The 57671-nt window shown below is 44.4% G+C and carries 52 protein-coding genes and 2 pseudogenes (1 of these 54 running past the window's edge); 47 read left to right on the top strand and 7 right to left on the bottom strand.

The window, feature by feature from the left end:
• Positions 1-1105, top strand: the 3' portion of a protein-coding gene (locus HED67_RS05750) for an ATP-binding protein (RefSeq protein WP_221717769.1). It extends 206 nt beyond the left edge of the window; the window shows 1105 of its 1311 coding nt (coding positions 207-1311); its start codon lies beyond the left edge, outside the window; its stop codon occupies positions 1103-1105.
• A gap of 1 nt (position 1106) precedes the next feature.
• Entirely contained in the window at positions 1107-3188 is a 2082-nt protein-coding gene (locus HED67_RS05745) for an ABC-F family ATP-binding cassette domain-containing protein (RefSeq protein ID WP_221717768.1), read from the top strand.
• 149 nt (positions 3189-3337) lie between these two features.
• On the opposite strand, the gene HED67_RS05740 is transcribed toward HED67_RS05745, so the two are convergent.
• A complete protein-coding gene (locus tag HED67_RS05740; RefSeq protein WP_221717819.1) occupies positions 3338-5020 on the bottom strand; it encodes an AAA family ATPase in 1683 nt (560 codons plus the stop codon).
• A gap of 171 nt (positions 5021-5191) precedes the next feature.
• On the opposite strand from HED67_RS05740, the gene HED67_RS05735 reads away from it, so the two are divergent.
• Positions 5192-6214: a stage V sporulation protein AD gene (locus HED67_RS05735; RefSeq protein WP_221717767.1), complete on the top strand. Its 1023-nt coding sequence runs from the start codon at positions 5192-5194 to the stop codon at positions 6212-6214.
• Positions 6215-6450: 236 nt separating this feature from the next.
• Here HED67_RS05735 and HED67_RS05730 read toward each other — a convergent pair whose 3' ends face one another.
• A complete protein-coding gene (locus HED67_RS05730; RefSeq protein ID WP_221717766.1) occupies positions 6451-6873 on the bottom strand; it encodes a MarR family winged helix-turn-helix transcriptional regulator in 423 nt (140 codons plus the stop codon).
• A gap of 385 nt (positions 6874-7258) precedes the next feature.
• Here HED67_RS05730 and HED67_RS05725 point away from each other — a divergent pair, with 385 nt between their 5' ends.
• Together HED67_RS05725 and HED67_RS05720 are read left to right on the top strand one after the other, a co-directional pair.
• Positions 7259-8035 (top strand): enoyl-CoA hydratase-related protein, encoded by a 777-nt coding sequence (locus HED67_RS05725; RefSeq protein ID WP_015512657.1) that lies wholly within the window; start codon positions 7259-7261, stop codon positions 8033-8035.
• Positions 8036-8176: 141 nt separating this feature from the next.
• Positions 8177-9493: a GntP family permease gene (locus HED67_RS05720; protein ID WP_221717765.1), complete on the top strand. Its 1317-nt coding sequence runs from the start codon at positions 8177-8179 to the stop codon at positions 9491-9493.
• Between the two features lie 238 nt (positions 9494-9731).
• On the opposite strand, the gene HED67_RS05715 is transcribed toward HED67_RS05720, so the two are convergent.
• Positions 9732-10658: an RluA family pseudouridine synthase gene (locus tag HED67_RS05715; protein WP_221717764.1), complete on the bottom strand. Its 927-nt coding sequence runs from the start codon at positions 10656-10658 to the stop codon at positions 9732-9734.
• Between the two features lie 360 nt (positions 10659-11018).
• On the opposite strand from HED67_RS05715, the gene deoD reads away from it, so the two are divergent.
• From deoD to HED67_RS05680, 7 genes are all read left to right on the top strand, one after another.
• A complete protein-coding gene (deoD, locus tag HED67_RS05710) occupies positions 11019-11738 on the top strand; it encodes a purine-nucleoside phosphorylase (protein WP_221717763.1) in 720 nt (239 codons plus the stop codon).
• 130 nt (positions 11739-11868) lie between these two features.
• Positions 11869-13665, top strand: coding sequence for an aminopeptidase P family protein (locus tag HED67_RS05705; RefSeq protein ID WP_246612120.1), 1797 nt, complete (start codon positions 11869-11871; stop codon positions 13663-13665).
• Positions 13666-13711: 46 nt separating this feature from the next.
• Positions 13712-15931, top strand: a complete 2220-nt coding sequence (locus tag HED67_RS05700) for a glycoside hydrolase family 2 protein (protein WP_221717762.1) — start codon at positions 13712-13714, stop codon at positions 15929-15931.
• A 3-nt stretch (positions 15932-15934) separates the two neighbouring features.
• Positions 15935-16468: a 4'-phosphopantetheinyl transferase family protein gene (locus tag HED67_RS05695; RefSeq protein WP_178440894.1), complete on the top strand. Its 534-nt coding sequence runs from the start codon at positions 15935-15937 to the stop codon at positions 16466-16468.
• A 62-nt stretch (positions 16469-16530) separates the two neighbouring features.
• A complete protein-coding gene (locus HED67_RS05690) occupies positions 16531-17706 on the top strand; it encodes an aminotransferase class I/II-fold pyridoxal phosphate-dependent enzyme (RefSeq protein WP_215632595.1) in 1176 nt (391 codons plus the stop codon).
• Positions 17707-17723: 17 nt separating this feature from the next.
• Entirely contained in the window at positions 17724-18227 is a 504-nt protein-coding gene (greA, locus tag HED67_RS05685; protein ID WP_221717761.1) for a transcription elongation factor GreA, read from the top strand.
• A gap of 91 nt (positions 18228-18318) precedes the next feature.
• Positions 18319-18681, top strand: coding sequence for a SpoVA/SpoVAEb family sporulation membrane protein (locus tag HED67_RS05680; RefSeq protein ID WP_178440887.1), 363 nt, complete (start codon positions 18319-18321; stop codon positions 18679-18681).
• Positions 18682-18737: 56 nt separating this feature from the next.
• Here HED67_RS05680 and HED67_RS05675 read toward each other — a convergent pair whose 3' ends face one another.
• Entirely contained in the window at positions 18738-21401 is a 2664-nt protein-coding gene (locus HED67_RS05675) for a transglycosylase domain-containing protein (protein WP_221717760.1), read from the bottom strand.
• Between the two features lie 159 nt (positions 21402-21560).
• Between HED67_RS05675 and HED67_RS05670 the strand changes: the two genes are divergently transcribed.
• The 3 genes from HED67_RS05670 (at position 21561) to HED67_RS17210 (ending at position 23833) form a co-directional block, all read left to right on the top strand.
• Entirely contained in the window at positions 21561-22232 is a 672-nt protein-coding gene (locus HED67_RS05670; protein ID WP_178440883.1) for a YigZ family protein, read from the top strand.
• Between the two features lie 108 nt (positions 22233-22340).
• Positions 22341-23525 carry a trigger factor gene (gene tig, locus HED67_RS05665; RefSeq protein WP_178440881.1) on the top strand — a complete coding sequence of 395 codons (1185 nt, stop codon included), beginning with the start codon at positions 22341-22343 and terminating at the stop codon, positions 23523-23525.
• A gap of 176 nt (positions 23526-23701) precedes the next feature.
• The gene (locus HED67_RS17210; RefSeq protein WP_260702705.1) at positions 23702-23833 is read left to right on the top strand and encodes a hypothetical protein; all 132 of its coding nucleotides are present in this window, start codon (positions 23702-23704) and stop codon (positions 23831-23833) included.
• A 254-nt stretch (positions 23834-24087) separates the two neighbouring features.
• Here HED67_RS17210 and HED67_RS05660 read toward each other — a convergent pair whose 3' ends face one another.
• Positions 24088-24303, bottom strand: a complete 216-nt coding sequence (locus HED67_RS05660) for an alpha/beta-type small acid-soluble spore protein (RefSeq protein WP_015512672.1) — start codon at positions 24301-24303, stop codon at positions 24088-24090.
• A 152-nt stretch (positions 24304-24455) separates the two neighbouring features.
• On the opposite strand from HED67_RS05660, the gene HED67_RS05655 reads away from it, so the two are divergent.
• From HED67_RS05655 to HED67_RS05510, 30 genes and pseudogenes are all read left to right on the top strand, one after another.
• Positions 24456-24980, top strand: coding sequence for a CYTH domain-containing protein (locus tag HED67_RS05655; RefSeq protein ID WP_221717759.1), 525 nt, complete (start codon positions 24456-24458; stop codon positions 24978-24980).
• A gap of 20 nt (positions 24981-25000) precedes the next feature.
• Entirely contained in the window at positions 25001-25891 is an 891-nt protein-coding gene (locus HED67_RS05650) for a DMT family transporter (RefSeq protein WP_178440877.1), read from the top strand.
• Between the two features lie 224 nt (positions 25892-26115).
• A complete protein-coding gene (tig, locus tag HED67_RS05645; RefSeq protein ID WP_178440875.1) occupies positions 26116-27441 on the top strand; it encodes a trigger factor in 1326 nt (441 codons plus the stop codon).
• Positions 27442-27555: 114 nt separating this feature from the next.
• Positions 27556-28140 (top strand): ATP-dependent Clp endopeptidase proteolytic subunit ClpP, encoded by a 585-nt coding sequence (gene clpP, locus HED67_RS05640; RefSeq protein ID WP_015512677.1) that lies wholly within the window; start codon positions 27556-27558, stop codon positions 28138-28140.
• Positions 28141-28168: 28 nt separating this feature from the next.
• The gene (gene clpX, locus HED67_RS05635; protein WP_178440872.1) at positions 28169-29467 is read left to right on the top strand and encodes an ATP-dependent Clp protease ATP-binding subunit ClpX; all 1299 of its coding nucleotides are present in this window, start codon (positions 28169-28171) and stop codon (positions 29465-29467) included.
• Positions 29468-29609: 142 nt separating this feature from the next.
• Positions 29610-31949: an endopeptidase La gene (gene lon, locus HED67_RS05630; RefSeq protein WP_178440870.1), complete on the top strand. Its 2340-nt coding sequence runs from the start codon at positions 29610-29612 to the stop codon at positions 31947-31949.
• 21 nt (positions 31950-31970) lie between these two features.
• Complete coding sequence (gene yihA / locus HED67_RS05625; RefSeq protein ID WP_178440868.1) at positions 31971-32585, top strand: ribosome biogenesis GTP-binding protein YihA/YsxC; 615 nt, start codon at positions 31971-31973, stop codon at positions 32583-32585.
• Between the two features lie 145 nt (positions 32586-32730).
• The gene (locus tag HED67_RS05620) at positions 32731-34332 is read left to right on the top strand and encodes an MBL fold metallo-hydrolase RNA specificity domain-containing protein (protein ID WP_178440866.1); all 1602 of its coding nucleotides are present in this window, start codon (positions 32731-32733) and stop codon (positions 34330-34332) included.
• 82 nt (positions 34333-34414) lie between these two features.
• The gene (gene spoIIIAA, locus HED67_RS05615; protein WP_178440864.1) at positions 34415-35440 is read left to right on the top strand and encodes a stage III sporulation protein AA; all 1026 of its coding nucleotides are present in this window, start codon (positions 34415-34417) and stop codon (positions 35438-35440) included.
• The gene (locus HED67_RS05610) at positions 35334-35870 is read left to right on the top strand and encodes a stage III sporulation protein AB (RefSeq protein WP_221717758.1); all 537 of its coding nucleotides are present in this window, start codon (positions 35334-35336) and stop codon (positions 35868-35870) included. The genes spoIIIAA and HED67_RS05610 overlap by 107 nt, the downstream gene beginning before the upstream one ends.
• A 41-nt stretch (positions 35871-35911) precedes the next feature.
• The gene (gene spoIIIAC, locus HED67_RS05605; RefSeq protein ID WP_178440860.1) at positions 35912-36106 is read left to right on the top strand and encodes a stage III sporulation protein AC; all 195 of its coding nucleotides are present in this window, start codon (positions 35912-35914) and stop codon (positions 36104-36106) included.
• 13 nt (positions 36107-36119) lie between these two features.
• Entirely contained in the window at positions 36120-36509 is a 390-nt protein-coding gene (locus HED67_RS05600; RefSeq protein WP_178440858.1) for a SpoIIIAC/SpoIIIAD family protein, read from the top strand.
• Positions 36510-37802: a stage III sporulation protein AE gene (locus HED67_RS05595; RefSeq protein ID WP_221717757.1), complete on the top strand. Its 1293-nt coding sequence runs from the start codon at positions 36510-36512 to the stop codon at positions 37800-37802.
• Positions 37803-37812: 10 nt separating this feature from the next.
• A complete protein-coding gene (locus HED67_RS05590; RefSeq protein WP_221717756.1) occupies positions 37813-38358 on the top strand; it encodes a stage III sporulation protein AF in 546 nt (181 codons plus the stop codon).
• A 34-nt stretch (positions 38359-38392) separates the two neighbouring features.
• Positions 38393-38995, top strand: a complete 603-nt coding sequence (locus HED67_RS05585) for a stage III sporulation protein AG (RefSeq protein ID WP_221717755.1) — start codon at positions 38393-38395, stop codon at positions 38993-38995.
• Positions 38996-39004: 9 nt separating this feature from the next.
• A complete protein-coding gene (locus HED67_RS05580) occupies positions 39005-39667 on the top strand; it encodes a SpoIIIAH-like family protein (RefSeq protein ID WP_178440849.1) in 663 nt (220 codons plus the stop codon).
• A 91-nt stretch (positions 39668-39758) separates the two neighbouring features.
• Positions 39759-40145: an Asp23/Gls24 family envelope stress response protein gene (locus HED67_RS05575; protein WP_178440847.1), complete on the top strand. Its 387-nt coding sequence runs from the start codon at positions 39759-39761 to the stop codon at positions 40143-40145.
• Positions 40146-40250: 105 nt separating this feature from the next.
• Positions 40251-40646, top strand: a complete 396-nt coding sequence (nusB, locus tag HED67_RS05570; protein ID WP_178440845.1) for a transcription antitermination factor NusB — start codon at positions 40251-40253, stop codon at positions 40644-40646.
• Between the two features lie 4 nt (positions 40647-40650).
• Positions 40651-41862 (top strand): exodeoxyribonuclease VII large subunit, encoded by a 1212-nt coding sequence (gene xseA / locus HED67_RS05565; RefSeq protein WP_221717754.1) that lies wholly within the window; start codon positions 40651-40653, stop codon positions 41860-41862.
• Positions 41863-41878: 16 nt separating this feature from the next.
• Entirely contained in the window at positions 41879-42085 is a 207-nt protein-coding gene (xseB, locus tag HED67_RS05560; protein WP_178440841.1) for an exodeoxyribonuclease VII small subunit, read from the top strand.
• Between the two features lie 15 nt (positions 42086-42100).
• A complete protein-coding gene (locus tag HED67_RS05555) occupies positions 42101-43012 on the top strand; it encodes a polyprenyl synthetase family protein (protein WP_178440839.1) in 912 nt (303 codons plus the stop codon).
• Positions 43013-43036: 24 nt separating this feature from the next.
• On the top strand, positions 43037-44905 hold the full coding sequence (gene dxs, locus HED67_RS05550) for a 1-deoxy-D-xylulose-5-phosphate synthase (protein ID WP_221717753.1): 1869 nt from the start codon (positions 43037-43039) through the stop codon (positions 44903-44905).
• Between the two features lie 52 nt (positions 44906-44957).
• The gene (locus HED67_RS05545; RefSeq protein ID WP_215632613.1) at positions 44958-45773 is read left to right on the top strand and encodes a TlyA family RNA methyltransferase; all 816 of its coding nucleotides are present in this window, start codon (positions 44958-44960) and stop codon (positions 45771-45773) included.
• A 24-nt stretch (positions 45774-45797) separates the two neighbouring features.
• Entirely contained in the window at positions 45798-46661 is an 864-nt protein-coding gene (locus tag HED67_RS05540) for an NAD(+)/NADH kinase (RefSeq protein ID WP_221717752.1), read from the top strand.
• 15 nt (positions 46662-46676) lie between these two features.
• The gene (locus tag HED67_RS05535) at positions 46677-47129 is read left to right on the top strand and encodes an arginine repressor (RefSeq protein WP_178440831.1); all 453 of its coding nucleotides are present in this window, start codon (positions 46677-46679) and stop codon (positions 47127-47129) included.
• 19 nt (positions 47130-47148) lie between these two features.
• Entirely contained in the window at positions 47149-48825 is a 1677-nt protein-coding gene (gene recN / locus HED67_RS05530) for a DNA repair protein RecN (protein ID WP_221717751.1), read from the top strand.
• A 232-nt stretch (positions 48826-49057) separates the two neighbouring features.
• Entirely contained in the window at positions 49058-50140 is a 1083-nt protein-coding gene (gene spoIVB, locus HED67_RS05525) for a SpoIVB peptidase (RefSeq protein ID WP_178440826.1), read from the top strand.
• 145 nt (positions 50141-50285) lie between these two features.
• Positions 50286-50531, top strand: a pseudogene (locus HED67_RS05520) (response regulator); the annotation flags it as partial.
• Positions 50532-50558: 27 nt separating this feature from the next.
• Positions 50559-52700, top strand: coding sequence for an EAL domain-containing response regulator (locus tag HED67_RS05515; RefSeq protein ID WP_221717750.1), 2142 nt, complete (start codon positions 50559-50561; stop codon positions 52698-52700).
• Positions 52701-53013: 313 nt separating this feature from the next.
• Positions 53014-53397 carry a hypothetical protein gene (locus tag HED67_RS05510; protein WP_178440898.1) on the top strand — a complete coding sequence of 128 codons (384 nt, stop codon included), beginning with the start codon at positions 53014-53016 and terminating at the stop codon, positions 53395-53397.
• A 205-nt stretch (positions 53398-53602) separates the two neighbouring features.
• Here the strand turns inward: HED67_RS05510 and HED67_RS05505 are convergent, their stop codons facing one another.
• Together HED67_RS05505 and HED67_RS05500 are read right to left on the bottom strand one after the other, a co-directional pair.
• Complete coding sequence (locus HED67_RS05505; RefSeq protein WP_221717749.1) at positions 53603-55372, bottom strand: peptidase domain-containing ABC transporter; 1770 nt, start codon at positions 55370-55372, stop codon at positions 53603-53605.
• Positions 55365-56612, bottom strand: a complete 1248-nt coding sequence (locus HED67_RS05500) for a PqqD family protein (protein WP_221717748.1) — start codon at positions 56610-56612, stop codon at positions 55365-55367. Before HED67_RS05500 ends, HED67_RS05505 begins: the two co-directional genes overlap by 8 nt.
• 238 nt (positions 56613-56850) lie before the next feature.
• Between HED67_RS05500 and tnpA the strand changes: the two are divergent.
• Positions 56851-57165: pseudogene (gene tnpA, locus HED67_RS05495) on the top strand (IS200/IS605 family transposase); the annotation flags it as partial.
• A partial coding sequence (locus tag HED67_RS05490; protein ID WP_246612119.1) for a transposase occupies positions 57150-57671 on the top strand: 522 nt, incomplete at its 3' end. The pseudogene tnpA and the gene HED67_RS05490, both read left to right, overlap by 16 nt.

Raw genomic sequence — 57671 nt, 5'->3', positions numbered from 1 at the left:
GACTTATCTGTTGATTACAGATGAGAATCCTTTCAGTTTAACCTGTGAGAAAGTCGGGGCCAACGACGGCAGTGTCAACTTCTTTGCCAGAGGTGATTTTAAGGCATTTAAGGCTTTGTTTGACTTTGATTTTTCTGAAATTGAAGAACGTCTGGGCATTGATTGCTTTACAAGGCTCTCACAGTACAAGGCCATCGGCAAGAAAGAACTGATGTACAATAAGAATGTTAGTGAGAAGGTCCAGGCCCTCAGTGAACGGCTGGAGAAAACAGCGAATGAGGATGAATTTTTTGACGTGGTGACGGATTTTTACAAAGCTTACGGTGTGGGTATGTTCGGTCTGAATAAGGCATTCCGTATTGCGTCAAGAACAGAGAATCATGTGGAATTCTGTCCGATCAACAATATGGATATGGTGATGTTAGATGATCTGGTAGGTTATGAGATCCAGAAGAAGAAGCTGGTGGACAACACAGAGGCTTTTGTTCAGGGAAGAAAAGCCAACAATGTGCTGCTCTTTGGTGACAGCGGTACAGGTAAGTCCACAAGTATCAAGGCCATTGTCAATGCTTATTATGACCAGGGTCTGCGAATGATCGAGATTTACAAGCATCAGTTCAGAGACTTGTCCAACGTTATTGCACAGATTAAAAACCGCAATTATCGCTTTATTATTTATATGGATGACCTTTCTTTTGAAGAGCATGAAATTGAATACAAGTTCCTGAAAGCAGTTATTGAAGGCGGTGTTGAGACAAAACCTGAGAATATCCTGATTTATGCCACATCCAACAGACGTCATCTGATCAAAGAGACATGGAATGACAGGAATGATATGGAGTACGAGAATGATCTTCATCGTTCTGATACAATGGAAGAAAAACTGTCTCTTGTCAATCGTTTTGGTGTTCAGATCAGTTACTCCAAGCCATCTAAGAAAGAATTCAATGAGATCGTTATTGAACTGGCTCGCCGTGCAGGTCTGAACATGACAGATGAAGAACTCTGCGCAGAGGCGAATAAGTGGGAGATGCGTCACGGCGGTATTTCCGGACGTACCGCACAGCAGTTTATCAATTACCTGCAGGGTACAGTGGAGATTTAAGATGCTGTATCGGATTACGGATGGCACCCTGGCCATTGGCGGTGAAAATCTTCTGGAACACTTTGATTTTGAAATCAAGGGCAGGGAACGGATTGCTATTACCGGTCCGAACGGTTCGGGCAAGACAACGTTTCTTCGGTTGATTGCCGGCGAACTGTCTCTGGAAAGAGATGACTGCAGGCAGGGTGAGGGTATTTATCTGGCAAGAAATGTGACCATTGGTATGCTGCGGCAGCAGGCTTTTGCAGATACCTCTCATACGATTCAGGAAGAAATGATGGAACTGTGTCCTTCAAGAGATACCTGGGACCGGGAGCGCTTTGAATTCGAGCAGGAATATGACAGGATTTTTACCGGCTTTGGCTTTGCAAAAGAAGATAAAGAAAAACTTTTATCGGATTTTTCCGGAGGAGAACAGACAAAGATTGCTATGGTACGGCTGCTCCTGGAAAAACCGGATATCCTGTTGTTGGATGAGCCAACGAATCATCTGGACATGGAGAGTGTCCGGTGGCTGGAAAATTATCTGCAGAATTATTCGGGTGCGGTTGTCATGGTTTCCCATGACCGATATTTTATTGATGAAACGGCAGAAATTGTCTATGAGCTGACAGATAAGAAGCTTGTACGCTATGTGGGCAATTATACCCAGTTTCGACAGCAGAAGCTGAAGAATCTGGCCATCTGGAAGAAGCAGTACGAGCAGCAGCAGGCAGAATTGGAACGACTAAATCAGCTGGTCGAGCGTTTCAAGCACAAACCGAAAAAGGCAGCCTTTGCCCGTTCTAAGAAAAAATTGATAGAGCGCATGGAGAAATTGCCGACTCCGCCGACACTGGCAGAACATATTTTTACCGGGGAACTGGTACCTGCGGTGATGGGTGGCAAATGGGTAGCTGAGGCAGAAGAATTGAAGATTGGTTACGACGGCAAGGCTATTGCAGAACTTTCATTGCGCATCCGACGGGGACAGAAGATCGGCATTATCGGGCCAAACGGTGCCGGCAAGACGACTTTTCTCAAGACAGTAGCGGGACTTCTGGCACCTGTCAAGGGTAAATGTCAGCTGGGATTTCATATAGAACCGGGATATTTCGATCAGCAGTCGGCAGCATTGACATCTGACAAGAAAGTGCTGGAGCATTTTCATGACCTTTTTCCTGCCATGCCGGAGAAAGATGCCAGGAATGAACTGGCAGCATGGCTTTTTGAAGGGGCTGATGTGCAGAAAACGGTCAGCGACCTTTCCGGCGGTGAGAAAGCCCGGCTCGTACTGGCAGAAATCCTTGAAAAACGGCCGAACTTCCTGATGCTGGACGAGCCTACCAATCATATGGATATTCCGGCCAGAGAAACCCTGGAATCTGCTTTTAGAGTTTACAAAGGCACCATGCTCTTTATTTCCCATGACCGTTATTTCATTGAACAGGTGGCGGATGCGCTGCTGATTTTTGAGAACGGTCAGGTATCTTATTACCCATTTGGCTACAGACATTATATGGAACGGCTGGAGCGAATGAATCAATACCGGGCTGCCGGTGTTTCAGAAAAAGACGCCGCCGTTGTCCTGGGACAGATGAGCGCCGAGGACCAGGCCCTCATTGCGGGCTTGAAAAATGTACCGAAGGGCGCTACACTGCTTGGACACGAACTATCCACAGACCAGGCCTTCCTCGACTGGCAGTTAAGATTGGCAGCAGAAGCTATGGCAGATGCGGCTGAGAAAGTGGAGAATTATTATCATTCGGTGAAGAAAACGAAGCAGGATGAGTGGGAAAAGTGGATAGAGCAGGTATGCGATGATGAAGTTGGTTCATCGGATGTCAAAGAACTAACTTCTGTTGATGAAAATCTATATCCCGAAAGTGTCGGAAGTCAGGTAGATGATGTATTAGAACAATGGTATAAGTCGTGTTTAGACTGGTACGATATCTGGGAAGAAATGCATCCTCAAGTGCTAGAACATAAAGAAGAATATCCAGATGCAGAATTGACGATGAAACGTCATGAAGCAGAAGAAGCTGTGAAGAATGAAAAGGCATGGCTTAGTCTGGATGAATTGAAAAATCAAGTAGAACAATAAAATATAAGACATAAAAAACAGAGTTTTAAGCAGTTGTCAAATAAATATCCTGATAAGCAAAATCATTTTCAGATGACTTTGATATGCTTATTCAGGATATTTTTGTTTTAAGTATTCGTCAAGTTAGTTGGTGTTTAAAATTCTATTTTCTAGTCATTTTTTACAGCCTGAACCAGACAGCGCTTTTTGAAAAAAGCAATACCATAGCATAGAATCTGGTCATACTCATCTTCATATTCTTTGGCATACATTTTCTCTTCAATCTGCTGCAGAGCAGCGTCACAATCTGATTCCATCTGCTCAAGAGATTTTGAGTACTTTGCTTCGAAGACGGCAACGCGGCTGTTTTCAGTATCATAGACCACAACATCACTGCGGCCTTCACCATGTTCCTTATTGGATTCAACGATATAACCGGCTCCTGCAAAGATACCTGCCAGAAAAGCGTGGTAATAATCTTCGAGATAATCATGGTAACTGATGGTTTTTCGCAGAAGTTTGGTCATTTCATCAGTGATTCGGGAACAGTCTGTATTCCAGACAGCCTGAAACAATGCCTGTCTGTTCCAGGTTCGGGCACTGTCGTCAAACCATTTGATAACGGTAGTCTCAAAGATTTTACGAATTTCAGCGTTTGGAATTTTCAGCGCATAGACACCGTCCGTCTGAGGGGCGGAAAGCTGTACGTTATCGGCTCTGGTCAGATAACCGGTCAGGTAAAGAATACTCCACAGATTATCTTCGGAAGAATGGAGATAATCATAAGTCAGATTTTCATCGATGTGCTGAAGAATGTATTCACCGGAGAGCAGTTTTTCAAGCTTTTTGGTGATGGTATTGCCTGCATAATCAATAAAAGAACGGATAATGGCATTATCACTGGTGTTTTTCCAATAACTTGAAGGTTGAGCTTGAGGATTTATCTGCAAATCTCGGAGGTAATTCATCACATCCCATGGACAGTAGACGTCAAAATCTCCGAAACGGTACCCGTCGTACCAGTATTTTACCTGTGAAGCATGTATTTCTGCATGTGCTTTTTTGAGAAGTGTATTGACATCATTTTCAGTAAAACCGAAATATTCATTCAGGCGGGAATGACTGATGGTGTCGGATACAAAATTATTAGTGCCTGTAAAAATGCTTTCCTTTGCAATTTTGAGGCAACCGGTAATCACAGAAAAGCAGAGATTGGGGTTATCTTTGAGTGCGGTGCTTAGAAGCGTTTTAATCAGGCTGAGCATTTCGGTATAATACCCATGGCTGCTGGCTTTTGCAAGTGGAACATCGTATTCGTCCAGTAAAAGAATAACCGGTTTGTGATAATACGTTTTCATCATGCGCATCAGCAGAACCAGAGAACGGCTGAGGTGAATTTTGCCGGCAGTGCCTGCTTTCAATTCAAGAAAAATCTGTTTATCATCGCTGTCTATAATCGGACAATCAAGCAAATATGCATGTTCTTTGTATAAATCAGCAATCTGGGCAGCAAGCTGACCGTATGCGTCATCAAAATTCAGCCCATCCACATCTTTGAAAGTCAGAAAGAGTGTGGGATATTGATTCATCCATTTCTGGCAGGACGCAGTATCTTTGGAAATTTCAAGTCCTTCAAATAAAGTGTCACTGTTTTTATGAATATCGAAGAAAGCAGCCAGCATGCTCATGCCAAGGGTTTTGCCAAAGCGGCGGGGCCTTGTAATGAGGGTGACTTTTGCAGCAGAGTTGTTTAATAATTCGGCAATCAGGCCGGTTTTATCAACGTAGTAATATCCGTTTTGACGGATTTCTGAAAAGTCAGAAATACCAACAGGAATATTGAATGTTTGCATCATGCCAGCTCCTTTCTGAAAAAATAATCGAATTCGATGATGGTTTCAATGTAATTATCATACCACAGCAGTGGAGGTTTTACAATTACAGGCAGAGTTTGTTGTCAGGAATAATATTTACTTTTTGAAGCATACTGATACAAAAGACACATTCTACGTGGAGGCTTATGTATGATTCAGAAAGTTGGCAATAATTCAATGATTTTTGAGAAGCCGCCGGTGATTCCGGCGGCTTCTTCTGTTGTAGGGGAGAAAGAGGGACAGGGGCCTCTTGGGCAGTATTTTGACCATGTGGAGAAAGACCCGAAGTTTGGCATGGAGACATGGGAGCAGGCAGAGAGTACCATGCAGCTGATGGCGGCAGAGAAAGCGATTAAAAAGGCCGGTTTATCCAAAGAACAACTGGATTTTCTTTTTGCCGGAGATCTGTTGGGGCAGCTGATTGCTACATCTTTTGGACTGATGGAGCTGGAACGGCCGGTTTTCGGTGTGTATGGGGCCTGTTCCACCATTGGAGAATCCCTGCTTCTGGCATCCATGGCCCTGTGCGGCGGTGCGGGCAATTATGCTTTGACAGTGACTTCGAGCCATTTTGCCGGAGCCGAAAAGCAGTTCCGCTTTCCTTTGCCCTATGGCAATCAGAGACCGTTATCCGCCACCTGGACCGTTGTAGGTAGTGGAGCCGTGATCGTGGCGGCAGAAGATAAAAAAGGTAAAGCTATGGCGAAAATCACTGGCGGAACTCCCGGGCGCATCATTGATTTTGGTGTGAAAGATTCTATGAATATGGGGGCTTGCATGGCACCGGCGGCCTGTGATACCATTTGTCAGCATTTAAAGGATTTTAACAGGCAGCCCACAGATTATGATGCTATTATCACCGGAGATTTGGGGAAAGTGGGACAGCAGATTCTTCTGAAACTGGTGGCTGAACATGGCTATGATATCAGTGACAGGCATTTGGACTGCGGTATGCTGATCTTTGACCCGGAGAGCCAGGATACCCATGCGGGAGGCAGCGGCTGCGGATGCAGTGCAGTAACACTGGCAGCCTATCTGCTGCCGAAAATAAATCGGGGAGAATGGCAGAGAATACTATTTGTACCCACAGGCGCATTGTTGTCAACGGTGAGCTTTAATGAAGGACAGAGTGTACCGGGAATTGCCCACGGGGTTGTGATTGAGAAAATCTGATTGAATGATGGCAGTCGGACGATTATCTTGTTGTCAAATATCAAGTAGTTTAATTAAAATCTGTATACTGATGATAAAAATTAAAGAACGGAAGATAAAGGAAGAAAATGAAAATAGAAAATGTAAGCAGTCTACTTAAGTTGTATGACAAGAGGAATCCTGTTTACAAAAGAGAAAGCCCGCTGTAAAACCTTCAAATATAGGTTTTACAGCGGGTTTTATAATGACTGAAATTTTTAATTCTCTTCCAGTCCGGCCAGCAGTCGGAGATTCTTCTTCAGAATCTGCTGTTCTTCTTCCGGGATGGAAGCCAGGATATCCAGATTAGCCTGATCAATGGTGTCCAGAACCGGTTTCTCAAGGGAAGCCCCTTTTTCTGTCAGAACAACTTCTATGTAGCGGCGATCTTCTGTGCTGACCTGACGTTTTAACAGATTCTTCTTCTCCATACGGTCAAGAATACCTGAAATTGTTGAATTTTCAAGTTTCAATTCGGATGCAATTTCCTTAGGTGTCGTCTTATCACCTTTCCAGAGACAGTAAAGAACACCATACTGCACAGGTGTAACATCATAATTTTCAAGGCGTTTGCTGACTTCCTGGAAGACTCTGTGCTGGGATGTGGTAAGCAGATAGTTAATACATTGATTTAATTCCATAGGGAACTCCCTTCTTTTTGAATACATTCTATATGTTTAGGCTGTTAATAATTAACAGACGAACTGTTTGTTAGTTTAAAGGTCTTTTGAATGATTGTCAAGTTTTATAAAGGTTTTTATTTGGAATATACGCATGATTTAAGGGAATAGTGTATATAACAAAAATGATGCCAATTGAAAAAAATGGAGGAAAATTATTCAATGAGCTTCAAAAAACGTCAATATAGACAAAAATAAATTGCGATTTTTGTGACAAAATCAATTAAAATTGCATAGACAAATTCAATTGTTAAGAGTATAATAAATGCATACACAAACAATTAGTGTACCAATAATTGCTTGCGTAAATAATTAATTATGTATCATAAGTTTAGGAGGATGCTTTATGAACAATTTATTAATGGAAGTCGAAAATGAGGTAGCAGTAGTAACAATTAACAGACCAAAGTCACTGAATGCATTGAATAGTGAGACACTTGCAGAACTTGACCAGTGTTTTGGTGAAATTGCAGAACGCAAAGATATTAGAGTTGTTATTCTGACAGGTTCAGGCACAAAAGCTTTTGTTGCAGGCGCAGATATTTCTGAGATGGTCAATGCAACACCTGCTGAAGGAAGAAAGATGGGTCTTCTTGCTAAAGAAGCTTTCTTAAAGCTTGAAACAATGCCTCAGGTTACAATCGCAGCAGTTAACGGATACGCTCTCGGCGGTGGCTGCGAGATTTCTATGGCATGCGACATTCGTGTAGCATCTGACAATGCTAAGTTTGGCCAGCCTGAAACAGGTCTTGGTATTCTTCCGGGATTCGGCGGTACACAGCGTCTGCCTCGTCTGGTAGGTAAGGGCCGTGCAAAAGAACTGATCTTCACATGTGATCAGATTGATGCTCAGGAAGCTTACAGAATCGGTCTTGCCAACAAGGTTGTTCCTCAGGAAGAATTGCTTGATACATGTAAAGCAATGGCTAAGAAGATCATGTCCAAGGGCAGCTATGCTGTATCTCTTGCTAAACAGGCTATCAACACAGGTATGGATACAGATCTTGCAAGTGGTCTTACACTTGAAGCAAATCTGTTCGGCTTATCATTCTCAACAGATGATAAGAAGGAAGGCATGACAGCATTCCTTGAAAAACGTAAAGCAAACCTGACAGATTTCTAATTGGATTGATCTGAGTTTAATTGAAGAGACGGTTTGACATTTTCGGGGCGAAATGCACGGGTTGTATTTCGCCTCATTTAGAAAAGAGAGTTGTTTATTATTTAACATAATGTTTATGTTGCGTGTTATTTAGGAGAGAGTATGAACATTCATATTTTAGTATTAGTTATTGCAATTGCCCTTTTCGGTGTACTTGCTTTTAAGCAGATGAGTGCACTGATTCTGGCTCCCCTTGTTACCATTTTTGTTATTTTGTGTTCCGGTTTGCCGATTCTTGATAGTCTGAAAGGACTTTTCATGCCGGCAGCAACAGATTATATTACCAAATATTTCTTAACATTCTTTGTTGGTGCTCTTTTTGGTGCGGTTTATCAGTATACAGGTGCCGCAGAATCTATTGCAAGAGCCATCGCAGGACTTTGCCACGGCAAATTTGTTGCACCAATTATCATGTGTATCACAGGTATCCTTACTTTCGGTGGTGTCAGTGGTTTCGTTGTATTCTTCGTTATCTACCCAATCGCCCTGAACCTTTTCAAAGAAGGCAACCTGACAAGAAGATTGATTCCTGCTGCTATTTCAGCCGGATGCTGGACATGGTCCATGTCAGCGCCTGGTTCACCATCCATCCAGAACGTTATCGCTATGGATAGTCTTGGTACACCATCAACAGCAGCTTTTGTACCATCATTGATTACAGCAATCGTTATGTTTGCGTTAATCTTTGTATGGTTGGAAGTCAGAGCAAGAAGCTTTACAAAGAAAGGTATTGTATTTGACGATCCATCTTTGAAATATCAGTTGTCACCTGAAGAATTACCAAATCCTGACGAAGAAAAAGATCTTCCGAATGTGATCGTAGCAATTCTTCCAATTATTTTAATCCTTGTTTTATTCAACAATCCAATGCACCCATTCCCTGTTGAGACATCTGTATTTGCAGGTGTAGCACTGGCAACAATCCTGATGTTTAAGAGAATTAAGGGTGTTAATGCATGGATTGGCGTTTTCAACAAAGGTGCAGCAGATTCAGGTGTTGCTATCCTGAATACAGCTATCGTTGTTGGTTTCGGTGGTGTTGTTCAGAATACACAGGGCTTCAATGACCTGGTAACAGCACTGAAGAATATGTCCATGCAGCCGCTTGTATTCGTTATGATTACAGTTGCTATCTGTGCCGGTGCCTGCGGTTCCGCTTCAGGTGGTATGGGTGTTGCCTTCAATGCATTGAAAGATACATATCTTCAGATGGGTGTATCACTTCCATATGTACATAGAATTGCAGCAATTGCAGCTGGTACACTTGATACTCTGCCTCATCAGGGCGCTCAGATTACACTGCTTGGTATCTGTAAACTGACACATAAGGAAGCATACTGGGATATCGCTGTTACACAGATCTTCATCCCATTCATCTGCTGTGGTGTATTCATTTTACTTGCACAGTTGGGCTTATAAAATTAAGAAAATTTCTGAAATTAATGTAACTGTTCAGAGCTAACATCCAAAATGCTACGCATTTCGTCGGTGTGGCGTATCCGCCAAATAAAATTTCAAAAACAGTCTTAAAAATACAAGCATTTTATACCTGTTTTTTGAAATTTTGCTTGGCTCTGAACAGTTACAAATTAATATTGATGATGGAAGCAGTCTCCGGATTCGCACTTGTATGTGGTGGGAATCCGGAGTTTTGTTGTTATAGATAGGGGATGGATGAGGAATGGGCGATAAGTTTTTGGAAATCAATCGGCATTCCACTGGAAAAAACAGTGGCTTCCTGACATCCCGGAAGCTGACAGGTGATTTCGAAACTATGAAGAGCTGCCCGGTTAAATCCAAGAAATCCGGCATGTCCGTAAATGGAATCCCCCAACAGTGGATGGGAGAGACTTGCCATGTGGACACGGATCTGGTGTGTGCGACCGGTCTGAAGCTTTAAACGGACAAGAGAGAAAGGTGTTCCTTCGTGGGAAAATTCAGATAAAACTTCATATTCTGTTCTTGAAGGACGTCCGGTATCTGAAACCTGATAACGGTTAAAACAATCCGGGACTTTCTCAATGGGACGGTCAATCAGACCTGATTTGGACTGATTGCTCCAGTGACCCTCTGTCAGAGCCAGGTAAACCCGGGAGAGGGTATGGCTGGCTCGCTGCCCTTCCAGCTGCTGGGCGGCATATTTATTCTTTGCCACAAGAATCAGACCGCTGGTATCCTTATCCAGACGACCGATGGGACAAAGCAGCGGCTGCTCCGGCAGCAGCCGGTAATGCCAGGCCAGATAACTGAGCAGCGTATCCGAATAGTGCCCGTGACAAGGGTGGATCACCAGTCCTGAGGGCTTGTTTACAAGCACGATATCTTCATTTTCAAAAGCGATCGATACAGGACCCTCAGCCGGTACAATCTTCTGAGTACGGTCGTTGGGCATATTAAAAACAAGGCAGTCCCCTGTGTGAAGCACACCCCGTGTGGTCACACGCTGGCCATTAATCAGAATGCCGTTCTCACGAAACTTCACCGAACGCAGAAAAGCCCGGGACAGACCGGCTATATTGCGGGCATAGGCATTTACAGACAGGCCCTCTGCCTCCGGTTCAATGATATATGAAAGCTGCCGCATGATAATCATTTCTCCTTCCAAATTTTTGTTATTTGAGAAGATATGCACTGCACCTGCTTTGAATGGTACAGTGCATATCTTCATCAAAGTGTACGAACTTAAAATGATAGCAGTAATACTATATCATAAAATGGCGTCATTGTTTTAGCTGAAAAAGAAAAATTGAGAAAGTTCAATGTGCTGTGAAAAATAATTCGCATGCACCTTATGTACTGCTGCCAAGGCTGGACAGCGGGAGCGGCCTGTATGAACAACTGTGTAAGGATTTCATTTAGAGATAATGATGGCTGCATGCTGCTTATAGATTTTACCAGTAAAATGTGGTATGATTAAGGAAAATTGTTTTGGAGGTATTTGAGTATGGCAACACCGCATAATCGCGCTGCAAATGGTGAAATTGCAAAGACTGTTCTGATGCCGGGAGACCCACTGAGAGCAAAGTGGATTGCTGAGACGTATCTGACAGATGTTCAGCTTGTCAGTGATGTCCGCAACGTGTATTGTTATACAGGTCAATATAAAGGTGCAACAGTATCTGTGATGGCTTCCGGAATGGGAATGCCGTCCATCGGTATTTATTCTTATGAATTATATAAATTTTATGATGTGGAGAATATTATCCGTATCGGTTCCGCAGGAGCCTATACAGACAAGCTGAAGGTACTGGATGTGGTGCTGGCAGATGCTGTTTGGAGTGAATCCACTTATGGACAGGCACAGAGCCTGGATATGAAGAACTGGCAGTATCCGTCAGAAGAGCTGAATCGACAGATCAAGGATACAGCATTGAAGATGAATAAGAAGCTTGTTTCAGGTCCGATTCATTCCAGTGATGTTTTTTATCATGAAGCGGATGCCAATGATGTACTTCGCAAGATGGTTGATGTAGAAGGACTGCTTTGTGTTGAGATGGAATCCTTTGCGTTGTTCCACAATGCAGAGATTCTTGGCAAGAATGCAGCCTGCCTGCTGACGATTTCTGATTCTCTGGTAACAGGTGAAGAACTGGATGCAGATACCAGAGCGACTGCTTTTGCAGAGATGGCAGAGCTGGCTCTTGAGGCAGCCATCGCAGTTTAAGATAAAGCAGAACAGCAATTTTGAATAAAAACATGGTTGCAGAGCATTTTGAAATTTGGTACCATAATTTGATGACAAGATGTGAAGTTGGATGCAGTCAAAATGACATCAAAGTGAGGAAACAGATAAAATGATAACAGTAAGAGAAAGATTGGCAGCCCTCAGAGAGAAGATGGCTGATTATAAAATGGATATGTACCTGATCGGTTCAGAAGATTTTCATGGTTCCGAATATGTAGGAGAGCATTTCAAGTGCCGTGCTTTTATTTCCGGTTTTACAGGTTCGGCGGGTACAGTCCTTGTGACCAGGGATTTTGCAGGACTTTGGACGGACGGAAGATATTTTCTTCAGGCAGAGGCGCAGCTTGTGGATACAGGGATTGAATTGTTCAAGATGGGCAATGAAGGTGTACCGACTATTGAAGAATATATCGTGTCACACATTGGAGAAGGACAGAGCCTTGGTTTTGACGGAAGAACCGTTAATGCCAGAAACGGTCAGGAATATGTTCGTAAGTTAAGCGAAAAAGGTGCATCCGTCAATGGCCGGTATGATTTGGTGAATGAAATCTGGACTGAGCGTCCGGAATTGTCTGCGGAGCCTGCATGGCTGTTGGATATTGCTTATGCAGGACAGTCAAGAGAGGACAGAATTGCCATCATTCGTCAGGCGATGGCAGAGAAGAAAGCGGACTGGTTTGTGCTGACTTCCCTGGATGATATTGCATGGCTTTTGAATTTCAGGGGCAATGACGTACAGGACAATCCGGTTGTTCTGGCTTATCTGATGATGAGTGCAGACAGTCTGAGACTTTACACGAATGCAGATGATTTTAAAGATGAGGACAGAAAAACACTGGAGAGGGCCGGTGTAGAATTCCTTGAATACAATGACATTTATGAGGATGTTGCGAAGCTGACAGAGAATCAGACAGTTATTTATGACGGCTCTGCTTTGAATTACGCAATTCTTGAGAGAATGCCTGAATCTGCGAAAAAGATAGATGAGCAGAATCTGACATTGCTGCCGAAGGCCATCAAGAACCCTGTAGAGGTTGAAAATATCCGTCAGGCCCATATCAAAGATGGCATTGCCCTTACAAAGTTTATGTACTGGCTGAAGAAGAATATCGGCAAAATACCGATGACAGAGATCAGTGCTGCGGAGAAGATGGAAAGCTTCCGCAAAGAGCAGGAAGGGTATCTTGAACCGAGTTTTGAGCCGATCAGCGGATATGGTGTGCATGGTGCCATTGTGCATTATTCTGCCACACCGGAAACGGATGCCAAGCTGGCACCGAAGGGACTGCTTCTGATGGATACAGGCGGCCAGTATATGGAAGGAACAACAGACATTACCCGTACTTTTGTATTGGGTGAACTGACGGATGAAGAGAAGAAATTCTTCACACTGGTGCTTCGCGGCAACCTGAATCTGGCTGGGGCAAGATTCCTGCATGGATGCAAAGGCTACAATCTGGATTATCTGGCCAGAGAACCTCTGTGGCAGATCGGTATGGATTATAATCATGGTACAGGTCATGGCGTAGGCTATTTGCTCAATGTTCATGAGAGTCCGAATGGCTTCAGATGGAAGATGCTGCCAAACCGCAATGAAGGATGTGTTCTGGAGGAAGGAATGCTGACATCTGACGAGCCCGGCGTTTACCTGACCGGCAAATTCGGTATTCGTCATGAAAATCTCATGGTCTGCATGAAGGGTGAGAAGAATGAATACGGTCAGTTTATGTATTTTGATACAGTGACGCTTGTGCCTTTTGATCTGGATGGTGTGGATCCGACATTGATGACAGCGCGTGAGAAACAGCTTCTGAACGATTACCACCAGAAGATTTATGCGATTATCGGACCGCATTTGAATGCAGAAGAACAGGCATGGTTAAAAGAGGCTACACGGGCAATCTAACCGATGAGATACATGCTGTGCGGCTTTTAATGGGCAGGAGAGATCAATGCAGAGAATATATTTAAATGACAACTGGTATTTTACAAAAAATTATACAGAGGACCTGTTGAACCCGGAGGCTGATTTGTCAGAGCTGGAGAAGGTGCGAATTCCACACAATGTGTGTGAATTGCCGTACAGCAATTTTGATGAAATGTCTCTGCAGCAGCTTTGTGGCTACAGGCGCAGTCTGATTGTGGAAGATGCATGGCGCAGCGGACACCTGCTCCTGACCTTTGAGGGGGCTGCCCATGAAGCTGTGGTTTATGTGAATGGACATCAGGCAGTGAAGCATTATGGTGGATATACAGCTTTTTCGGTGGATATTCTTCCGTTTCTTGCAGAAGGCAGTGAACAGATCATCACCGTGCGGTTAGACAGCAGAGAGTCTCTGAATCAGCCGCCTTTTGGATCAGTGACAGAGTCTCTGACTTATGGCGGTATTTACCGGGATGTCTATCTGGATGTGAAGAATGATTACTATATAGAAGATATCTATACAGCCACACCGGATGTCAGGACGGATGAGAAAATATTAAAGGCAGAGATTAAGCTGAATGCATATACAGAAGGCCTGATACTGGCTGCCCATCTGGATACATGGACGGAGATTCCTGTGGAAGATGACAATCTTCAGCACTGGGATCTGAAAAATGCGGAGGTGTATTTCCGAACCTCCTGTCTGACTTATACAGTGCCGGATGCAATGCTCTGGGATGTGGAGATGCCGAATCTATATATATTAACCGTGGAACTCATAAAAGATGGGCAGTGCATTGACAGCAAAAAAGTCAGGGTTGGATTCAGAGAAGCTGTCTTTGATGGCGAAGGTTTCTGGCTGAATGGACGTATTCTGAAATTATGTGGTTTTGGCAGATATCAGAGCTGGCCATATACAGGGTATGCCATGCCGAAGTCACCCCAGCAGCTGGATGCAGATCTTCTGAAATTTGAACTTGGAGCCAATGCAGTGCGGACGCTGCAGGGACCGCAGTCACAGTATTTTATGGATCGATGTGATGAAATCGGTCTTCTGGTTATCCCTGAAATACCGGGATGGCAGTTTGTGGGGGATACTCGCTGGAAAAAGATTACAGTGAGAAATGTCCGGGAGATGATTATGCAGTATCGCAATCACCCGTCTGTGATTTTGTGGGATGTGCGTGTCAGCGATTCGGATGATGTGGATCCGCTTTATTATAAAACAAGCCGTCTGGCGAAGGAACTGGATGTCTACCGCCAGACAGGCGGTGTGCGGGATTTTGCAGGCAGCCGCTTTTTTGAAGATGTGTACCTGTATGATGATATGAGTCAGGATGCAGGAAGTGCTTCGGTTAATAGTGAAAATATCTGTCAGGATCCGTCCAAAAGCTGTATTCTGGCGGGACATCACAGCCTGACAGAAGATACGAAGGCAGGCGGTATTGAGTCTTATATCCGTCAGATGGTGCAGCAGGCGAAAGTCTGGCGGGCAGCAGAAAGCAATGACAGTCTGGCAGGCAGTCTGTCACCGAAGATGACAGATTATCCGATCAGCCGCAGATACAGCGGAGGTAGCGGAATTTGCATGAGAGGTGTCATGGATTGGTTCAGAAATCCGAAATTGGCTGCTGCACTGTTTAAGAGCCAGAGGGAGGATGAACCGGTATGCGTGGCTGCGGTACCGGTCAGTGATCAGATGATTGTGCTGACAAATGCGGATCATATTCTTCTGTATTGTGATAACAAGCTGGTTGATGAGTTCTATCCTGATGAGAAAGAATTTCGGGATTTGGTACATCCTCCGATCATCATTGAGCATCTGTGTGATATTCTCCATACCGGACAGAACCCGCACTCATACTTTGCGAAATATCATGCAGTGACATGGAGGATAGAAGCTGTGAAAGATGACAATGTCATTGCACAAACCTGCGTCAGCCCGGCACCTGAGGCAAAGCTGCAGATCATGACTGATCGACAGACATTGGTTGAAGAAAGTAGCTACGATGTGGCTACAGTGCATATTGAAGCTGTCGGTGAGAGCGGTCAGCATTTTTATGAATATGAGATACCGCTTATTTTGAAGACCGAAGGTGATATCGAATTGATTGGTCCGGATGTTATCATGATGCAAGGCGGTTTTGCCGGAACTTATGTGCGCTCTTTGGGCAGAAACGGAAAGGGACGGCTCATGATTCAGGATGGACACGGTGAAGCCGTGGTTAATTTTTCTGTGAAAGTATAAAAGATGAAAATTTATATAGCAAACTATGACATCGGAAGTATGACACCCGGACAGGAGAGCAGACATCAGCATATGCTGGGACGTCAGCTGCTGCAGACGGCACTTTCAAGGGAAGGTATTCCGGGGGATCTTTCTGATGAGAATGGGCTGTGTGCATTGACATATGGCCTTTATGGGAAGCCTTTTTTGCGGGAATTGCCGAATATTCAATTCAATATCAGTCATACGAAGGGGTTGGTGGTTTGTGCCATAGGCACAGCATCCCTTGGGATTGATGCCGAGAAGATCAGGCCTTATCCGGGAAGTGTTCTTCGGAAGATGACAGAAGAAGAACGAGTTTATATACAGTCTGCAGGTGATCAGGATGAGGCATTTATGCGGGTCTGGACGATGAAAGAAGCAATGATCAAACTGACAGGAGAAGGCCTGGCAGCATTTGCAGCTGCAAAATGTGTTCCGGGAAAACCATTGTCCGGGATGACATGCCGTCAGATGCTCTGGCAGGGTCAGTATGTGATAACGGCTATTGAAAAATAGAATTGCATCTTGCCAAAAAAGGTTTAAAATAGAAGGTAGCATTTTACAGGAGGATAAAAAGGATGGAATTTAATTTTGCAAGCCGTCTGGATTCCTTTGAGGAAGGAATTTTTTCGACTTTGAATGATAAAAAGAATGAATTGCTGAGAGCAGGACGCAAGGTATATAACATGTCTGTGGGGACACCGGATTTCAAGCCGGCACAGCATATCATCGATGCAGTCAGTGAGGCGGCATCCAAACCTGAAAATTATAAATATGCACTGGCAGATCTTCCTGAACTGTTGGATGCGGTCAGCAATCATTATGCAGAGCGCTATGGGGTCAAAGGTATTCGTCATGAAGAGATTATGTCCATTTACGGGTCACAGGAAGGGATGGCACATATTGCCATGGCGATCTGTGATCCGGGGGATGTGGTTCTGGTACCAAATCCGGGGTATCCTGTCTTTACAGCAGGACCATTCCTTTGCGGTGCGAAGGTAGAGACCTATGATTTGCATCCGGAGAATAATTTTCTGATAGAATTTGACAAGATACCTGAAGAGCAGGCAAAGCGTGCCAAGATGATGATTGTCTCTTATCCGCTGAATCCGGTCTGTGTCACAGCACCTGATTCTTTTTATGAGGAATTGATCACATTTGCGAAGAAATACAATATCATCATTCTGCATGACAATGCTTATTCAGATATTATTTATGGCGGCAAAGTCGGTAAGTCTTTCCTGGCTTTTGAAGGGGCCAAAGAAGTGGGTGTTGAGTTCTATTCATTATCCAAATCCTATAACTATACAGGTGCCAGAATGTCCTTTGTAGTGGGGAATCAGGCGATTATTGACCGCTTTAAATGCGTACGTTCTCAGATTGATTACGGCATCTTCCTGCCGGTCCAGTATGGTGCTGTTGCAGCATTGACAGGACCTCAGGATGCGGTTAAAGCACAGTGTGAAGAATATGACCGACGAAATCATGCCCTGTCAGAAGGACTGACATCTATTGGATGGAGAGTGCCGCTCAGCCAGGGAACAATGTTTTCATGGGCACCGATTCCGAATGGTTTTACGAATTCCAATGATTTTGTTATGGAATTGATGGAAAAGACAGGTCTGATCGTAACGCCTGGCAGCAGTTTTGGCAGTTTGGGTGAAGGTTTTGTCCGTTTTGCACTTGTTCTGGACGTTCCGACGATTCAGGAAGCCGTGAAATCTGTCAGGGAAAGCGGCATATTAAATCGATAATGGAGATGTGTTAGAAGATGTATGATGATTTATCCGAAGCAGATATTCAGAAAATGAAAGAAGAGATCGAATATCGTAAGGTGGTTGTCCGTAAGGAGGCATTAACAGCTGTTAAGGAAGCCAGAGAACAGGGAGATCTCAGTGAAAATTTTGAATATCAGGCAGCGAAGAGAGAAAAGAATCGAAATGAGAGCAGGATCAGATATCTTGAAAGAATGGTCAAGACGGCCAGAGTTATTGAAGACCGTTCGAAAGAGGACGAAGTCGGTCTGAACAATACAGTCACAGTTTACTTTGAGGATGAAGATGAAGAAGAAGTATACCGTATTGTAACAACCGTCCGGGAGGATGTACTGCATGGTCTGATCAGTATTGATTCACCGGTGGGCAAAGCGCTGATGGGACATCGCGTGGGTGATATAGTACATGTGCAGGTCAATGATAAGTACGGCTATGATGTGCAGATCAGAAAGATTGACAAGACAACGGATGAATCTGATGATAAGATCAGAGATTTCTAAGATTGAAAAATAGCATGAATAAAAGCATTTTATTTTCCGAATACTAATGGCAAATGAATTTGGCCTACAAAGAAAGCAGGAGGAGAATAAAATGCTTTTTGATTATCTCAAAGTATTCATCACAGGTGGCATCATATGTGCATTGGTGCAGCTGTTGATGGAAAAAACAAAGATGATGCCCGGAAGAATCATGGTTTTACTGGTATGTTCCGGGGCAATTCTGGGAATGCTGGGCATCTATAAGCCCATTGTAGATTTCGGTCAGGCAGGAGCGACGGTACCCCTTCTGGGATTTGGTTATAATCTATGGAAAGGTGTTAAGGAAGCCATCGATAGTCAGGGATTTTTCGGGCTTTTTACAGGTGGTTTTACGGCATCGGCTGTGGGAATCAGCGGTTCGTTAGTGTTTTCTTTTTTGGCATCATTGATCTTTAATTCCAAAAATAAAAAGTAGCATAAAAACAGGGGATATGGTTTGAAAAACCATATCCCCTTAATTTAGTGAACAGCTTATTCGTTGTCGCCGGAGTTATCCCCGGAGTTATCCCCGGAATTATCCCCGGAGTTATCCTCGGAATTGTCGCCGGAGTTATCCCCAGAATTGTCGCCGGAGTTATCCCCAGAATTGTCGCCGGAGTTATCCCCGGAATTGTCGCCGCCGGAGTTGTCACCGGAATTGTCGCTGCCGGAGTTACCACCGGAATTATCCCCGCCGGAGTTATCCCCGGAATTGCTGCCGGAGTTACCACCGGAATTATCCCCGCCGGAGTTGTTCCCGGAATTATTGCTGGAACTATTATCTGAACTGCTGGATGAGTCATCGTCATCATCGTTCTGATAGTAACGATAGCTATGTCTGCTGCAATATTCTGTTGGTGCAGTGTCCTTGGCAAAATATTCTGTGGTTGTAGGACAGCCATAAGAGGCAAGTAAGCCAGTTGTACTGCATACCCGAAGTTTTTCTACATCAGATGGCATAACGAAATCTCTGTCTTCATAACCTTCAAGAACTTCGTTCATGATATTCTTCCAGAGGACTTTGTGGGCATTGTAGTTATAACCGAGACGGTAACGCATCAGTGTACTGTCATCATAGCCAAACCAGATACCGGCTGTGTAGTATGGTGTATAGCCGACAAACCATAAATCCTTGTAGTCATCGGTTGTACCTGTCTTGCCGGCTTCAGCAATACCGTAGTTGGAAATCTGTGCGGGAGTACCAGTACCTTTGGATACAACATCTTCCATTGCACTTGTCAGAAGCCATGCTGTAGAATCTTTCATGGCCGTATGTTTCTCCGGAACATTGTCAAGGAGTACATTGCCGTCCTTGTCCAAAATCTTGCTGTACAGGATCGGCTGTGTGTAGACACCACCATTGGCGATGGCTGCGTAAGCACCTGTCAGTTCAAGGTTTGTTACACCATTGGAAATACCGCCGAGACCCAGTGGTGCATAGGCGTCATTCTCTTCATCCATAGTGGTGATGCCCAGATTCTCAAGATATTCAATACCGAGTTTTGGTGTGACGTCTTCTACCAGCCACTTGGTTGTAACAACGTTCATGGAATGAGTAATGGCTTCACGAATAGTCGTCGTTCCCTGATAGGAGTTGGCATTGGTGTTGAACGGCTGGTAGCCGTCAGGGGTTGTATAAGGTTCATCTTCCTTAGTAGAAGCCAGTGAAAGCCCACAGGAATCCAGAGCAGGAAGGAAAACGGCAATCGTCTTGAAAACAGAACCGGGCTGTCTGGTGGACTGTGTGGCGCGGTTAAAGCTTCTGCTTGTCTTCTTCTCACCGCGGCCGCCGCTCAAGGCCAGTACATAACCGGTAGACTGATCCATCAGAACGAATGAAGACTGTACCTGGACGGTCATATCAAAGTTCTGGGCGATGATATCGTCATCGGTAATGCCCTTGGCTTCAAGGAAATCTGCAATAGACTGTTTGGCCTGGTCTTTGTTGTCATAAAGCAGGTCACAGTCATCCTTGCCATAATAGCTCTGCAGGGAATTCTCATCAATATTGACTTCCTGTCCGTCCTCATCCTTATAGGTCAATGCCCAATGAAGACGGTATTCTGTGGATGGGAAATTGTCATCATCATTATAATATCGATCTACGATATCCTGAATGTGGCGGTTCTGTGTCAGATAAATCTGAAGGCCGCCGCTGTAAAGTGCGGTATTGGCTTCTGCGGAAGTGTAGCCAAGCTTCTCCTGAAGATCCTTCAGTACCTGGTCAATAGCTGCATCTTCAAACCATGTATAAATGACTTCTTTGTCCTTGGTAATCTCATTTACTTCTGCAATACGTGAATAAACATCATCGGCTTTGGCTTCATCATACTGCTGTTGATTGATGAAACCGAGGGTGAGCATATTGTTCAGAATCTTATCACGTCTCTGAGCATTGACTTGCTGACCGTCGATGGGATTATTGTAAGACGGTGATTGGGCAATAGCAGCGATGACTGCGGCCTCGGAAATTGTCAGATCACTGCACTTCTTATTGAAATAGCGTTCAGCAGCAGCTTCAATACCATAGGCACCGCGGCCAAGGTTGATGGTATTGAGGTAAGCTTCCATAATCTCAGCTTTGCTCATCTCTTTCTCAAGCTTGAGAGCAAGATACCATTCCTGGAACTTACGTTTGAATCGCTGGATGGTATCTGTTTCGGCACCGCCGTCAAAAACAGTCAGTTTAATCAGCTGCTGGGTGATGGTACTGGCACCTTCGGAGAAATTGCCGCCGTGTGAGAGACCAACAAAAAGGGCACGGACAATACCCTTAGGATCAATACCGTTGTGCTCATAAAAACGGTTATCCTCAATAGCAATAAAGGCATTCGGAACACAGTCCGGAATATTCTTGATCGAAGCAATAGTTCGGTTAGATTGTGCACCAACGAGTTCAACGGCTTCCTGGCCATCTGGATAGTACATAACGGATTTCAACTTGCTTGGCATGACATCACTTGCTGAAATATCCGGTGCACTGTCAATGACGCCTTTAAAACCGCCGATGGCAGCTGCTGCACCGACAACAATGATAAGCAGTATGGCTAGTACCGTGAAACGGAATATATTAAAACTGACTTTTTTCCTGGATTTAGCAGCGTTGGAACGGATTTTCTTGCGTTTCTTTTCGTTATTGTGTTTACTATAATCCATTACTTAACCTCCTTCGTCCTATCATTATAGCAAATAAGCTCTTTGAAATAAAGTGTAATTTTTCGGAATATAAAAGGAATGGCGCTTTTTTAAAAGAGATGCTATACTTACATTGCGGTTGGAAAACAATCGGAGAAATAAAGTAAGGATGTAGATAGAATGGCAGACGAGAATAGAGTTAAATCATATAAAACTGTTTACAGAGGCGGAATGGGTGAGATCGTTGAGAAAAAATCCCGTTTTATTGCCCATGTGGCGCATGTGGAGTCGGAAGAAGAGGCACTGGCCTTTGTTGAGAAGATCAAAAAAGAATATTGGGATGCAAGACATAACTGTCATGCTTTTACGGTTGGAATTCTCCATGAAACTGCCAGATGCAGTGATGACGGGGAACCGGCACAGACAGCTGGCAAACCGATGCTGGACGTTTTAATGGGGCAGAAGCTGAAGAATACTGTGGTTGTGGTGACACGTTATTTTGGAGGAACTCTTTTGGGAACAGGAGGTCTTGTCAGAGCCTATTCTGCGGCTGTTCAGGAAGGACTTCGGGAGAGTCTGATCATTGAGAAGCATCTTTGCCGAAAAGTACGGATGAGTATGGATTATACAATGCTGGGCAAGATGCAGTATCTGGCAGCGAAGCTGAATCTGATGATTCTTGATTCCCTTTATACAGATGGAGTAGAGATGCAGCTGCTTGTACCGGATGAGCAGTTTCAATCATTTATAAAGGAAGTAACGGAGGCCAGCAACGGTAAGGTAGCGCCGGAGACAGAAGGCAGTTGTTATGGTGCCGATGTGGAAGGCAGAACAGAAATATTTGATGCATAAAGACGACATATCAGAATTTGAACAAACTGTGAACTATGTGAGAAAGACTTTTATTTTTGCAGATTTTGTGGTATAAATAATATCATTGATATGAAAGGACAGGATACAATGATGAAAAGAAGTTTAAAACTTGGAGCTGTATGCCTTGGCATGGCAGTTTTGTTATGCGCATGCGGTAAGGGCTCAACAGAGAGTACAGAAGCAGCTTCATCAGAGACAGAGACGGCACAGTCAGAAGCTGTATCTGAAACAGTTGCAGAGACAGAGGATACAAATGTATATCCTTATGAATATGACGTAGAATCAATGGTCAAGCTTGGTGAATATAAGGGGTTGACATACACAGAAACAGATGTTTCTGTTTCTGATGATGAAGTGGAATCACAGATTAACAGTACATTAACTGCCCATGCAACAGCAGAACAGATTACTGATAGGGCAGTTGAAGATGGTGATACAGTTAATATTGATTTTGAAGGCAAGATTGATGGTAAGACATTTGATGGCGGTACAGCCTCCGGTGCATCCCTGACAATCGGTTCAGGCACATTCATTGATGGCTTTGAAGATGGTCTGATTGGTGTGAAACCGGGTGATAAGACAACACTGAAGCTGAAGTTCCCGGATGAATATAAGACAAACACGGATCTGGCAGGCAAGGATGTTACATTTGATGTAACTGTCAACTATATCAAGGGTGATGATATTGTCCCTGAATTGGATGATGATTTTGTTAAAGGCCTGAATATTGATGGTGTTTCCAATGTCAAGGAATATCGTGCATATGTGAAGTCACAGCTTCAGGCGAATAAGGAATCTGAAGCAGAGAAGAGCAAGCAGTCAGAACTTCTTCAGCAGGCGGTAGACAATGCCGAGATTAAGGAAATTCCAGAAGAACTGGTTACACAGTATGCTACTCAGTATACAGATTATTATAAGCAGTATGCATCCTACTTTGGTCTGGAATTGTCTGATTTCCTGACACAGTACATGAATCAGACTGAGGAAGAATTCAATCAGTCGGCACAAGATTATGGCAAAGAAAGAGCAGGTTATATGCTGGTTGTAAGTGCCATTGCCAAAGCAGAAAAAGTTGATGTAGATGCCCTTTATGATGAGAAGGTTGCTCAGTATGCAGAACAGAGCGGTTATGCAGATGCTGCAACTCTGGAGAAAGATTACAGCAAGAGATATTTAAATCAGATAATCATTAACGAAGAAGTCCAGAATATTCTCGAAGAGAATGCCAAGGCAGTTGCACCTGCGGAGACAGAATCAGAGACTTCTAAATAATCAGCATATATGAATATAATTTTCTAAATACTGTATAAAGTTCTTACAATAGTGTTTTATAAAAAACTTTGCATTTTTTGAGGAACATGCTATAATATCCATAGGTAATTTGCACTGAATGCTGAACAGACTTTTTAGACAGACAGTGTGAGACAGGAGCAAGAGAGGTGTAAGATATGGATTTTATGTCAGTATTTTTCCCTGCATTGATCCTTGGTGTTGTTATCATCGCAGTACTGGTCGTTGTTGCAACTGTTGCATCAGCGGTCTCGGCAGCTGCTGTTGAAGATGACGAGGAGGACGAATAGTCAGCAGGCAGAAGAAGTGAATGTAATCAAACGATGAGGGGATGTAGGCCTTAGTGCAGCATCCCCGAATTTTTTGTGTTATTTTAGGCGTGTAGGGCAATCAAAGCGGCGCGGCAGGCAATCAATTATGAAACGGAAAAAGCGGACCCTTCTGGATCCGCTTTCCCGGCGTTTGTTTCAGTCATCGGCTGCAGTCTGCAAATGCCGCCTGGGGCGGTTGATTGGGTACGCAGCTGATGGATCGTGAGATTCAGTTACTGCATACCGCCGTTGGCCATCTGTTCTTCCTGCCGCTTGATCATTCTTCGAACCATTTCACCACCGATGGAACCTGCCTGGGCACTGGTGAGATCGCCGTTGTAACCCTGTTTCAGGTTGACACCGATTTCGCTGGCAACTTCCATTTTAAATTTGTCCATTGCGTCTTTTGCCTGTGGTACTTCCATTGTAGAACTAGAATTGTTTGTCATTGTGACACCTCCGTTTTTTGGTTCGCTTTATCCTGTATCTGAAAGGATAAACAAGACTTGCTTTTTGAAGTGTTTTTGTTTATCCTGTTACTAGTATGTGAATGACGTACAGAAACTATGAGTGGAATAATTAGGAGGTTTATAGTTGTTTTATGGAAATAGAGCGTAAATTTTTAATTCAAAAAATGCCGTCGGATTTAGAAAATTACAAAAGTCGTTTGATTGAGCAGGGTTATTTGAATGTAAAGCCTGTTGTCAGAGTGCGCCGGGAGGATGAGACGTATTATATGACTTATAAAGGTGGCGGCATGATGGCCCGGGAGGAATATAATCTGCCTTTGGATGCAGATTCATATGCCCATCTTCTTCAGAAAGCAGATGGCAATATTATTACCAAAAGACGGTATCTCATTCCGTTGGTTCCATATACCATTGAATTGGATGTTTTCAGCGGCATATTTGAGGGTGTCATTGTGGCGGAAGTCGAATTCCCAAGTATTGAAGAAGCAGAAAGCTTTTCGGCGCCGGATTGGTTTGGTGAGGACGTGACTTATGATGGCCGGTATCATAACAGCGTCATGAGCAGAATGAAAGTGGAAGAGATTGTTGAGATACAAAGTCTTTTTGATCAGAAGGAAAATGATCAGGCGAAAATAGTCAGACAAAGCAAATATTAAGAGATGAGAGGATTTGTTATATGAATACAAAAAATAAAGCCATTGTGTGTATTTTGATTTCAGCATTTGGCTTTTCAATTATGAATTTATGCGTGAAGCTGTCTGGTGATCTGCCGTCTATTGAAAAGAGCTTTTTTAGAAATCTTGTGGCAGCGATCATTGCGTTTATCTTATTATATAGAAGCAAAGCGGGTTTTTCCTGCAAGAAAGAGAATCTGCCGGCATTGATTTTGCGTGCTGTACTTGGAACCATTGGTATTTTCTGTAACTTTTATGCATTGAGCCATATGGTGCTGTCGGATGCTTCTATGCTGAACAAGTTATCACCTTTCTTTACACTGATCTTTTCCTACATTTTCCTGAAGGAAAAGTTATCACCCTTCCAGTGTATTGCCATCGTAATCGCTTTTATCGGCAGTTTGTTTATCATCAAGCCATCCTTTGATCTGTCAGCCACATTTCCGGCGCTTTGCGGCTTCATCGGCGGTGTGTGTGCCGGCGGTGCGTACACCTGTGTGCGGTATCTTGGTATTAAAGGTGAAAAAGGACCCTTTATTGTATTCTTTTTTTCGGCGTTTTCATGCCTGGCGGCATTGCCGTACATGATCTTTTTCTTTGAACCGATGACACTGCAGCAGTTCCTGATTCTGATTGGTGCAGGCGCAGGTGCAGCCGTAGGTCAGTTTGGCATCACAGCCGCCTACAAGTATGCCCCGGCCAGAGAAATCTCCATCTATGATTATACATTGGTCATTTTTGCAGCCATCTGGAGCTTCATCTTTTTCGGCGAACTGCCGGATTGGATCAGTATCCTTGGATATGTGTTGATCTTCGGTATGTCAGCATTGATGTTTTTGTATAATAACCGTCACGCGGAGCCGGCGAGACCAGTAAAAGCCCGGAATCATTAATCGTTGTAAGTTATGGTAAAACAATTAATTAAAAAGGCCACCTTTTATCGATTGGTTTACCATAACAGCCATTTTTTTATGGTTTTTTTAGAAAAAAGTGCCCTTCCCCTATTTACATATGCCCGGATGTATAATATACTTAAATCCATAAGCGCTTGAAAACAGGCCGACTCCGCACTTTGGAGGGACCGGTTTCGGGATAGATGAAGGAGGATATTAATATCATGAGTGTACAGGTAGAGAAATTAGAACATAATATGGCGAAACTGACAATTACAGTTCCGGCTGAAACTTTCAATAAGGCTATTACACAGGCTTACAAGAAGATGAAGAATCAGATCTCCATTCCTGGTTTCAGAAAAGGTAAAGTGCCTCAGGCAATGGTAGAGAAGATGTACGGTGCAGGCATGTTCTATGAAGATGCAGCCAACATTGTTATTCCGGAAGAATACGACAAGGCTCTTGCAGAAGTAAAGGATATCAAGATCACATCTCAGCCAGCCATCGATGTTACACAGATGGAAAAAGGCAAGGAGTTTATCTTTACAGCAGAAGTTGCTACTAAACCGGAAGTTACACTTGGCCAGTACAAAGGTATCGAAGTACCGGAGACTAAAGTAGAAGTAACAGACGAAGAAATCGAAGCTGAACTGAAGAAAGTTCAGGAACAGAACGCAAGAGAGATCACAGTTGACAGACCAGCTGAGAATGGCGATACAGTTGTTATCGACTTCGAAGGTTCTGTAGACGGTGAAGTATTCGAAGGCGGTACAGCTGAGAACCATTCTCTGGTACTTGGTTCAGGCTCTTTCATTCCTGGATTCGAAGATCAGCTTGTTGGTGCCGCAGCAGATTCTGATGTAGAAGTAAATGTTACTTTCCCGGAAGATTACCAGGCTAAAGAACTTGCAGGCAAAGCTGCAGTCTTCAAAGTTAAAGTTCACGAGATCAAGAAGAAAGAACTTCCGGAGATCAATGATGAATTCGCTCAGGATGTATCTGAATTCGATACACTTGATGAATACAAAGAAGATGTAAAGAAAGGCATTGCAGAACAGAAAGAAAAAGCTGCACGTCAGGAAAAACAGGAAAAGATCATCAGACAGATCGTAGAAAACGCTGAGATGGATATTCCGGATCCTATGGTAGTTACTCAGACAAGACAGATGATGGATCAGTTTGCACAGCGGATGCAGTCCAACGGCCTTTCTATGGCTCAGTACTATCAGTTCACAGGTCTGACACCAGACGGCCTTCTTGAACAGATGAAACCACAGGCTCAGAAGAACATCGAGAACAGACTTGTTCTTGAAGCAATCGCTGCAGCTGAAGGAATCGTAGCAAGCGAAGAAGAAGTTGAGAAGGAATTCGCTAACATTGCTGAAAGATATGGCCTTGAAGTAGAAAAGGTTAAAGAAATCTTTGCTGACGAAGAAACAGAGAACATTAAGAGCGATATCGCTGCACAGAAAGCTCTTGATTTGATCACAGATGCTGCTGTTGAAGTTCCTGTAACTGAAGTAGAAGCAACTGTAGAAGACGCAGAATAATCATAACGTAAGATAGCAGGGCTGCCGCAGAGAAGTTTGCCGCAGCCCTGTGGTATTAATAAATGCTGACATTACGGATATGCATGACATATCCGGTTTGACAGGAGGATAAGGATGAGTTTAGTACCTACAGTCATTGAACAGTCAAGCAGAGGCGAACGTGCCTTTGATATTTATTCCAGACTTTTAAAAGACAGAATTATTTTCCTTGGAGAAGAAGTAACGGATGTATCCGCCAATCTGATTGTATCACAGCTCCTTTTCCTTGAATCTGAAGATCCGGGAAAGGATATTCAGATGTATATTAACAGCCCTGGCGGTTCTGTATCCGCAGGTATGGCTATTTATGATACCATGCAGTTTATTAAGTGTGATGTATCTACAATTTGTATGGGTATGGCTGCAAGTATGGGTGCATTCCTGCTGGCAGGCGGTACACCAGGCAAACGTCTGGCTCTGCCACATTCAACCATCATGATTCATCAGCCATCAGGCGGTGCACAGGGACAGGCAACAGAGATTCAGATCGTTGCTGACCGTATCCAGTACACAAAGCGTATGCTGAATGAATTACTGGCTGCCAATACACATCAGCCATTAGAGAAGATTGCAGCGGATACAGAAAGAGACTATTACATGAGTGCAGAAGAGGCCAAGAATTATGGTCTGATTGATGCTGTAGTAACCAAGCGTGCATAGGCAAGTCTTGAAGTAAAAGAGGTAGTATATGGCAAGTCGTATTGATGACAAGAAGCAGCCAAGATGTTCTTTTTGCAATAAGACACAGGATCAGGTCCGCAAGCTCATTGCAGGTCCGAATGCATTTATCTGTGATGAATGTGTGGATATCTGCATGGAGATCATCGAAGATGAGATGGAAGAGGATCAGAATGATGCTGATATTAATCTGCTGAAGCCTGTTGAGATCAAGAATTTCCTTGATCAGTATGTCATTGGACAGGAACAGGCTAAGAAGGTTTTATCCGTTGCTGTTTATAATCATTACAAGAGAATCACATCCAATGCCGGCAATGATGTGGAATTGCAGAAGAGCAATATTATTATGGTAGGACCTACCGGTTCCGGCAAAACACTTTTGGCACAGACACTGGCTAAGATTTTGAATGTACCATTTGCCATTGCAGATGCAACTGCTTTGACAGAGGCCGGTTATGTCGGTGAAGATGTGGAGAATATTCTGCTGAAGCTGATTCAGGCAGCAGATTATGACATTGAGAAAGCCGAAAGAGGTATTATTTATATCGATGAGATCGACAAGATCACAAAGAAGTCCGAGAATGTCTCTATTACAAGAGATGTTTCCGGTGAAGGTGTTCAGCAGGCACTTCTGAAGATTCTGGAAGGTACGGTGGCATCTGTTCCTCCTCAGGGCGGCAGAAAGCATCCGCATCAGGAATTTCTTCAGATCGATACAACGAATATTCTGTTTATCTGCGGCGGTGCCTTTGACGGTCTGGATAAGATTGTTGAATCAAGAACAGACGGTCAGTCCATCGGATTTAATGCAGAGATCCATGTGAAGGAAGAAGGACAGAATGTCAGTGAGCTGATGAAGCAGGCTCTGCCTCAGGATTTTGTCAAATATGGCCTGATTCCTGAATTTGTAGGTCGTGTGCCGGTCAGCGTAACCCTTGATCTGCTGGATGAAGATGCTCTTGTTCGTGTTCTGACAGAACCAAAGAGTGCGATCATTAAACAGTACAAGAAATTATTCCAGCTGGATGGTGTGGATCTTGAGTTTGAAGATGAGGCTGTTCATGAAATTGCCCATCGCTCATTTATGCGAAATACCGGTGCCAGAGGATTGCGTTCCATTGTTGAGAATGTGTTGATGGATACAATGTTTACACTGCCATCAGAAGAGACAGTTGAAAAGTGTATTATTACCAAAGCTGTTGTTGATGGTCAGGCGACTCCTGAGCTGGTTCACGGTGAGCCGCAGCTTCCATCTAAGAAGGGACAGACAAAGAAGTCATCCCGCAAGAACAGCGGAGAAATCGCATAGAATTCACAAGGCTGCCGGTTGAAATGATACGGCAGCCTTTTTTCGATTGATAGAACTTGGCAGAAATTTTGTTCAAGTAGAGAAAAAAGACAATTGAAAGATATAAATCAAACAACCAATGATAAGAAGGTGAACAAAAGAGATGAGTGATATTAACTGCAGAATGCCGGCAGTAGCACTTAGAGGGCTTGTATGCCTGCCGGATATGATCCTGCATTTTGATGTAAGCCGCAAGAAATCCATCGCAGCACTGGAAGCAGCCATGGTCAAAGACCAGATGGTTTTCCTGGTGGCACAGAAAGATCCTGATGAGGAAGATCCGAAGCAGGAAGGCCTTTATATAGCAGGTGCCATGGCGAAGGTGAAACAGATTGTCAAGATGCCTGAGAATATGGTCCGTGTTGTGGCGGAAGGCAAATTCAGGGCAGAGTTGGATGAGGTGATTTCTGTGTCTCCGTATTTGCTGACGGATGTCATTATTCATGACAGAGAAGAAAAGGTGGAGAATGAGAACGAGGCAGAGGCTATGCGCCGTGTCCTTGAGGAAATACTTAAGAAATTTATCGATGCCGGTGCCAAGTTTGGTCCGGAGATCACAAGACAGATGGAACAGGCAGAGGATATTGTTAAACTGACGAATCAGCTCTGTGCCAACATGCCGATGCGCTGGCAGGACAGACAGACACTGGCGGAGAAGGTGGATTTTCGTGAACGTTATGAGGAACTGTGCCGCATCATGGAGAAGGAATATGATGTCCTTCTGATCAATCAGGATATCCAGAATAAGGTCAAAAGCCGGCTTGAGAAGAATCAGAGAGATTATGTGCTGCGTGAACAGATGAAGCTGATTCGTGAAGAATTGGGCGATGACATGCAGTCTGAAATCGATGAGTATGAGACGAAGCTGGAAGAACTGAAAGCACCTGAATTCGTCAAAGAAAAGCTTGAGAAAGAAATTGCCCGTTTTAAAGCATCCGCAGGCAATTCAGCTGAGACAGGCGTCCTCAGAACTTATATTGATACATTATTTGAGATGCCGTGGAGCAAGACAAGCCGTGACAACAAAAATATTGACAAAGCAGCGAAGATTCTGAGAGAGGATCATTATGGATTGGAGAAGGTCAAAGAGAGAATTCTTGAATTCCTTTCCGTCAGACTGCTGACGAAGAAGGGAGACAGCCCGATCCTTTGTCTGGTGGGACCGCCGGGAACAGGTAAGACATCTATTGCCCGTTCTATCGCAAGAGCACTGAGCAAGAAATATGTCCGTATCAGCCTTGGCGGTGTCCATGACGAGGCGGAAATCCGCGGTCACCGAAGAACTTATATCGGTGCGATGCCGGGGCGTATTGCTTCAGGTCTGGCCCACGCAGGTGTGAAGAATCCGGTGATGCTGCTGGATGAGATCGACAAAGTCAGCACAGACTATAAGGGTGATACATTCTCCGCACTGCTTGAAGTATTGGATTCAGAGCAGAACAGCAAGTTCAGAGACAATTATCTGGAACTGCCTTTGGATCTTTCGGATGTTCTGTTTATTGCAACAGCCAACAGTTTGTCCACTATTCCGCGTCCGCTGTTAGATCGTATGGAGATTATCGAGATCAATACGTATACACAGAATGAGAAGCTTCATATTGCCAAAGAGCATCTGATCGAGAAGCAGATGAAAGCCAACGGTATTAAAGCAAAACAGCTGACGATTACGGACGGAGCCATTGAGAATATCATTCTTTACTATACCCGTGAAGCAGGTGTCCGTGGTCTGGAACGCTGTCTGGGCGATATCTGCAGAAAGACAGCACGTATGATCCTGCAGGACGGCAAGAAGAATGTCAAAGTGACAGAGAAGAATCTGGAACATTTCCTTGGCACAAAGAAATATGACTATGAGATGGCCAATGCAAAGAATGAGATCGGTATCGTCCGGGGACTGGCATGGACCAGTGTAGGCGGTGATACCCTTTCTATTGAGGTCAATGTGATGCCGGGCAAAGGTAAGTTTGAACTGACTGGTCATCTGGGAGATGTCATGAAGGAATCAGCCATGGCGGCTATCAGCTATATCCGTTCTGTCAGTGACAAATTCAATATTGATAAAGAATTTTTTGAGAAAAATGATATCCATATCCATATTCCTGAAGGTGCGGTACCGAAGGATGGCCCTTCAGCAGGCGTGACCATGGCAACAGCGATGCTTTCTGCCATCACAGGTATTCCGGTTCGTGCAGATGTGGCCATGACCGGTGAGATTACCTTGAGAGGCCGTGTGCTTCCGATCGGCGGTCTTCGTGAGAAGTCCATTGCGGCTAAGGTAGCAGGCATTCACACAGTGATCGTACCGGAGAAAAACCGCAGAGATATCAGGGAACTTGACAAAGAGATCACCAAAGATATGAAGTTTGTCTATGCAGCTACAATGGCAGATATTCTTCCGGTAGCACTGGAGAGTATGCCAAAGGCACAGGCAGCAAACAGTTAAGGCTTTGGCAGGAGAAGAAGAATGGTTATAAAGAATGTAAATCTGGAAACAGTATGCGGTATTACAAGTACGCTGCCGGAGAACCAGCATCCTGAGGTTGCTTTTTCCGGTAAGTCCAATGTAGGCAAATCCTCACTGATCAACGGTCTGATGAACAGAAAAGCCTATGCAAGAGTTTCCCAGCAGCCGGGTAAGACCCAGACCATCAACTATTACAATGTGAATGACGAGATTTATATTGTCGATCTTCCGGGTTATGGTTTTGCCAATGTTTCACAGGCTGTCAAGGCAAAATGGGGCAAGATGATCGAGAATTATCTCCGAAAATCCAGACAGCTCCGCATGGTCTTTCTGCTGGTGGATATCCGTCATGAACCATCGGCCAATGACAAGCATATGTACAGCTGGATCATTGAAAACGGCTTTTATCCGGCCATTATCGCTACAAAGCTGGACAAGATCAAGCGAAGCCAGATTCAGAAACAGCTGAAGCTGATCCGGGAAGGGCTGAATGTAGCAGAAGGAACGCCGATTGTTCCGTATTCTGCGGTGACAAAGCAGGGACGAGATGAGATATGGGAACTCATTGAGACCTATGCCATGGCACCGGAGGAAGAATTATCAGAAGAGCATTAGTATTATATTTTGATGTAGTAATAGTAATGAAGAGATAATCGGATATTTCATAGACAACTTGGGATAAATGTATTAAATATTACGAATAATGTGGCATAGCCTCTCTTGCTTTGGTATAATATTACCAAAGAAGGGGGGCTTTTTTATGAGACTGTTTTTTTCGGGAGCAGCACATGAGGTAACAGGCAGCAAGCATTATCTCGAAGCAGCAGGCAAGAAGATTCTCATTGACTGTGGTATGGAGCAGGGCAAGAATCTTTATGAGAATCAGGAAATTCCGGTTCCGGCTTCTGATGTGGATTACGTTTTTCTGACGCATGCCCATATCGATCATTCGGGGATGCTGCCATTATTGTATAATCAGGGGTTTAAAGGCAGTGTCTATACAACAGAGGCAACACAGCAGCTCTGCCAGATTATGCTGCTTGACAGTGCCCATATCCAGGAATTTGAAGCAGAGTGGAAGAACCGTAAGGGCAAGCGTGCGGGCATACCGCCGATTGTGCCGATTTATACCACAGAAGATGCAGTGGGGATTCTGCAGTATTTTGTACCATGCCGGTATGAGGAGAAGATACAGGTATGCGACGGTATAGAGATACGTTTTGTAGATGCGGGACATTTGCTTGGATCAGCCAGCATCGAAGTATGGGTAACAGAACAGGGTGTGACGAAGAAACTGGTATTTTCCGGTGATATCGGCAACACGAATCAGCCGATTATCAAAGATCCGCAGTATATCAGGGAAGCTGATTATGTCATTATGGAATCTACTTACGGTGACAGAAGCCATGGTCCGCGTCCGGATTATATCAGGGAATTGACAGCAATCATCCAGAGGACTTTCGACCGGGGCGGCAATGTGGTCATTCCTTCCTTTGCTGTTGGCCGAACACAGGAGATGCTTTATTTTATCAGACAGATCAAGGCAGAAGGTCTTGTGAAGAATCATGATAATTTTGAGGTATATGTAGATAGTCCGCTGGCGGTGGAAGCAACGAATGTTTTCAACAGAAATGTTCCGGGATATTATGACGATGATGCGATGGCACTGATCAGACAGGGCATTAACCCTATCAGTTTTCCGGGACTGAAGACAGCAGTTACAAGTGATGATTCTATTGCAATCAATGTATCTACAACGCCGAAGGTGATCATATCTGCATCCGGTATGTGTGATGCAGGCCGTATCCGTCATCATCTGAAGCATAACCTGTGGCGTCCGGAATGTACGATTCTCTTTGTTGGCTATCAGTCTGTAGGCACACTGGGCCGTAATCTTGTGGAGGGTGCGACGGAAGTAAAGCTTTTTGGCGAGACCATTGAGGTACAGGCAGAGATCACTTCTCTGGCAGGCATCAGCGGTCACGCAGACTGTGAAGGTCTGATGAAATGGATCGGAGCCTTTGAGAAGAAGCCGGATAGAGTTTTCGTTGTTCATGGCGAGGACACAGTGACGGATGTATTTGCAGCAAGGATCAAAGACGAACTGGGTATTGATGCGGTGGCACCGTATACAGGTGCGGAATATGATCTGCTGACCAATGAATGCATTCAGGCTCCGGAACCGGTACGGGTTACACCGAAGAAAGCAATGCAGCGTAAAGCTGCGACAGTCTTTGAACGTCTGCTCAATGCAGGACGCCGCCTGATGCTTGTGATCCGCCACAATGAAGGCGGAACCAACAAGGATCTTACCCGATTCACCAACGAGATCAACAATCTCTGCGACAAATGGGATCGTTAACAATATCTGATCATAAGTGACAGAGACAACCAATCATAAAATCTTCATCAGCTGAATATATTTTTTACCAGAGGTGATGCCAATGGATAGAAAAACACAGCTGATGAAGATTTTTTCTGTTCATATACGGGAATTATTAACGGCTTTACCCATGAAATTTGATCAATTGCAGGAAATCCGACTGAGAGCAGGAAGACCTCTGATGCTCTTGTATGATAATGAGGAGCGTTTAATTGGCAATGAGAGCGGGTTTGTGACGGAGATGTCACAGGCTTATCGGGTATCTGCCCAGGAAATTCAGGAGACAATGACCTTTATCAGCCATTATTCGATCTATGCTTATGAGGAAGAAATACGTCAAGGCTTTCTGACCATTCAGGGTGGTCACAGAATTGGTCTTGCAGGCAAGGTTTTATCGGATCAGAAGGGAATCAGAAGCATCCGTCCTATTACATTTTTGAATGTGCGTCTGGCACATCAGGTGCAGGGCTGTGCTGATTCATTGATGCCCTGGTTGTATGAAAACGGGCGGCCGTGTCATACATTGATTCTGTCGTCTCCGGGTTGCGGAAAAACAACGATGCTTCGGGATGTGATCCGCCAGTTCTCAAATGGATGTAAGTTCGGAAAAGGCAGGAGGGTAGGTGTCGTGGATGAGCGTTCAGAGATTGCAGCCTGCTACCGCGGGGTTCCCCAGAATGATGTGGGGATGCGTACAGATGTACTGGATGCTTGCTCGAAGGTGAGAGGAATGGAAATGATGCTTCGTTCCATGAATCCGGAGGTACTGGCTGTGGATGAGATTGGCAGCAGGGAAGATCTGCAGGCCATCGAGTCAGTCATTAACTGTGGCTGCTGGTTGCTGGCTACAGCACATGGGGATTCTGTTGAAAAGCTTGAGCTGCGTCCGGCACTTCAAAAAATGGTGGAGAGAAAGGTATTTGAACGGTATGTGATTCTTGACCGGAGAAAAAAGATCGGTCATGTGGAGGCCATTTTGAATGCAGACAGGGATTATCTTTATCAAAATGATCGGTGTCATCTGTGTGATGATGGGATGCGGGGGAACGGGACTGGCTGTCGGGAAATCCTGTCGGAAGCGCATTGAGCAAATGCGGCAGATGAGACAGTCCCTTTTGATGCTCCATGGAGAAATTCGTTATACAGGAGCTGAACTTCCGGAGGCCATCAGTGAGACGGCAGGTCGATGCGGGAAACCTTTTTCAGATTTTTATGAAACGCTTTCGGAACAAATGCGGCAGATGACGGGCCAGACCTTAAAGATATTGTGGCAGGAATGTGCAGTTCAATATTTAAAACAGACATGTTTGACGAAGGAGGATCAAAAGATATTTCTGGATCTGGGCAATCAGATGGGGTATCTGGACAGTCAGATGCAGTTATCTGCGCTGGAGGGATGTATGGCATTGCTGGAGGACAGGATGACATGCCTTGAAAAATCTTTGGCCCAGAAGCAGAAACTAAGTATGACGCTTGGAATTTTATCAGGATTTTTTGTGATGGTTTTGCTGATATAATCTTTTTTATTGGTTAATATCATTTTTCCGGGAGGTCCGGTATGACAGTCAATGTGATATTTAAAATAGCAGCCGTGGGCATCCTTATTTCCGTATTAAATCAGGTGTTAAAACATTCCGGCAGGGATGACCAGGCTTTCCTGACGAGTCTTGCCGGACTGATTCTTGTATTGATGTGGATTGTTCCGTATATTTATGAATTGTTTCAGACAATCCAACAACTTTTTGCATTGTGAAAGAGGCAGATGAATGGAAGTGATCAAAGCAGCTGTCATGGGAATTGCGGCCGCCATGCTGGCATTGTATATGAAATCTGTCCGGCCGGAATACAGTTCCATGATCAGCATCGGAGCCGGTATTTTTATTTTTGGATTTGCACTGATCTGTCTTCAGAAAATTACAGGGAGTATTGAAACACTTGGGGATTATTTGTCAGTCAGCCCGGTTTATATAAGAATTTTGTTGCGTATTACAGGTATTGCCTATATCTGTGATTTTGCCTCCTGTATTTGTAAAGATGCCGGTTATCAGGCCATTGCGTCACAGATTGAACTTCTAGGCAAATTGACGATTGTTGTAATGAGTCTTCCGGTACTCCAGACATTGATGAGTGCCATCACAGAATTTATGGGAGCCTGAATGCAGCCGGGACATCTTAGAAAAGGAATGAGACAGAATTTCAGACAACAAATTTTGTATCGGTTGGGATACTTTACTCTGATCCTGGAAATCGCTTCATGGATCATCATCGCCGGACCGACAGAAAAAGTGCAGGCAGCCACGGCAGAGAAAATGATGGCGGCCAGGATGACAGATCAGACAGAAACAGGCAGCCGGAATGAAGAAGATCAGACAACAGCAGAGGATCAGGCAGCGCTTTCCCTGGACATGCTGGGAGATTTTTCGGATATAGAAAAAGCTGTTTCTGAAGCAATGACTGTCAAATCTTCCATATCCTTTAAAGAAATTTTGCAGGCATTGATGAAAGGGAGCCTTGACAGTGCCGGACAGATGCTCGGACAAATGATCAAAGAGCAGATCACAGGCGGCATTTATGAGAATCAGCAGCTGTTGTTTAAAATTGCCTGTTTTGCTGTCATAGGTGCGATTTTTACGAATTTTGCCATGGCATTTTCAAAAGAACAGGTGGCAGAGACCGGGTTTTATCTGACATATACATTGTTGATGACACTGATGATGACGTCATTTATCATGACGGCTGCCATTATCACGAATGTGTTGAAGTCATTGACAGGATTTATGAAAGTCCTGCTGCCGACATTTTGTGCGGCGTTAACTTTTACAACGGGAAGCCTGCTTTCAGGAGCCTATTATGAGCTGATGATGGCAGCCATTGCCATTGCAGACTGGCTGATGAGTACATTGATCATGAAGCTGATCCAGATTTATGTGCTGACTGCTTTGGTCAATCACATATCAAAGGAAGATTATCTCTCAAAACTCAGTGAATTACTGGCACTGCTGATCCGGTGGAGTATCCGAACCGTTGTCGGTGTTATTCTGGGTATTAATATTTTACAGACGATGCTTTTACCGGCCATAGACCGGGCGAAGGGAACGGTGGCTTATAAATTGGTATCCGCCCTCCCCGGCGTAGGCGCAGCAATGAATACAGCCCTGGGTGCCGTGATCGGATCGGGTGTGCTCATACGCAATGTCCTGGGAATGGGGAGTTTGATCGTGATTCTTCTGATTTGTGTGGTCCCCGTGGTCCGGGTCTGTATGGTTTTCTTATCTTATAAAGTCGTACAGGCCGTTATACAGCCGGTGACAGATAAACGGCTGTTAGACGGTATGGAATCTATGACTCAGGGAGTCGGAATGCTTCTTCAGGTTCTGATCGGCTGTGTCCTGATGTTTATTCTGTCGTTGGCTGTTGTATGTAATGCTGCCTCAGTGATTGATATCTGAAGGAGGAAAAATGGAACAGCTGTTGGCATGGGTAAAAAAACTGGCAGTATTTATGATCTTGTGCAGCTACATGGAGCATCTGATCCCGTCACACTATAAAAGATATTTTCATATGTGTACAGGACTGATCCTTATTCTGATGATCAGTACACCCCTGCTTCGGATCGTGCATGGTGATATGGAGAGTGAGGTCATCTGTCTGCTGGAAAATCTGAGAACAAGCAGTAAGGGATATCAGACAGATTCCACACTGGAGCAGGAGTATCGTGATTATTATATGTCCCAGTACAAGTCGGCGGTAACGGAGCAGATTGAGGCACAGGCACGTTCAGAAGGACTGTGTGCGGAGAAAATTACATTTTCAGTGGATGAGGATCCGGAAAGCAGCAGTTATGGCTGCCTGACAGATTTGGCGTTAACGGTGACAAAAGAAAATGGCAGGCAGGCAGAGAGCAGTGCCGTCACTCGTCTGAAAAAAAATATCAGTCGGCAAATGGGCATACAGGAAAGCCGCATTCACTTGTCGGACAGTCAGACACTGCTCGTTAGACAGTAGTTATCAGATCAGCTCTGGTGGGAGGCCGTCGGGAATGACAGATTTAAAGATGCTGTGGCAGCAGTTCACGAATAAAGAGGGTGGGGAAAAGAAACGAAGGGACCGATGGATGCTTCTGGCATTATTTGGTATTCTCATACTTGTGATTGTCTGGCCGGTGGGAAGTAAAAGCAAAGAAGCGGATAATCAAGTGTCGGAATCTGTGGCTGGAACAGAAAAAAGAACGTATAATTATGCAGAACAGTATACTGCGAATATGGAATTGCGGCTGAAAGAAATCCTTGAAAATGTGGATGGCGCAGGTGCGGTTCAGGTAATGATCACGGTGAAAAACAATGGTGAGCAGGTGGTGGAAAAAGACAAAAGTTATTCAGAAAGCAAAACGATCCAGAGCGGAGACGGGGGACAAAATACAACAACGGCCAATACCAGCCGGTCAGAATCAACAGTTTATGATCGGACGGACAGCGGCAGTCCATATGTGGTCAAGCAGCTGGAACCGGAGATAGAAGGTGTACTCGTGGCTGCTCAGGGAGCCGGCGATGAGACCGTTGTCAATGAAATTACTTATGCGGTGCAGGTATTATTTGATGTGCCGGTACATAAAATAAAAGTAGTAAAAATGAGCAGCAGGTAGGAGGGTATTTTGAAACGGCTTTTCAGGAAAAATCAGATTATTATTACAGCACTGGCAATTATGATCGTGATTGCCGGCTATCTGAATTTTACCGCGGATCAGACAAAACCGGTGAAAAAAGAAGCGGAGTCCCAGACGGCAGAGAAGCTTCAGGCAGAGAATATACAGGCGGAGGAAGCTGCAGCAGATGCTGAGGCGGATATTACATCATTTCCTGACGAGGATTTAGCCTCTGTTTCGGCACAGGCCGAGACGGTCACTGACACAGAGACGCCGGAAGGTGAGAAAGTCGGTGAGGCAGTACTTACGAGCTCAGCTTCGGCAGGAGCTTTCAGTGCTTCAGCAAAATTAAACAGGGAACAGGTGCGTTCCAGAAATGAGGCGTCATTGCTGGAAATTATCAATAATACGGAGATTTCAGAGGATATGAAGGCGGATGCCATCGCCAGCATGAATCAGCTGACGGACAGGGCTGAAAAAGAATTGGATGCAGAAATACTTCTGGATGCCAAAGGATTTAAAGACAGTGTTGTCAGCATCAATGATGACTCTGTAGATGTCATTATCGGGGCGGCTTCTATTACGGAGGAGCAGAGAGCGCAGATTGAGGATATCGTGACACGCAAAACAGAGAGAAATGTGTCGGATATCGTGATCACAACCATGGAATAATATTCATTTCTATATGAAAAGATATACTTTTCAAGAAGCGGATACTTTGGTATAATAGACATAACCAGATGAATATGGAGGTATAGACACAATGGCAAATGAACGTGAGAATAATACAAATTATACAATATATGAAAACGGTCCTTTGGGAGAGGTTCAGATCGCCAATGAAGTTGTAGCGATTATTGCAGGTATAGCAGCAACCGAAGTAGACGGTGTCGCTGCCATGGCCGGAGATATTCAGAAGGAATTGGTCAGCAAACTTGGAATGAAGGTTTTATCAAAGGGTGTGCGTATTGCTTTTGAGGACGGTGGCATCAGAGTTGATCTGTCTATCATCCTTGAATATGGTTGTAGCATTCCTGAAGTGACAGCCGCTGTTCAGGATCGAGTGAAGAGCTCCATCGAGACAATGACCGGCCTGAAAGTTTCCGATGTGAATATCCGGGTAGCAGATGTGAAGATAGACAATGAATAGTCTGGCTTGAACAGTGAATCAGGAGAGGGCAGATCTGCCGGCTTTACACAGCCGGCGAGGTTTGTCCTCTGAGTTTTGGTATGAAAGAATACAGTGGAGGAACGAATGGGAAGAAGAGAATTAAGAGAACATATTTTCAGATTATTATTCCGAAGGGATTTTTTTCCGGAGGAAGAGATGAAGGAGCAGGAAGCTCTTTATATTGAATATCTGGCTGATCCGGAGCAGGAAGAAGTGGATTATATTGTCCGGAAGACAGAGAAGATCATGGCTATGATCCCTGAACTTGACAGTATGGTCAATGAACATGCTGTAGGATGGCAGACAGATCGTATGGGCAAGGTGGATCTGACCATTATTCGTCTTGCTGTTTATGAGATGAAGTTTGATGAGGATATCCCGGTCAGTGTTGCCATCAATGAAGCTGTAGAGTTGGCAAAACGCTACGGAACAGAGAATTCACCGGCATTCATCAACGGTGTTCTTGCAAAGATGATTTAAGCCTATGAACAGGAAGCAGGTCTATTCTGTATCAAGTGTGAACCAGTATATCAAGAGTCTGTTTATGGATGACTTTGCTCTGAATCATATTTATGTCCGGGGGGAAGTTTCTAACTGTAAGTATCATTCTTCCGGACATATTTATTTTACGCTGAAGGATCGGGGCGGTGCCATCGCCTGTGTGATGTTTGCAGGCAATAGGAAAGGACTGAACTTCCGTATGACAGAAGGCATGGCGGTGATCGTTTTCGGCAGCGTCAGTGTTTATGAGAGAGACGGAAGATACCAGCTCTATGCCCGTGAGATTATGCAGGAAGGTGCAGGCAAGCTTTATGAAGCCTATGAAGCACTGAAAAAGAAGCTGCTGGCAGAAGGACTGTTCGATGAAGAACATAAGCTGGACATTCCGAAGTATCCGAAGCGGCTGGGTGTGGTGACAGCTAGAACCGGAGCTGCTGTACAGGATATTATCAATGTTTCATTGAGAAGAAACCCATGGCTGCAGATTGTGTTCTGTCCGGCTACGGTGCAGGGAGAAGGCGCGGTGCAGTCTGTGGTCAGAGGAATCCGTGCATTGGAAGAAGCCGGTGTGGATGTGATGATCGTCGGGCGAGGCGGCGGTTCTATAGAAGATCTGTGGGCCTTTAATGAAGAAATGGTTGCCCGGGCAGTTTATGACTGCAAGATTCCGGTGATTTCGGCGGTAGGCCATGAAACAGATACGACGATTATTGATTATGTGGCGGATCTGAGGACACCGACACCATCGGCGGCAGCGGAACTGGCTGTCCCGGATATGCGCATTGTGCTGGGACAGCTCCAAGGATATGAAGAAGCTCTGGAGGCTGCCATGGAACAGATTATGACTTTATGCAGACAACGGGTGGATAGTTATGCCCGTGTTTTCAGACATCTGAATCCTCAGTCACGGCTGAATGACCGGAGGCAGCGGTTGATGGAGGTTGAAGACAGGCTGAGGCTTGGAATGGAACGCAGGATCGAGCAGGCTAAGTCCGAACTGGCAATCCGTACACAGCAGTTGGAAGGTGTATCACCCCTCAGGCAATTGGAGCGGGGGTATGCTTATGTATCGGATGAGAATGGCCATGGTGTTGCATCTGCAGAGCAGGTGACTGTAGGACAGCATCTGTTTCTGGATGTCAAAGACGGAATGATAGAAAGTGAAGTAACAGCGATTCAGAAACAGAAACGCTGAATAAGGAGAAAGCAGGATGGCGAAGGCAAAATCACTGGAAACAGCTTTTGAAGAGCTGGATGCGCTTGTTGCGAAGATGGAAGACAGAGATCTGCCCCTTGAAGAAGCTTTTAAGTTGTATCAGGAAGGGGTTAAGCTTCTGAAATACTGCAATGGTGCGATTGACAAGGTTGAGAAGAAGATTATAGAGATTCATGGAAATGAGGATGAAGGGGACGAATAGTCCGGAGGCTGTAAGATGCAATTTGAACAGGAATTAAAAGAGAAGACAGCAGAGGTCGAAGCATTACTTGAAAGGATGCTTCCGGAAGAAGAGGGACTTCAGAAAACGATTTTTTCAGCTATGAGATACAGTCTGATGGCCGGCGGGAAGAGAATCCGCCCTTTATTGATTGCAGAAACGTACCGTTTTTTCGGAGGTACGGATATTGCTTTGGCAGAGCCTTTTATGGCAGCGATTGAAATGATCCATACGTATTCGCTGATTCATGATGATCTGCCGGCTCTTGATAACGACGATTACAGAAGAGGAAGACTGACTTCCCACAAAGTCTATGGTGAAGCTATGGCTATTCTGGCCGGGGATGCACTGCTGAACTACGCTTTTGAGACAGCAGCTAGAGCTATGGATCATGCAAGAGATGATGCGGAACTTCTGAATGTGATGAAGGCATTCAGAATTCTCAGTACAAAACCGGGTATCAACGGGATGATCGGCGGACAGGTTGTGGATGTGGAACTGACCGGCAAGCCAATTCCTGAGAAGACGCTGCGTTTTATTTTTGAACTGAAAACAGGTGCTTTGATCGAAGCAGCTATGATGATCGGGGCACAGTTGGCGGGAGCATCAGAAGAACAGATCGCAGCAGCAGAGAAGGCAGCCGGCGATATCGGCATGGCTTTTCAGATTCAGGATGATGTGCTGGATGTAATCGGCAATGAAGCTTTGCTTGGCAAACCGATACACAGTGATGAGAAGAACGAGAAGACAACATGGGTAACAGTTTATGGACTTGAGCAGGCCCGGAAGGATGTGTCAGAATATTCACAGGAGGCTATGGACATCCTGTCCGGGATGCAGGAAGTGACAGAACCGAAAGCGTCATTCCTGTATCATTTTGTTGAATATCTGATTCACAGGAACAAATAACAGAAGATAATTGAGGTGTAAAGAATGTCTGGGTATTTGGACAGAATCAATGAAGCCAATGATATAAAGAAAATAGAACCGGAGGCCTATGATGCACTGGCCTCAGAGATCCGCTCGTTTATAATAGAGTCTGTCAGCGAACATGGCGGTCATCTGGCGTCCAATCTCGGCGTTGTAGAATTGACGATGGCACTGCATCTGTGCCTGGATTTTCCGAATGACAAGCTGATCTGGGATGTGGGACATCAGGCCTATACGCATAAGCTTCTGACCGGACGTAAGGAAGATTTCAGTAGCCTTCGTACTTTCGGCGGTATGAGTGGATTTCCAAAACATAAGGAGAGTCCCTGCGATGCCTTTGATACAGGACATAGTTCAACATCCATATCGGCTGCCCTTGGTTATGCCAGGGCAAGAGATTTGAAAGGTGAGAACAGGACAGTTGTGGCAGTGATTGGTGATGGCTCCATGACAGGCGGTATGGCTTATGAAGCATTGAACAATGTATCGCACCTGAAGAGCAATATGATTATTGTTCTCAATGACAACAAGATGTCGATTTCAGAGAATGTCGGCGGGCTTTCAAGGCATCTGACGGCACTTCGTACAAGAGAGTCCTATATGGATTTCAAAGTAGATGTTGAGAAGAAGCTTAAGCAGATTCCTCATGTGGGAGATTCTGTGGCCAGAAGTGTCAAGAAATCCAAGGATTCCATCAGACAATTGTTTGTAAAAGGCGGCTTTTTCGAGGATTTCGGAATCAAGTATATCGGTCCGATAGACGGGCATGATATTAAAGAGATGGTGCGGGTGCTGAATGCTTTGAAGAAGCTGAATGAGCCGGTGGTCATGCATGTGGTGACTCAGAAGGGACGGGGATATATACCGGCGGAGAAGAATCCTTCCGCCTTTCATGGAGTGGGAAGCTTTGATATTGCCACAGGTGAGCCTCTGGCGGGCAAGAGTGTTTCTTATACATCCATATTTTCAAAAACAATCTGTAAGCTCGGGAAGAATCATCCGGATGTTGTTACAATTTGTGCAGCGATGCCGGATGGTACAGGACTGACAGCCTTCAAGAAATATTTTCCGGACCGGTTTTTTGATGTAGGCATTGCGGAGCAGCATGCGGTGACATTTGCAGCCGGACTGGCAGCAGGCGGCATGCATCCGTTTGTGGCCGTCTACTCATCTTTTCTGCAGCGTGCCTATGATCAGATCATTCATGATGTCTGCATACAGAATCTTCCTGTTGTATTCTGCGTGGACAGAGCAGGGCTTGTGGGCGCTGATGGCGAGACACATCAGGGGATTTTTGATCTGTCTTATTTGTCAATGATACCGAATATGACGGTCTGTGCGCCGAAGAACAAATACGAACTTTATGACATGCTGTATTTTGCTTACCATTATAATGGGCCGATCGCCATCAGATATCCAAGGGGCACTGCCTGTGAAGCATTCAAGGACATGCGCCCGCCGATTGTTTATGGTAAGAGTGAGCTGATGTTTAAAGGTGAGAAGGTTGCCCTTGCAGCGGTGGGCAGTATGGTTGAAACGGCTGTGGAGGTCCGTGGGAAACTGCGGGAAAAGGGCATCAATGCAACCGTTGTGAATGCACGTTTTGTCTGTCCGCTGGATACAGAATGTCTGGATGCACTTGCCGCAGAGCATCAGTGGATCGTCACCATGGAGGAGAATGTTTTAAAAGGCGGCTTCGGAGAAGCCTGTGGTGACTATATTTTAGAGAAGCATGAAGATATCCGACTGATCCATATAGGTGTTCCGGATGTTTATGTGGAGCACGGCGGTGTTGATCAGCTGAAAAAGACCCTTCATATGAATGCGGACTCGATTGTTGAACGGATCTGCATGGAAATGGACGGAGAATAAGGAAGTTTTCCGAATTTGAGAGACAGAGTTTGAGAGGAATGGATAGATAGAAATGAAAGAAAGACTGGATGTACTTCTGGTGAAGCGAAATCTGGCTGAATCCAGAGAAAAAGCCAAGGCGATTATTATGTCAGGCAATGTGTTTGTCAATGGCAACAGAGAGGATAAGGCCGGAACTACTTTTGATGAAGAGAAGGCTCAGATTGAGATCAAAGGTCATACATTGCCGTATGTCAGCCGAGGCGGTTTAAAACTTGAGAAAGCCATCGAAGTTTTCGGTGTGGATGTCAAAGATAAAGTATGTATGGACATTGGTGCTTCAACCGGCGGTTTTACGGACTGTATGCTCCAAAATGGCGCAGATCATGTCTATTCCATTGATGTGGGCCGTGGACAGCTGGCCTGGAAGCTCCGTCAGGATCCGAGAGTCATATGTATGGAGAAGACGAATATCCGATATGTGACATCTGAACAGGTGCCTGAGAAGATTGATTTTGCTTCAGTGGATGTTTCATTTATTTCTTTGAAGAAGGTTCTGGGGCCGGCCAGAGAATTGCTACAGGATGATGCCAGAATGGTATGCCTGATCAAACCACAGTTTGAAGCAGGAAGAGAGAAAGTCGGCAAAAAGGGTGTTGTCAGAGACAAAGCTGTTCACCTGGAAGTGATCGAGATGATCCTTCAGTTTGTGACATCTATTCATTTTGAAATCCTGAATCTGGATTATTCCCCGATTAAAGGTCCTGAGGGTAACATTGAATACCTGGTCTATATTAGAAAACGTCCTGAGGATTATCCGCTTGGAGAATGGCCGGTAGACCCTGCAGAGGTGGTTGAGCGGGCCCATGCGGAGTTGGCAAAGGGCTAATTCCTTAAATGACGGAGGATTCAAATGAAAAAATTTGCTTTGCTGACGAATTATTCGAAAGACAGAAAGCTTGTTTATACACGATTGATTGAAACATATATCACGGAAAATGGCGGTACGCACTGGGTGCCGGAACACATCAGTGAACCTGATGATGATGGGGATCAGCGATATGATTTAAGCGATATGCCGGCGGATATAGAATGTGTGATTGTTCTTGGCGGAGATGGGACGCTTCTTCAGGCTGCCAGGGAGATGCTTGACAGACATATTCCGTTGCTTGGGATCAATCTCGGAACCCTTGGATTTCTCACTTCGGCTGAGAAGAGTGAGCTTCCGCGATGTCTGGACAGCGTTTTGGATGACAGCTGTTCCATTGATGAACGCATGATGCTTAGAGGCAGTGTTTATCATGGTCAGGAGAAGATACAGACCAATATCGCACTCAATGACGTCATTATCACCAGAGCCGGTTTTTCCAGACTGGTGGAACTGAAGATCTATGTGAACGGTGAGCTTTTAAGTATTTATAATGCGGACGGCATCATCGTTTCAACACCGACAGGATCGACAGGTTACAGCCTTTCTGCAGGCGGACCCATTATCTTTCCCCAGACGGATGTCATGGTCATCACACCGATCTGTCCGCATTCATTGCAGGCGAGAAGTCTTGTTGTATCAGGAGAAGACCGGATCATGATTGAGATCGGCAGAAGAAGAAAGACACAGAGAGAGGAAGCAATGGTAACCTTTGACGGCAGAAGTGCACAGGAGCTGGAGACAGGAGACCGTATTGAGATATATAAGGCACAGGAGACAACACAGCTGATCAGATTAAAGGGAAGAAGCTTTTACCAGGTTCTTCAGAATAAAATCGGCACGGCATAAAGGGTGGGTATTATAATGAAATTAAAAAGACATGAGAAGATTATTGAGCTGGTGAATAAATATGAGATCGAGACACAGGAAGAGCTGGCTTCCTTATTAAATCAGGCCGGTTTTCGTGTGACTCAGGCAACAATTTCAAGAGATATCCGTGAACTGCGATTATCAAAGGTCAACAGCCATGACGGCAAGCAGAAATATGCAGTGATGTCCGTCAGGGATCAGGGACTTAATGAAAAGTTGAGCAAAGTTTTAAAAGAAGGTTATATATCGAGCATGGAAGCATCCCATCTTGTTGTCGTGAAAACGGCTACAGGTATGGCTATGGCGGTGGCAACGGCACTGGATGCCATGGAACTTCCGGGATTTGCAGGATGTATTGCCGGAGATGACACTGTTATGTGTGCCCTTCATGCCGATGCGGATGTAGAGATACTGTTAAGCCGGATCAATAAAGTCGTTAGTCAGTAGAAGAATAGAGGAGAAATATATGCTTCAGAATATACATGTGAAGAACATGGCGTTAATTGATGAGGCAGATGTTGATTTTGGAGATCATCTGAATATCCTGACAGGTGAGACTGGTGCCGGTAAGTCGATTATTATCGGTTCCATCAGTATGGCTCTCGGAGGCAAGGTCTCCAGGGATGTGATCAGAAAAGATGCAGACTATGCCCTTGTGGAATTAAATTTCAAAGTGAAGAATCCGCAGATTCTTGCAGAACTGGAGAAGCTTGAGATACCGCCGGATGGTGATGAAGTGATTATATCACGGCGGATCACAGGTACCAGAAGTGTGGCAAGGATCAATGGCGAGCTGGTGTCATTGGCGGTTCTCAGACAGGCAGCTGCACTTTTAATTGATATTCACGGTCAGCATGAACATCAGTCTCTTTTACATAAAGACAAACATCTGGCCATTCTGGATCAGTTTGCCAGGGAAGAAATGGCACCTGTCAAAGATGCATTAAAAGACAGTTACAGGGAATATATGATATTGAAGAAAGAGATGGACGGGGCGATCACTGATGAGGGAAAGCGTCTCAGTGAGATTTCATTTCTTCAGTATCAGATAGAAGAGATAGAGAATGCCAATCTTCAGGATGGTGAGGAAGAACAGTTAGACAAAGCTTTCCGTAAGATGAGCCATGCAAGGCAGATGATGGAAAGCATTGCATCGGCCCATGGCATGACGGGCTATGAAGGTGCCTCTGCTGCCGGTGATCTGGTGGGAAGAGCACTCAGAGAGCTGTCATCAGTGGAAAAATATGATGAGGCCATCGGCAGTCTGATCAGTATGCTGACAGATATTGACGGCCTGTTGAATGATTTCAACAGAGAGCTGGCGGATTATGAATCAGGTTTGACTTTTGATGAATCCGTTTACCATGAGACAGAGGATCGTCTGAATCTGATTCAGCGATTAAAGTCCAAATATGGCAGCAGTATTTCAGAAATCCTTGCACATCAGGATCAATGCCAGGCGGAACTGGAGAAGCTTAATGATTATGAGAATTATCTGTCCGGTCTGCACCGGCGGTTAGATGAGGCAGAGACGGAGCTGAAGGAACTGTCTGATCGTATTACAGCTATTCGTAAAGCTAATGCCTCTGTTCTTCAGGATAAGATCAAAGCTGCATTAGTCGATCTGAATTTCCTGGATGTGCAGTTTGAGATTCAGTGCACCCTCCTTGGCCACTATACAGAAAATGGTCAGGACAGCATTGAATTTATGATTTCAACGAACCCGGGTGAAACGGTGAAGCCTTTGGGCAAAGTTGCCAGTGGCGGTGAATTATCGCGAATCATGCTGGCAGTGAAGTCTGTTCTGGCCGATGCAGATGCCATTGAAACATTGATTTTTGATGAGATTGATACCGGCATCAGCGGACGTACAGCCCAGAAAGTATCTGAGAAAATGGCAGTGATTGCCAGAAAACATCAGGTAATCTGTATTACCCATCTTCCGCAGATCGCAGCCATGGCAGATGATCATTACGTCATTGAAAAAAATACCATGGAACAGCGTACCATGACAGAGATCCATCATCTGTCCGATGAAGCTTCCGTGGACGAAATCGCACGTCTGCTGGGCGGTGTGGAGATCACAGATGCAGTTATGAAGAATGCCCGCGAAATGAAAAATCTGGCGAGGTCAAAAAAATAGATTAAATCAAATAGCTTCATCACATACTAACAGGGAGTAATCAACTGATTATGTCCCTGTTTTATTTACGCGAGCAACGAGCCAAAGTCCGTGCTTGCACGAGACCTTGGCGTTGCTAAGCGCCAGTGGCGCTTGTTTAGCAACGACCGAAACGGAGTGTAGAGGTCGCGATAACTTGAGAAACTCGCGGAGCGTGTTTCTCATAGTTTTTGATAGAAAGGTGTGTGGTGGTGTGGAACGAAAGAGAAAATACAGGATATGGCTGATGGCGGCGTTGGTGGTTAATCTGATTGTTTTGGCCGGGTTTGTGATGAATAATTGGTATCAGGAGGCACAAAAGACGCAGGATCAGGGGCTGACAAAGGTTTCAGCAGACGTGGCTGACAGGCACTATGTGATGCCGGTGGGGATGCCGGTGGGGCTTTATATTCATACGAAGGGTGTGATGGTGCTTGGAACGGGAAAGGTGGAGAATCTGGCTGATGAGGTGATGGAACCGGCGAAGACGGTTTTCAGGAAAGGGGATTATATACTGAGTATTAATGGCACGAAAATCAGGAATACAAGTCAGGCAATGAGTCTGATTCAGGCCTGTAAAGGAAATATGCTTAACTTTGAAGTATTGAGGGAGGGGGATAAAATCTGCCTGTCGATGAAACCGGTGGAGACTGCAGAAGACGTTTATAAGATCGGTGTATGGCTTCGGGACGATACACAGGGAATAGGAACGATTACGTATGTTGATGCCAATCAGCAGTTTGCAGCCTTAGGCCATGGCATTACAGATGCCGATACCGGAATTTTGATGGACATCAGTCATGGGATGGTTTACAGGTCAAATATATTGTCGGTTGTCAAGGGTTCCAGGGGAACGCCGGGAGAGATTGTGGGAACCATTGATTATCAGAAGAAAAACAGGATCGGCACCATTGATGATAATAGCGGATGCGGCATTTTTGGGACAATAGACAGTGGCTATCTGGCTTATGATGCATCGAAAGCCGTGCCGGTTGCACATTCGGAGGAAGTAATGGAAGGCCCTGCCGCCATTGTCTGTACCGTGAATGGTGAAACAGAGAGCTATGAAGCCGAAATCAGGAAAATTGACAGGCACAATCGCGATCACAAAAATTTTGTCCTGCAGATTACGGATGAGCGTCTGCTGGCAAAAACAAACGGTATTCTTCAGGGGATGAGCGGCAGCCCGGTTATTCAGAATGGTCAGCTGGCAGGAGCTGTCACCCATGTCTTTGTTAATGAGCCTACTAAAGGATATGGCATTTTTGCCGAAAATATGCAGAAAACGGAAGAATAAATGGAAAATAGATAATGTGTATTTCCTGTGGATTCAAAGGTGTTTCTGTGATAAGATAGTACTAATTATCGAATTCGTAAGATATTAAGATTGACCATCATCATTTGATCCTCAGTCCTCTGTATCTGAAACAGATTTTACAGAAGAGAATCAGTTGGAGCTGATTCTGATGGATGTGATGATGCCTGAGATGGATAGGCTGACGGCAGCCAGGATTATCAGAGGAATGAAAGGGACGGATGCCGGCAAGATCCCGATATTTGCAATGAATGCCAGTGTTTTTCCAGATGTTGTGAAGGCAGGCAGGAGAGCGGGAATGAATGAGCATCTGTCCAAGCCGTCGGATGAAACGAATATGATGCGTAAGATCAGAGGTTATATTACACGATAAAATTTTTATAACAGGGTGGTGACAAAGATGCACAAGGGTCATTTGGACAATAACGAAGAACAAATAAAAGACACATTGGGAATGAATGATATTATCAGTGTTCTGAGAAATGAATTCAGCAATATTTATCTGGTAGATTGTAAAAGCCAGCAGATAGAGATTTATCGATATAAGAATCAGGCAGTCGGAGTCAAAGAAATTTTACAGACAAAGCAGCCTTATAAAGCTGCCATACAGAAATACATAGAAGAGAACGTTGTTTTGGAGGATCGGAAGAAGATGAACGCGGCTGCGGATTTTGAACATGTATGCAGTCAGCTTCATAAAATCCCTCAGTTCACAGTCCATTATCGGGTCAAAAGGGATGGGGTACTTTCATATTACTACATGAAATGTGCCAGAATCGGAGATGCAGATACATTTCAGAGAGTCATCTTTGCCTTTGCCAATGAGGATGCAGATGTGAAGCAGAATGAAATAGAGAAAATCATACATGCCGACATTACAACCGGAAAGCGCAAAATACTGATCATAGAGGACGACGCGCTTAACAGGGAAATGCTGTGTGAGATTCTCAAGGATAAGTATGATATCCTTACAGCAGAAAACGGAGAAATCGGTTTTGAGATATTGGAGAAGAATTACAAAGCATTGTCGGTGATTTTACTGGATATGCAGATGCCGGTATGCGATGGAACAGAATTTTTGAAAAAAATCGGTGAGGATACAGCATTGGCTTCTATTCCTGTGATTGTTATCACTGCAAACAGTGACGAAGATGCGGAGCTGACATGTCTGAATTTGGGAGCTTCGGATTTCATCAGAAAACCATATAACGCAGACATTATCAAAGGAAGAGTTGACAATGTTATCAAGTTAAAGGAATCCACACTGATGCTGGCTGCAGTTGAGCATGATGAATTGACCGGACTTTATACCAGGCAGGTATTTCTGCATTATGCAAAGGGGATCATGAAGTTTAGAGCAGATACGCCAATGCACTTAGTTGTAGCGAAGATCATTGATTTTAAATTGATCAAGCACATGTACGGCAATAAAAAAGCGGATGAGGTCATTGGTTATTTAGCGTCCGTATACAGCAATAGAGTCAGGAATGGATTGGTTGCCAGACAAGGCCATAATTCCTTTGTCGGCTTGTTCTGGGAAGATTATAAGACATTTGAACAAAAATTGAAAAATGTCATCAGTGAAGTGAAGGCCAATTTACCGGTAAAAGGGCTGATGGTCAAATACGGGGTTTATAAAGACATCGACAAACGACTTCCTGTTTCAGCAATCTGTGACTGTGCCTCTATGGCAGAAGAATCCATTGCGGACAATTATGATTGTGATATGGCTTATTATACAGAAGAAATGGGCCACAAACGGATCAACAACCAGATGATAGAGATTGCCTTTGAATCGGCGTTGAAAAATCATGAATTTATTGTTTTTTATCAGCCAAAAGTAGATATTGATACGGAAAAAGTCGTTGGTGCAGAGGCATTAGTGCGTTGGTACAAAGATGGCACATCGCTGATATCACCGGGAGAGTTTATTCCTGTTTATGAAAGAGATGGATTGATTGTCAGACTGGATGAATATGTCTTCCGACAGGTCTGCAGTCTGCAAAAAAGAAGAATGGATAAGGGAGAAGAATTGCTTCCTATTTCTGTTAATTTGTCCAGAACCAGTGCACTTCATGAAGATGTAGCGAAACGCTATATTGACATTATAAAGGAAAACGGCATTCCTTTTTCATGTGTGCCGATAGAGCTGACGGAGTCGGCCGCCATTTATAATGATCGTGTGAAGGCAATGACAGAACAGCTGACTGACGCAGGCTGTATCCTTCATATCGACGATTTCGGTGTGGGGTATTCTTCATTGATCAGCCTGAACCAGTTCCCGTTCAGTACGCTGAAGATTGATAAGAGTCTTATTGATGATGTGTGCCAGAGCAAGGGGAAAACCCTGGTGGAGCAGGTTATCACATTATCAAAACTTCTGGACATGAAAGTTGTGGCTGAAGGCGTGGAAACAAAGGAACAATTAGACATTATTAAGGCCCTGCAGTGCGATGCAGTACAGGGATTTTATTATGCAAAACCGATGCCGGAGGATGAATTCATTGAATATGTCAAGGGCATACAGTCAAAAAATCAGTAAAAATCGTCAGACAGGGATTTGTATGAGAATAAGAATGCTGCAGAGTTCTGGACGAGTACGGTGTGCAACATTCAGCAGCCAAAGCAGAAAGATGATATCTTACTTAAGAATTTGTGTAACCTGTTGACATGAAAACACTCTCTGAGTATAATGAAGGTGATAGAAAACACACACCTTTTTGATAGCAGATAATTACAAAACTTAAGCAATTTTGTTGTGCAATTTAACAATTTAAATCTGTACGTGATATGGGCTTGCTATTTTTGGAATTATCTCAGACTAGAAGATAGGAGATAGATAGGAGATAGATGTGATGAAGACATATACAAAACCGGTAGTGACAATTGACAACGGCATGGCAGAAGGCGTTTATGCAGCCAGCGGTGCAAATCAGGGAAAATTGAATGTTACTTATCATGGAGTTTGGGATCGTTGGGGGACTAATGGCGGTAAAGGTTTGGCAATGGCTGATTGGTCCGGTATTGACGGTACAATTACTTTGAATATTACATTTAATGATACCATTGATCAGGCCGAAACAGATGACGCTTCTGTTCAGACATCATGGAGCGGAAAGACTGCAACATTCACATTTGCAAGTACAGCAACTAATCCATTGACAATTGGTATTCATCTCAATCATGGTACATCAATTGATGATTTGAAGATGACAGGATTTACATATTCTGTAAATTAAGGTATAATACCCTGTATTTGACATTTTAAGAACATAAAAACCGCTGCAAAGCCTGTAATTGAAAGCTTTGCAGCGGTTTTGTTTTTCATTTTTACCAGTACTTTTTCACATATTCCTTTGCCTCTTCCTCGGGCAGGGAGAATTTGTTTAGAATTTTTGAGCGAATAATTGATAAGCTGCTGAGTTTTTGTTATAGCTCCAATAGTTAGAAATCCTTCACCAGCTTGTCAATTTCGTCCTTTCCAAGCACCTGGCATTGTTTATTCCTGATGGCGTAAACTCTTGTACAGATGTTCAGTACGGTTGGTCGATGGGTGGTGACGATACAGGTTCGAGGGTAAGTATCTGTCATGATATTTCGAAGGACCCGTCGTTCAGTGGCCACGTCCAGAGCGGAGGTGGCTTCATCAAGAAGCAGGATCGGAGATTTGCGAAGCAGGGCTCTGGCGATGGAAAGTCGCTGGGCCTGACCCTCTGAGAAGCCGCCGCCTCTCTCCTGGACCATACTCTGGATGCCGTCAGGCAGCTTTTCTACGAATTCCCAGGCGTCTGCCAGCTTCAATGCACTGATGATCTCTTCATCAGTGGCATCCGGTTTGACATTGCGCATGTTTTCGGCAATGGTACCGGAGAACATGGTGTTGCCCTGAGGTACATAGGAGAAGAGCTTTCTTGTGGAAGGCGACATCACCATTTTGTTGTCTTTGTCATTTCCGGCACAAATCCAGGTTTCGCCTTCGGCTGGCTTCAGCAGCGAAAGGATCAGACGGAGCATGGTTGTCTTACCTTCGCCGGAAGGTCCCACAAGGGCAACGATCTCATGAGGGTAGGCCTCCACAGATGCGTTGCGAAAAACTTCGGTTCCTGTGTGATAGGTGTAGCTCATATGCTGCATATTCAGACCGATACCGATGCTTCGGTAAGCGTTCATAAATTTGCGGACTTCTGCATCCATACTGTAGTCTTCCTGAGGCATCTCCACGATATCCATGAGACGGCCGGCGGAAATGGTCAGTGAGATGGCGGATGGGATCAGTCCAACAAGGGAATTGACAGAACCTGTCAGATTGCCGGAGAGGGAGAGAAACATTGTCATAGTACCATAGGAGATGGCACCGCTCCATACCCGGTAAATGCCCCAGCCATAGCAGCTGTAGGAGACAATATAGCCGATGATGGTCATGAGGATGGATGTCACGATGGACATCTTCTGGAAATCCAGCCGCATATGGATATATTCCTGCTGAAGATTTTTCAGACGGTTCGTATAAAAATGAATCAGATCGAAGGCTTTGATGGTCTGGATATTGGAAAAAGTCTCCTGGTTGAAGCCGTAGAGCCTGGCACTCATGGCGGCACTTTTCTGGTTATTGCTGCGCATCCTGCGAAGCAGCGGTCTGGACATCAATGCACTGAATGGAATACCGATCAGGGCAAAAAGTGCGAAGGTCGGATCATAATAGAGAACGATGGCCAGAGAACTGAAAAATTTCACGGTGTAGATGATCAGGTTCGGTACCCAGTTCAGGATACCACCGGAGATATTGGAAGCATCGGCGTTCCATCGGGTCACCAGATCACCGGTGTGATAAGCAGTCAGAGATTCCCAGTCCGTGACAAGGATTTTTGAAAAAATGTCATTTTTAATTTCTGCATCAACTTTCAGGTTAATGAAGGTGGATGCGTAAGAGGTAGCCTGGGCGACGATGACATTCACCATAGAAAAACCAATCATGGCTGCAAAGGTGCGGAGCAGTTCTCCTGTCTGATGACCGGTGATGATATCCACCAGATCCTTGGAAATAAAACTGGACACAAGGGAGATACCGGTGCCGGCAACACCGAGAACGGTATAGAGGATCATGGCTTTCCAGTAGCGGCGGCCATACTGATAGATCCAGTGAAGCTGGGTCAGCATTTTCTGAGGGGTGCCATCGGTCAATTTGGCGATGAGCCATTGAATTTTTTTATGCATGGCGGGAGCCCTCCTCTTTATCAATGGCTGCTTTGACCACATCCACGGCGGAGGGATTTTTCGTACAGCACAGGTGGAAGATCGGGATTTCACGGCTCAATTCAGCTGCAAAATCAAGATTCCTTTCCAGACCTTCAGGTGTCCAGGAAGGCGAGATCAGGCGCTGCATGACACGCAGGGTTTTCAGCGTATCATCCAGTGTTTCCAGGTGATCATCTGATGCCCGTCCGAGAAGGATGATGCCCCCAAGAGGGTAAGTTTTTGTTGTAAAGATACCGGAAGTGCCGCACCATGGTATGCCGTAGACCTGATAATGCCCGTCTTTTATACCGATCAGATTGAGATCACCGTTGAGATAAGGCGTTCCAATCAGATCATGCCATAGAGCAGTATGGGTGGATTTGCCCATGCCTGAATGACCGGAAAAAAGCCATGCCTTTTCTTTGTACAGAATAGAGGCGGAATGAAGGGCAAAAAGGCCATGCATTCCGGCAAGATACAAAAAGAAAAAACGGATGGCATGAAAAATATGTTCATTTTCCGTTTGATAGACAGGCTTTCTGCAGTAAAGACGCACATAATGGCCGTCCTTTGTCATTCTGGCTTCGAAAATGTTCGTCATTTCAGGAAAAAGCATGCGGTACATGTCTTCGTATTCATAGAGGATCAGTTCACGATTCTTGATGAGAACCTGTCCAGGGGGACACCAGGAAGGAGATGCAGGGACTGCTTCAATTTGCTGGTCAGGCTGCGGTAGATTGAGCCCGGAAACAGTGCCGGATGCAAAAGCAGTATCCGACATGGAATCAGATGAAGCAGTTGGTCCAAAAGCAGCATCTGAAGAGGTTTCTGTATAGAATGACTCAAAATCCGATGGAAAGAGATCAGGCTCTCCGTATAGGCCAACATTCAGATCAGCAATTTTCATTTGTCTCAAAAGCGGTAATCCCAGGGGACTTAGCGTTTCGGAAAGAAAATGCATCTGCAGCATTGTATGGATAAAATCATGAATATCACCGGAAAGGGATATCCGGTCAGCGTCTTCAATGCCATAATGCTCGGCCAGTTTTTGAATCAATTGGTCTTCAGACATCGGATGTTCCAATGCCTGCCATATAAAGACACCGGTTTCATTCAGTTGACAGCCCTTCTTCTGGTCGGCAATAGCCTGACCGTAGGGAAGCAGCCAGTAAGTGTCATTAACTTTTTTTAAAAGATAACAATTCTGACGTTTAAGCATAACAAAAGTCCTTTGTAAGATTCTTATATATTATATAATAGGATAAAATCCATAGATTTCCTTTATTGTATCAGATATAGTGATGTTTTTCACTTGATTTTTTAACAAAAGTTAGCAAGAATTCTCCTTCCTCTACAGGTGGGAGATGAATTGCAGAAAAAAGAAAAAAGAACACTTGTTCTGAAGTGCGAAGTGTGGTATACTATAATCAGTCGAAAGGATAGAAAGGACTGATTATATGGACAAAATGGATCATAATGCACATTCAGTATATTTGATGTATTATCATCTGATCATGGTTGTAAAATACCGAAGAAAAGTAATAGATGATCCGATTTCGGAACGTGCAAAAGAGATCTGGGAACGTATTGCACCTGATTATGGAATCACACTGGAAGAATGGAATCATGATGTTGATCATGTGCATGTTATGTTTCGGGCACAGCCAAAATCAGAACTCAGTAAATTTATCAATGCGTATAAAAGTGCAAGCAGTCATTTGTTAAAAAAGGAATATCCACAGATCAGGGAAAGACTTTGGAAGGAAGCATTCTGAAAAGCTATACGACAAATGTGGTCAATGGAAATATTCAGGTAGAAGATCATCGGATAAAACTACCGAAGTTAAAATGGATCCGTATGAAAAAACATCGTGATATTCCGGAAAAATATTGCCTGAAATCTGTAACAATAAGTATGGAACCATCCGGAAAGTATTATGCAAGTCTATTATATGAAAAATCTGACTGTGAAAACCAGGCAGAAGAATTTGATTATGAAGACGCAAAGATACTGGGAATTGATTATGCAATGCATGGAATGGCTGTGTTTTCTGAGGATATACAGAAGGAAAATGAAGGATACTTCAGAAAAAGTGAGGAGCGGCTGGCAAGGGAACAAAGAAAGTTATCCCATTGCGTGAAAGGAAGCAATAATTATTACCGACAGAAAAAACGTGTTGCATTATGTCACGAAAAAATCCGAAACCAGAGGAAAGATTTCTTACATAAGCTGAGTTATGAAATGGCAGAGGCATATGATGTTGTTGCAGTAGAAGAT

This window comes from Pseudocoprococcus catus (assembly GCF_019734885.1).
Lineage (GTDB): Bacteria > Bacillota > Clostridia > Lachnospirales > Lachnospiraceae > Coprococcus_A > Coprococcus_A catus.
This window is presented reverse-complemented; position numbering and strand designations above follow the sequence as displayed.

Coding starts and splice junctions, on each gene's coding strand:
- HED67_RS05745 (WP_221717768.1), top strand. CDS start 1,107: ATGCTGTATCGGATTACGGATGGCACCCTGGCCATTGGCGGTGAAAAT.
- HED67_RS05740 (WP_221717819.1), bottom strand. CDS start 5,020: ATGCAAACATTCAATATTCCTGTTGGTATTTCTGACTTTTCAGAAATC.
- HED67_RS05735 (WP_221717767.1), top strand. CDS start 5,192: ATGATTCAGAAAGTTGGCAATAATTCAATGATTTTTGAGAAGCCGCCG.
- HED67_RS05730 (WP_221717766.1), bottom strand. CDS start 6,873: ATGGAATTAAATCAATGTATTAACTATCTGCTTACCACATCCCAGCAC.
- HED67_RS05725 (WP_015512657.1), top strand. CDS start 7,259: ATGAACAATTTATTAATGGAAGTCGAAAATGAGGTAGCAGTAGTAACA.
- HED67_RS05720 (WP_221717765.1), top strand. CDS start 8,177: ATGAACATTCATATTTTAGTATTAGTTATTGCAATTGCCCTTTTCGGT.
- HED67_RS05715 (WP_221717764.1), bottom strand. CDS start 10,658: ATGCGGCAGCTTTCATATATCATTGAACCGGAGGCAGAGGGCCTGTCT.
- deoD (WP_221717763.1), top strand. CDS start 11,019: ATGGCAACACCGCATAATCGCGCTGCAAATGGTGAAATTGCAAAGACT.
- HED67_RS05705 (WP_246612120.1), top strand. CDS start 11,869: ATGATAACAGTAAGAGAAAGATTGGCAGCCCTCAGAGAGAAGATGGCT.
- HED67_RS05700 (WP_221717762.1), top strand. CDS start 13,712: ATGCAGAGAATATATTTAAATGACAACTGGTATTTTACAAAAAATTAT.
- HED67_RS05695 (WP_178440894.1), top strand. CDS start 15,935: ATGAAAATTTATATAGCAAACTATGACATCGGAAGTATGACACCCGGA.
- HED67_RS05690 (WP_215632595.1), top strand. CDS start 16,531: ATGGAATTTAATTTTGCAAGCCGTCTGGATTCCTTTGAGGAAGGAATT.
- greA (WP_221717761.1), top strand. CDS start 17,724: ATGTATGATGATTTATCCGAAGCAGATATTCAGAAAATGAAAGAAGAG.
- HED67_RS05680 (WP_178440887.1), top strand. CDS start 18,319: ATGCTTTTTGATTATCTCAAAGTATTCATCACAGGTGGCATCATATGT.
- HED67_RS05675 (WP_221717760.1), bottom strand. CDS start 21,401: ATGGATTATAGTAAACACAATAACGAAAAGAAACGCAAGAAAATCCGT.
- HED67_RS05670 (WP_178440883.1), top strand. CDS start 21,561: ATGGCAGACGAGAATAGAGTTAAATCATATAAAACTGTTTACAGAGGC.
- tig (WP_178440881.1), top strand. CDS start 22,341: ATGATGAAAAGAAGTTTAAAACTTGGAGCTGTATGCCTTGGCATGGCA.
- HED67_RS17210 (WP_260702705.1), top strand. CDS start 23,702: ATGGATTTTATGTCAGTATTTTTCCCTGCATTGATCCTTGGTGTTGTT.
- HED67_RS05660 (WP_015512672.1), bottom strand. CDS start 24,303: ATGACAAACAATTCTAGTTCTACAATGGAAGTACCACAGGCAAAAGAC.
- HED67_RS05655 (WP_221717759.1), top strand. CDS start 24,456: ATGGAAATAGAGCGTAAATTTTTAATTCAAAAAATGCCGTCGGATTTA.
- HED67_RS05650 (WP_178440877.1), top strand. CDS start 25,001: ATGAATACAAAAAATAAAGCCATTGTGTGTATTTTGATTTCAGCATTT.
- tig (WP_178440875.1), top strand. CDS start 26,116: ATGAGTGTACAGGTAGAGAAATTAGAACATAATATGGCGAAACTGACA.
- clpP (WP_015512677.1), top strand. CDS start 27,556: ATGAGTTTAGTACCTACAGTCATTGAACAGTCAAGCAGAGGCGAACGT.
- clpX (WP_178440872.1), top strand. CDS start 28,169: ATGGCAAGTCGTATTGATGACAAGAAGCAGCCAAGATGTTCTTTTTGC.
- lon (WP_178440870.1), top strand. CDS start 29,610: ATGAGTGATATTAACTGCAGAATGCCGGCAGTAGCACTTAGAGGGCTT.
- yihA (WP_178440868.1), top strand. CDS start 31,971: ATGGTTATAAAGAATGTAAATCTGGAAACAGTATGCGGTATTACAAGT.
- HED67_RS05620 (WP_178440866.1), top strand. CDS start 32,731: ATGAGACTGTTTTTTTCGGGAGCAGCACATGAGGTAACAGGCAGCAAG.
- spoIIIAA (WP_178440864.1), top strand. CDS start 34,415: ATGGATAGAAAAACACAGCTGATGAAGATTTTTTCTGTTCATATACGG.
- HED67_RS05610 (WP_221717758.1), top strand. CDS start 35,334: ATGCAGACAGGGATTATCTTTATCAAAATGATCGGTGTCATCTGTGTG.
- spoIIIAC (WP_178440860.1), top strand. CDS start 35,912: ATGACAGTCAATGTGATATTTAAAATAGCAGCCGTGGGCATCCTTATT.
- HED67_RS05600 (WP_178440858.1), top strand. CDS start 36,120: ATGGAAGTGATCAAAGCAGCTGTCATGGGAATTGCGGCCGCCATGCTG.
- HED67_RS05595 (WP_221717757.1), top strand. CDS start 36,510: ATGCAGCCGGGACATCTTAGAAAAGGAATGAGACAGAATTTCAGACAA.
- HED67_RS05590 (WP_221717756.1), top strand. CDS start 37,813: ATGGAACAGCTGTTGGCATGGGTAAAAAAACTGGCAGTATTTATGATC.
- HED67_RS05585 (WP_221717755.1), top strand. CDS start 38,393: ATGACAGATTTAAAGATGCTGTGGCAGCAGTTCACGAATAAAGAGGGT.
- HED67_RS05575 (WP_178440847.1), top strand. CDS start 39,759: ATGGCAAATGAACGTGAGAATAATACAAATTATACAATATATGAAAAC.
- nusB (WP_178440845.1), top strand. CDS start 40,251: ATGGGAAGAAGAGAATTAAGAGAACATATTTTCAGATTATTATTCCGA.
- xseA (WP_221717754.1), top strand. CDS start 40,651: ATGAACAGGAAGCAGGTCTATTCTGTATCAAGTGTGAACCAGTATATC.
- xseB (WP_178440841.1), top strand. CDS start 41,879: ATGGCGAAGGCAAAATCACTGGAAACAGCTTTTGAAGAGCTGGATGCG.
- HED67_RS05555 (WP_178440839.1), top strand. CDS start 42,101: ATGCAATTTGAACAGGAATTAAAAGAGAAGACAGCAGAGGTCGAAGCA.
- dxs (WP_221717753.1), top strand. CDS start 43,037: ATGTCTGGGTATTTGGACAGAATCAATGAAGCCAATGATATAAAGAAA.
- HED67_RS05545 (WP_215632613.1), top strand. CDS start 44,958: ATGAAAGAAAGACTGGATGTACTTCTGGTGAAGCGAAATCTGGCTGAA.
- HED67_RS05540 (WP_221717752.1), top strand. CDS start 45,798: ATGAAAAAATTTGCTTTGCTGACGAATTATTCGAAAGACAGAAAGCTT.
- HED67_RS05535 (WP_178440831.1), top strand. CDS start 46,677: ATGAAATTAAAAAGACATGAGAAGATTATTGAGCTGGTGAATAAATAT.
- recN (WP_221717751.1), top strand. CDS start 47,149: ATGCTTCAGAATATACATGTGAAGAACATGGCGTTAATTGATGAGGCA.
- HED67_RS05515 (WP_221717750.1), top strand. CDS start 50,559: ATGCACAAGGGTCATTTGGACAATAACGAAGAACAAATAAAAGACACA.
- HED67_RS05510 (WP_178440898.1), top strand. CDS start 53,014: ATGAAGACATATACAAAACCGGTAGTGACAATTGACAACGGCATGGCA.
- HED67_RS05505 (WP_221717749.1), bottom strand. CDS start 55,372: ATGCATAAAAAAATTCAATGGCTCATCGCCAAATTGACCGATGGCACC.
- HED67_RS05500 (WP_221717748.1), bottom strand. CDS start 56,612: ATGCTTAAACGTCAGAATTGTTATCTTTTAAAAAAAGTTAATGACACT.